Origin of the sequence: Parasaccharibacter sp. TMW2.1882 (assembly GCF_023337635.1) — a bacterium.
Lineage (GTDB): Bacteria > Pseudomonadota > Alphaproteobacteria > Acetobacterales > Acetobacteraceae > Bombella > Bombella apis.
On record NZ_NWUT01000002.1, the window covers coordinates 342,859 to 400,529 of the forward strand.

A 57,671-nucleotide genomic window follows, 5' to 3' on the forward strand; every position below is an offset into this window, starting at 1 on the left:
AATGGCTGCAAAGCCGAGAAACACGAGAGCCACGACAAGGAAGCACAGCCGGATACCGTGCCGTTTTGCACATTCCCTGAAAATTTTTCCCTGGGCAGCGAGCACTGCCTGACCAAGTTCCAGTAGACCATTCATGATACGACTGCTGCCCCTTCCAGATTCATGAAAAACACCAAGGCCCTTGCCAGAGGGAGGACAGAACACACCCCTCCGCCGACCATTCCCTCACCTATAGCACTGCACGGGAAAAAGCCAAAGCACCTCACGAAGCGGCGCTACCACCCCCCATTAAAGGTTTAATGAAAAGTTACACTCAATTTTATCAAGAAAAAAAGGCATAAAGATGTTCTGATTCTTTTTTCTTCTCCCCTCTGTAACGAAGTTTCAAGAATCATCATGTAATATCCTTTCATCTCAACCACTTCCATGCATTTATCCTGTCCATTGAATCCCACCGCCACCTCAAGTCCGTACGGTGCCGCTACGTCATGAAAACAGTCCGCCCCCGGAGCTGCCAGAAACACCCCTCACTGCCCCACACGGGGCACCGTCTGTTCCGTTCCATCATGCGGGCGGTTTGTCCTGTCAGGCAGTTCCTGGACAAAATTCATCCATCCATCGGGCGTTTGCCTGCACTCTGTCTGGCCCTCACAGCCATGGCTGGCGCAGCCCCTGTCTCCGCCATGGCGGATGCGGCCAGCACACAGACCGACCCTGCCCCACAGGACAGGACCTATTACTGGGCCATTCCAGAGCATGATCTCATCGGCCCGATACTGCGTGATTCCACCTCCATGAATCTTGCTTTCCTGAGCCGTGAAGGACGTGGACTGGACGAAATAGAACAGCAGGCCCTTGCCTATCCACAGACCGTACAGGCCATCATGCTGAACAGCACGGAATCGGCCATCGCCTGTGCACGAGCCTGGTTGCAGCCCCTCCATGCCCTGGGCCGTTGTGGTCGGCCGGCCGGTTTTTTCCGCAATGTCCTCTTCTGGGATACATCCCGCATCACCACCCCACCACATTGGCCAACATTGTGGGATGTTGCCCGCTATCCCGGACAGCGAGCCTTCTTCCGGGGCCCCCGCATGACGCTGGAGATTGCCCTGCTGGCCGATGGCATCCCCCCCAACCAGGTCTACGCCCAGCTTTCCACCCCGGCAGGGATCGACCGGGCCTTCCACAAGCTCAACCAGCTGCGGCCCTATATAATCTGGTGGCGCTCTCCCTCCGAGGCCTACCATATCCTCCAGAAACAGGCCGTGCTGATGGGAATCACCCCCGGCGCCATCATTCTCTCTCCCAAGGCAAGAAACACACTGGTGCGACCTTATCAGGCAGAGATGGGCAACGTTCTGTACAGTCCCGCCATGTGGGCAATTCCGGCGACACTGCCCACTGAGCAGGCCAACGAAATCCGCACCCTCCTGCTGAAGAACCCTCCACACCTGCCCTATCCTCCTTCCCCCATTCCTGCCGAATCACTTGAAATCAGCGACGGTTTCTGGGCAACACATGAACTGCTGCTGAGTGAGCGCTTTAACGCATGGCTCACCCACACTCCTCTTTCCAGGCCCCTGACGACAGAACAGACCACACGATGACAGATCACCTTCCCTTCTGGCGGACCACTTCCCTTCAGGACATGACAGCCAGCCAATGGGAATCTCTCTGTGACGGCTGTGGCCGCTGTTGCCTGAACAAGCTGCGGGACGAAGACACCGATGAGATCATCTGGACGGACGTTTCCTGCCGTCTCCTTGATACCCAGACATGCCGCTGCACCGACTATGAGCGACGCCAGAAAAAAATTCCGGACTGCATCTCCCTGACCCCGGCCCTGCTGGACGACATCGACTGGCTGCCCCCGAGCTGCGCCTATCGCCTCCTGCGGGACGGGTTCGACCTGCCGGAATGGCATCCCCTTCGCAGTGGAACGGACGACACCGTGCTGAAGGCCGGCGCCTCGGCCAGTGGCCGCTGCATCAGCGAACGCCGGGCCGGCCTGCTGGAAAACCACATCGCCGACTGGCCCGGTACCTGGCCGGAGGGCGCCCCACCCTGCGTTGCGCTCCGTCAGAATGGTAACAGCTGACACTCCCGTGCTTCTTCCACCCGTTCTCTGGCGTATGTCCTCCCGGGCCCGGCGGATCATTCTCCGTCTGGACCTCCGCCGACGGGCCATTGTCATCACCCTCCCTGCTGGAGCCACCCGCCAACAGGGGCTGCGCTTCCTCCAGAGCCAGTCACAATGGCTGGCACAGGCCATGGCAGACCTCCCTCCTCCGGCAGTCGATCAGGGCCAGATATGGCTGGAGGGGCAGGCCATTCCCATCCTCCCCACCATAATACTGGATGGCCGTACACGCCTGACAGACAAAGGGCTGCATGTGGGCCACCCGCCCGAAGAACATGCCCGCCATCTGCTCTCCTTTCTGAAGCGCCGTGCCGAAAGCCTGTTCCCGCCCCTCTTCCGGCAACAGAGCCTCCGTATGGAGGCCTCACCAGCAAAATTCAGCCTGCGGGATGTCAAAAGCCGCTGGGGCAGCTGCACAAGGCAAGGGCGCATCATGCTCAGCTGGCGGCTCATCATGGCTCCGCCGGACATCTACACCTACGTGATGGTGCATGAGCTCGCCCATCTGCGCCATTTCAACCATGGGCCGGCCTTCTGGGCGCTTGTGGACCAATACGCCCCGGGCGGACAGCCGGGGCGCAAAAAAGCTGAAAAATGGCTTTCACAGAATGGTGCTCATCTGCTGGCCATGATATAAAACGCCCGCTTCCTCTGCGCGCTTGGCGGAATGGTAGACGCACGAGACTTAAAATCTCGAGTTCGGTCAGAACGTGCGGGTTCAAGTCCCGCAGCGCGCACCAGAGGTGCCTTTTCTGCGCGGTACCATTGCCTTTCCATGCAGCCCGGCTCTATCTTCATCTTCCTGCAAAAGATTATCAGTTTGATCCCAAGGCCTGGCACCCGTCCAGCAAAGTAAGGAACGCCATGGTGTTCGCCCGATTCCGTCGCTTTTTCAGCCGTTCTTCCGCCCATCCGCAAGAGCCCGACCTGCCGGACAATCTTGCAGAAATCTACCAGAAGGCACGGAACGGCCATGTACTGGAGCAGGTTCTCTGGGGGAAAGCCCTGCTGGACAGCGAGTATGTCCCCCGGGATGTGGACAAAGCACGGGAGTGGTTCACCATTGCGGCTTCTGCCAGTTATGGCCCGGCCCACAACATGCTGGGCCGCTGTTCACAGTTCGGCTGGGGGTGCCCGCTGGATCTGACAGAAGCTGTCCGCCATTACAGCCGGGCTGCGCAGCTGGATGACCTGTGGGGCATCTACAATCTCGGCATCTGCCACATGCGGGGCCTGGGAGTGCAGGCAGACCGGCGAACCGCCTTCCTTCTCTTCCGTCGGGCAGCTCTGCGAGGCCATGCGAAGTCCATGAACCTGCTGGCCCGTTTCATTGAGGAGGGATGGGAGACCCCCGCCAATCCCCTTGCCGCTCTGGAATGGTATCAGCGCTCTGCTGACGGAGGCGATTACCGGGGGCAGCATAATTATGCTACCGCCTTGATGGGTATGGGGCAGCCGGAAGATGCTCTGCGCTACTGGCGCATGGCCGTAAAGGACGCCACGCCAGATATTCTTCAGGCCATGCAGCGGGAGCTGGAAAGGCCCGGAGCCCCACAGGACCCGGACCTCATGGAAACACTCAGGCAGCGGCTGAAAACAGCCCTGCCGGGCGATGACTGACAACACCCGGCCTGCGCTCTTCCCTCACAGGGAAACGGTATGAACCCAGCCGAACGGGTCCGCTTCCTCGCCACGCTGGAGGGCGCACAGGGCGTTGCGCAGCTTCATGGTGACCGGCCCAGCCGTTTTTCCATCACCAAACGCCACGGAGCCAGCATCCCGGCGGAATTCGCCAATCGGTGAAATGACTGCCGCCGTGCCGCAGGCAAAGGCCTCCGTAATCTCACCAGCAGCGGCAGCCCTGAAGACATCATCTATGGCCAGAGGCTCCTCAACCATGGTCAGGCCCATCCTGCGGCCCAGCTTGAGGATGCTGTCCCTCGTGATGCCTCGCAGAATCGTCCCACCAAGCGGTGGTGTGACCACACTGCCATCCTTGCGGACGAACATGACGTTCATGCCGCCCATTTCATCAATGAAGCGGCGTTCCTTCGCATCAAGGAACAGCACCTGGCTACAGCCATGGTCCGCCGCCTCCTGCTGGGGCAGCAGACTGGCTGCGTAATTGCCCCCACATTTGGCCTCACCCGTGCCACCGGGAGCCGCCCGTGTATACTGCTCCGACACCCAGACCGGGATGCTGCCATTACCACTGAAATACCCCCCTACAGGGCTGGCCAGCACGACGAACAGATATTCATTGGCCCGTTTCACGCCAAGAAACACTTCATTGGAGATCATGAACGGCCGCAGATAGAGGCTCTGCTCCGGATTGGTGGGCACCCAGTCATGATCCACCTTCAGCAGGGCCTTGATGGACCCGAGGAAGAGCTCCTCCGGCAGCTCGGCCATGGAAAGGCGGCGGGCTGACGCCGCAAACCGGGCAGCATTGGCCTCCGGCCGGAACAGCGTAACAGCCCCCCCCTTGCCACGATAGGCTTTCAGCCCCTCGAAAATCTCCTGCCCATAATGCAGGACGGTCGATGCCGGGTCGATCTGCAAAGGCTGACGAGGAATAATTCTGGCGTCATGCCAGCCCTTTTCATCCGTATAACGGATGACGGCCATATGGTCCGTAAAGACACGCCCGAACTTTGGGTCCACCATCAGGGCCTGCCGCTGCTCGGCTGATGTAGGGGTCTCTGTCCGTTCAATGCTGAACTCTGCCATGATGCTTCCTGCCTTCCCGGTCGGTTCAAAGATGTCACATTTCGGAATTTATGTGCTGTTCCGTCAAGAGACTAATATATGGAATACTATGTCTTTCAAGACCATATTTTTGAAACTTTATTTCATGAATGCCAGACATGCACCATAAAAAAAACCCCCACCCGGCAGGGTGAGGGTTTTTCCGGCGCAGGCCAGTTTTCCGTATGGCTGAAAGATCAGCGCTTGGAGAACTGGAAGGAACGGCGGGCCTTGGCCTTACCGTACTTCTTACGCTCGACGACACGGCTGTCACGCGTCAGGAAGCCAGCCATCTTCAGCACACCACGCAGCTCCGGCTCGTAGTGGGTCAGGGCACGGGAGATACCGTGACGGACCGCACCAGCCTGACCGGAAAGACCACCGCCAGTGACCGTGCAATACACGTCAAACTGGTTGTAGCGATCTGTCAGCAGGAAGGGCTGGGTGATCAGCATGCGCAGCACGGGGCGTGCGAAATAGTTCGTGACCGGGCGGCCGTTGACGGTGATCTCACCCTTGCCAGGCTTGATCCACACACGGGCGACGGCGTCCTTACGGCGGCCCGTTGCGTAGGAACGGCCCTGCGCATCACGCTTGGCTTCATAGACGGGAGCTGCATTGGCAACAGCAGGAGCCGCATTGGCCAGGTCCTGCAAAGTGCCGGTAAGCTCGGCGGCGGGGCGCTCTTGAGTTTCTGACATGATGACAGGCCTTACTGACGTTTCAGGGTATTCTTGCGGTTCAGGGAAGCAACGTCCAGCTTGACGGGCTTCTGACCCTCATGCGGGTGCTCCGTGCCGGCATAGACGTACAGGTGCTTCATCTGGGCGCGCTGGAGCGGACCACGGGTGATCATGCGCTCGACAGCCTTCTCCACGACCTGACCGGGGTTCTTGCCCTCGAGACGCTGAGTGATGGTGCGCTCCTTGATGCCACCCGGATGGCCGGTGTGGTAATGGAAGAGCTTCTGGCCGACCTTGTTGCCTGTCAGGGCGATCTTCTCGGCGTTGATGACGACAACCGCATCACCGCAATCAACATGCGGGGTGTACTGCGGCTTGTGCTTGCCGCGCAGACGGTTGGCAATGATGGTGGCGAGACGGCCCAGAACCAGCCCTTCGGCATCGATCAGGATCCAGTTTCTCGTCACCTCCGCGGGTTTCAGCGAAAGTGTGGTCTTCATGACGTATCATTTCCAGTTTGAGATGCCACAGACAATGCGGCATCAGGAAAAGGACTGCCCCGACGATGCCGGCTCCGTAAGAGGCCAGACACCCTGAAAGCCGGAAACAGATTCAGGATGTGGGCGTTATTGCGGGAGACGGGAAAAAGGTCAAGCCCTTTAATTCTGGACCATTGCGCCACAAGCGGCAGAGAACAGCCATTTTTTATGATGTGGTATTAAAATACCGCAAAATAATCCCTTCTTTCTGCCTCCTTCCGGCAGCAGACAGCTCCATCCCCATTTGCTCATGCCTCTGCCAAAGGGTATTGTGCCGGTTCGCATATCAAGAGTGCCCAAGCGAGGTAAGTGCAGCATGCAACGGTTACGGCTTCCCCTCTGTCTGGCCCTCCTCATCCTGATTCTGGGGGGACTGGGCATCTACCGCGAGGCCGGAATCCGTCTTTCCCACGCACTGGACCGGTTCCGGGCTGCCCTGCCTGCCGGGGCGGACTTTCATTACAGCGAGGTCCGGCCCGCATTCCTGCTTGGCGGGGTGACCCTGTATGATGTGTCGTTCCATTATCAGGCGACAGATTTCCACGCCCGGCGTGTCCGTTTCGGCTACCCCAAGCTGCTTTCCAGCGGAACCCTGAGACTGGCCAGCCTCCTGCTGGATTCACCCAGCTATACCGACCAGACACATCACATCACGGCAGACGAAGCGTCGTTCCATCACCTCCATATCCCCTCCTCGGCAGAAACGCTGCATGAAGGTCATGGCGAAGCGGACAGCATGCGCTCCCTGGCAGCCATCATGTCGTTTGAACCGGAAGACGTGACAGCCCTGCGCTTTGAACAGATGCAGCTGACAAAACTGCGTGTCTCACCATCAGAAAACGCCCCGCCCATTGCGGCTGGCTCCGCAGTTGCACGCCCGTTCACCATAAAAACACTGTCGGCTGACAACCTGATCGTTGAAGGCTACGGGCAGGGACTCCGTGTCCATACACTCATGAACGGCCTGTCCCTCTCCGTTTCCCTCCCCGGCGGCAAAAACAGCCTCTTCCCGCCAGTATTGCAGCAGATCCTCCTGCCCGGGAACACGGACGCCACGCCCGGGGCCAAATCTCCCATGGAACTGAATCTGGCCCTCCAGCATCTGGAAGCCAGAGAAGGTTACATCCAGTGGCTGAAGCGCCCCTTCCAGCATGCAGGCAACCCGGCAGAAACATTCTGGCAGGACCCGGCAGCAACCCTGTGGGAAAAGCCTGGCAAACTGGAAATCAACGGCCTGTCCCTTCTCTTCAGCCGGACAGACCTGCGACGGACCCTCATCCTCACCCATCTGGCAGGCGAGCGGCGGGCCGGAGAGAATGATGATCTCCGCACGGAGGGAGACCTGTCCGGCCTGACGACCCGGCTCTCGCCCCCCCCCTCACTGCTGGCCTCTCCCGTGGCTCTGCCGACGGATTACCACATCATTGCCACCTCCCGGAAAAGGATGGGGGAATGGGACGAGACCCTCCAGCTCCGTACCCTTTTTGGCAAGGACAGCCCCGCCCTGATGTCCGTGGTCTTCAGTCTGCCTGACATCAATCCGTTCCATCTGGGCGATGACAGCGTGTCACGCTTCCTCCAGGCTGGGCAATGCCTGGGGACAGAGCTGACCGTGCAGGGGCTGGACATCTTCTCCTATTACGGCATCCTGACCCACCAGGCTGAAGCCTCCTCCGAAACGGACAAACCAGCCGATGGAACGGGCGCCGCCAAACCCACACTGGAGTCTCCAAAAGGCTCCATGATGGCCGAACAGGGGTATGTCGTTACACCCCGCTTCAATGTTCTGGCCCTCCAGAAACCCATTCTGGCCCCTGTACTGGATTTCCTGCTGGCACCCGAACGGCGGACCCTCACCTTCAAGACCGGGCCGCTCTCTCTGGAGGAACTGGCCCATATCCCGAGCGACAGCAGCGACACGGCCAAATTCGACCGGCTGCATGTACTGAGTGTCACAACGCAGGACCAGTAAAGGCTCAGGAGAGCCTGCCTGCGTCACTCGACATCACGTTTTAGGGGAAATGCTGGGGCGAATGACGGGATTCGAACCCGCGACCACCGGTACCACAAACCGGCGCTCTACCAACTGAGCTACATCCGCCACACAGCGACCTGACATTTATTAAATCCTGCTTCTGCCGTCCAGCCCTCAAAAGCATTTTTGTCATATTTTTTTAGGACGTACCCCCTCCGGGCCGAAAAACCCGCCATCATGGGCCGATATCCGGTACGACATGGCCACAATGCTTCACAGCCTCCCGGCAGCCGCCTATAGTTGCCGCACAATTGGCCGCACCGGGCCGCTAGTACGGTGACCATGGCAGAACCTTGTATCTGCCCCACAGCCTCAACAGAGAGAAGGACCAGCCGCATTCATGGCCAGTGATTCCTACATCCAGCAATGGACCCAAAGACCCGTCAGGGAAATATTGGCAGGCATGGTGGGCACGTTCGCCCTCATTCCTGAAGTCATCGCCTTTTCCTACATTGCTGGCGTGTCACCGGCCGTCTCGCTGTTCGCTTCCTTCGTCATCTCCGTCTCCATCGCCATCTTCGGAGGCAGGCCGGGCATGATCTCCGGGGCCGCCGGGTCTGTTGCCCTGGTGCTGGCACCGCTCGTCCATGCCCATGGCCTCCAGTACATGCTGCTGGCCACCCTGATGGCCGGGGGCCTGCAGGTCATCTTCGGGCTGCTGCGCCTCCACTCCCTGATGCGCTTCGTCTCCAGCGAGGTCCGTACCGGCTTCGTCAACGCCCTGGCCATTCTCATCTTTTCCGCACAGGTCCCGCAGATGCTGGGAGTGAGCTGGCAAACCCATCTGCTCATCATCATCGGGCTGGTCATCATCTATCTTCTGCCCCGGCTCTCCAAGGCCATTCCCTCACCGCTCATCTGCATCATCGTACTGACGGCCATCACCATCATCCATCCGATGCCGGTCCGTACCATTGCGGACCTCGGGGCCCTGCCGACAGGCCTGCCGCAGTTCACCCTGCCACAGCTTCCCCTGAATGCTGAAACGCTCACCATCACCTTTCCGTATGCCCTGGCCGTGGCGGCTGTCGGACTGCTGGAATCCCTGATGACTGCCAGTGTGGTGGATGACCTGACGGACACGCATGGCACACCACAGAGAGAATGTACCGGGCTGGGAATCTCCAACATTTTCGTCGGCCTGTTCGGCGGGATTGCCGGATGCGGCATGATCGGCCAGACCGTCGGCAACCTGCGCTATGGCGGGCGTGGGCGGCTCTCCACCTTCACGGCCGGGGCCTTCCTCCTGCTGCTGATGGTCGTGCTGCACCCGTGGGTGGCCCGGGTGCCGGTCGCCGCCCTCGTGGCCATCATGATCATGGTGTCCGTCAGCACCTTCGCCTGGGGCAGCCTGAAAGACCTCTTCCACCACCCCAAGCTGACCAGCCTCGTGATGCTCGTCACCGTCGGCGTGGTCGTGCTGACCCACAATCTGGCGGCTGGCGTGCTCGTGGGCGTCCTGCTCTCCGGCTTGTTCTTTGCATGGCATACGGCCCGGCTGGTGCAGGTCCGCTCCACGGAAGAACATGACATACTGACCTACCACATACAGGGTCAGATCTTCTTTGCTTCAGCAGACCTGATGGCCGAGGCCATGACCTACACCACCCATGCCCACCGGGTGACGCTGGACCTTTCCCACGCGCGCTTCTGGGACATCACGGCCGTGCAGGCCCTTGAGAAGATTGTCGAGAAATTCCGCAAGCACGGCAAGGAGGTGACCGTCTGCGGGCTGGATCATGCCCAGCATGGCATCCTCACCGAGCAGTCCGACGAAAAGGCTTTCACCATCTGAAGGAGGCCCGACCTCGGCCTCCGGATACGGAAAACCCCGGCAGGATGACCTCGCCGGGGTTTTTCATGATCAGCCCTCCTGTTCCAGCATGAGGGGCAAGGCTGGAAACTGCCGGACAAAACGCTGCTGATCCGCCGGGAACAGGCGGACCCGGAGATGCAGTCTCTCCTCATCATCCAGCCGTTCCATCACCTCCCCATGCTCATGCAGCCATGCCAGTGCGGCACCATCCGTGACAGGAACCTGCACCGAAAACTGCTTCATGGACCGTGTCATGAAGGCATCCAGAGCCTCCATGAGGTCCGGCAGCCCTTCCCCCGTCAGGGCGGACACGGCCACGCTGCCCTCACGGCGGGGCACGGCTTCCGTACCGCCCAGAAGATCGGCCTTGTTCAGCACCTCGATCGTCCGTTCCGGCCACGCCTCATCCAACATCCCGTCGGCTGTCATGTCACCCAGAACGGACAGCACGTCCTCCCGCTGGGAGGCACTGTCCGGATGGGCGACATCACGCACATGCAGGATGATGTCTGCCTCCGCCACCTCTTCCAGCGTCGCCCGGAAGGCGGCGATCAGCTCGGTCGGCAGGTCGCTGATGAATCCCACCGTGTCGGACAGGATGACCCGACGGCCTGAAGGCAGGGTCAGGTTCCGCATGGTCGGGTCCAACGTGGCGAAGAGCTGGTCCTGCGCATGGACACCCGCCCCGGTGATCCGGTTGAACAGGGTGGACTTTCCCGCATTAGTGTAACCCACCAGAGCCACGACCGGGAACGGAACCTTGCGACGGGCATGGCGGTGCAGGCCACGGGTCCGACGGACCTGCTCCAACTCCTTCCGCAGCTTGACCAGACGTTCATCCAGCATCCGCCTGTCCGCCTCGATCTGCGTTTCACCCGGGCCACCAAGGAAGCCGAACCCACCACGCTGCCGCTCCAGATGCGTCCAGAGCCGGACAAGGCGGGACCGCTGATATTCCAGATGCGCCAGCTCCACCTGCAACACACCCTCCCGTGTCGCAGCTCTGGCTCCGAAAATATCCAGAATCAGGCCGGTCCGGTCCACCACCTTGCAGCCCATCTCTTTTTCCAGGTTGCGCTGCTGGGCGGGCGAAAGACGGGCATCGACCACCACCACGCCCACGGACTCCGCCTTGACGATCTCTGTCAGCTCCTCCAGCTGCCCCGCACCGAGGAGGGTCGCCGGGCGCTTCGTCCGCAGCGGATAAATGGCCGTATGGACGATCTCCAACCCAATGGAGGCCGCGAGCCCCACCGCCTCCTCCAGCCGGGCTTCTGCGGCTCGGCCTTCAGCGAAGGCCTGCTTCTCCGCAGGGAGAATGACGGCGGCGAGGGTGGGCTTGCGGGCGGTTTCCTTGGGCTGACGTCTCAAATCCGGAACATCCTGTCTTCAAAATCCTGTATCGGCCTTCTTCAGGCCCGCCTCATATGGGAGGGAGCCCTGCCAGACACAAGCACCCCCCGGAAGAGAGGCACCAGTCAGGGCAGGTCCGAAAGAGCCGCCACGGGCATGATGGTGCTGATCGCATGTTTGTAGACGAGCTGCACATGCCCGTCCCGGCGGAGCAGCACACTGCGACCATCAAACCGTGTGATGACCCCCTGAAGCTTGACACCATTGACCAGAAAAACCGTCACCGGTTCTTCCCGCTGCTGCACATGGGCCAGAAACTGCTCCTGCACGTCGCCTGTTCTCTGTTCTGACATGGATTCCTTCATCATTTCCCACCCTGCCCGTCACGTTCGGACGGGGCAGCAGACCGATCTTCCTGTGTTACACCAAGCTGCTTGAGTTTGCGGTGCAGTGCGCTCCGCTCCATGCAGACAAAATTGGCCGTCCGGCTGATATTGCCACCAAAACGCATCAGCTGGACCTGCAGATACTGTGTCTCGAACTGGTCCCGAGCCTCCCGCAAAGGCAGGCTCATCACATCAGCACCAGCTGTCAGGCAGGTCATGGAAGGAGCCCCCTCCCGGACTGCCTCTGGCAGCATGTCTGCCCGTATGACGTGCGGGGTGTCACCATCCCCACCGGGGGCCAGAATGAGCATCCGTTCCATCAGGTTCCGCAGCTCACGCACATTCCCCGGCCATTCGTAAGTCTGGAGACAGGCCAGAGCATCCACGGCAAGTGTCCGGACCGGCAGGCCGGAAGACCGGGCACAACGTTCCAGAAAATGCTGCGCCATGACCGGAATATCTTCTGGTCGCTCCGAAAGAGCCGGAACCTGAAGGGGCACGACGGCCAGCCGATAATACAGGTCCTCCCGGAAACGGCGCCGGACAATTTCAGCCTGAAGGTCCCGGCTGGTGGTCGCCAGCACCCGGACATCCACCTTCACGCTGTGATTGCCACCCAGACGCTCGAACGTATTGACCTGAAGCGCCCGCACGATCTTGCCCTGTGTCTCCAGCGGCATGTCGGCCACTTCATCCAACAGCAGGGTGCCCCGATGGGCACGCTCCAGCAGGCCCGGACGGCCCGGCCTGTCACCGGCTCCCTCAACCCCGAAAAGTTCTTCCTCCAGATGCTCCGGGGCCAAAGCGGCACAGTTCAGCACCACGAAAGGGCCCTCCGCCCTTTTGGATTCAGCGTGGATGAGCCGGGCCACCACCTCCTTGCCCGCACCGGCAGGGCCGGTGATAAGAACACGGGAATTGGTAGGGGCCACACGGTTGATCTGCCCCCGCAGCGCATTGACAAGCGCACTGTTGCCCATGAGCGTGCTCTGCTCTCCGGCTCTCAGGCGCAGCTCGGCATTTTCCTTGCGCAGCCGGGCTGCCTCCAGCGCCCGACGGACAATGACCAGAAGACGGTCCGACTGGAAGGGCTTCTCCAGAAAATCATAAGCCCCCTGATGCAGGCTGGAGACGGCCGTCTCGATCGTTCCGTGCCCGGAAATCATGATGACAGGCACATCCGGCTGCTCCTCCCGGAACAGACGCAGCAGGGCCATGCCGTCCAGACGAGAGTTCTGGAGCCAGATGTCCAGTATCACCAGCGAGGGCCGATTCTCCCGGAAAACCCGGATGGCCTCATCAGCCTCCGCAGCTCCACAGGTCACGTAGCCATCATCCTCCAGAATCCCGGCAAGCAGGAGGCGGATATCCGGCTCGTCATCAACGATCAGAATTTCATGCTCCATGGGATACCTTCATGCTTTGCTCACGCCCTCTGCTGCAAGCCCCCTGCCCACCAGCGGGAGGATGAGTGCCACCAGGGTGCCAGCCGTTCCCACATCTCCGGTACCGGCAAGCACCCGGCGCTCTTCCTCTGTCAGGGACCGCAGGTGCAGCCGCCCCTTATGGGCCTCCATCGCCCGGTGAACAATGGCCAGCCCCAGCCCGGTCCCCTTCTCCTTGTGGGTCACGTAAGGCTCTGTCAGACGCTGATGCTCCCCAGCGGGCAGCCCCACGCCGTTATCAGCCACACCAATGATTGCCGCTTCATCCTCAAGCGTCAAGCGGAGGACAATCCAGCCCAGCACGGGCTGGTCCACCCCCAGGCGCCGCCCTGTCATCAGGATGGCATCTGCTGCATTCTGTAGCAGGTTGATAAGAGATTGACCAATCAGGCGATGGTCACACCGCACCATGACCGGCCCACCAGCCGGGACATCCAGCCGATACGCTATCTCCGGATGGGCATTCTGCTGGAGGAACAGCGCCTCACGACACAGGCGGACAAGGTCATGCTCGGCCATCTCTGGCTGGGGCATACGGGCAAAGGATGAGAACTCATCCACCATGCGCCCGATATCCCCTACCTGCCGCACGATCGTGCTGATGAGCTGATCGTAGATTTCCGGGTCGCTGGTAATCTCCCTGTAAAAACGCCGTCTCAGCCTCTCAGCCGCCAGCTGGATGGGGGTCAGTGGATTCTTGATTTCATGGGCGATGCGACGGGCCACATCGGCCCAGGCGGCCTTGCGCTGGGCTACCTGAAGGAGGGTGATGTCATCAAAGGTGACAACATATCCCCCCCGGCCTTCATGCCCGTTCTGCTCCGCCACGGCAGAGACGAGCAGGGTCCGTCCGGCTCCGGCACCACCCCCGCCTCCCGGCCCACCCGGCGCCCGGGCACTTTCAGTATCGATCTGGATTTCAGCCCCATGCTCCTTCTCGGGATGCTCTTTCACAGCCTGAAGCAGAGTGGCGAATTCGGGCACATGATCGACCAGAGGGCACCCCTTGGCCTGTTCCAGGTCCCGCTGAAGAATGGAGGAGGCAGCCCGATTGGGAAGTTCGACAGTCTGGTCATGGTCCAGCCCGATCACACCGGCGGACACACCAGCAAGAACGGTCTCCGTGAAACGCCGCCGTTCGTCAATCTGGTCATAAGCCTGCATCAGCTCAGAACGCTGGCTGGCCAACTGGCTGGCCATCAGGTTGAAGGCACGGGAGAGGGCCACCAGCTCATCCTCACGCAGGCCACGGCTTTCCACAGGGACCCGTGCCGTCAGATCCCCCCGGGAAATGCGACGGGCTGCCCGGATCAGAAGGCTGAGGGGCCGAGTGATCCTGTTGGCCTGGGACAGGCCGCTGAGCATTCCCACCGCCAGCACCAGCAGACCCATCAGCGCCAGAATCACGATGAGTGTCAGCTGGGTCTTGCCACGATTGTTGAGCATCCGCTGATAATCCTGCACCAGCGTGTCTGTCCGTGTCATATGGTGGAGGATGTCCGGGTCCACTGGCCGGGTAATGACCAGCATGAGACCAGAATTGCCCCCCAGCGAGACAACCCCCCGCACCAGCTGCGCCTCTGGCTGGTCCAGAAGCACGACTTCTCCTGTTCTGGCCATGGCCGCCACAGACCGGGGCGGCAGCTCCTTTTCCGGGTCCCCTGCCCGGATGGCCATGAGCCCCCCCGTAGCGATGATCCTGTAGGTGATCGGATTGAAAATGATCGCATCATTCAGTCCCCGTTCCGTCACCTCATCTTCCAGCAGGGCCTGAAGGCGTGGCTGGTCGTGGAACAGGTCCGTCCCGTGGGCGAACATCTCGTCGTTCTGGACTGTCAGAAGCGTGTTGGCCAGGGCAAAGGCCTCTGTCCTCGTATTCTCATTATGCTCCCGCAGATATCCTGCCGCTACGGAACGGGCCTCGCTCAGGGCCGTGTTGACCCGGTTTGAAAACCAGATCTCCACACCATAATGGAAGAACAGGGCCGAAAGGGCACCGACCATCAGTGTAGGCGCCACGGCCACCACGCCAAACAGCATGACAAGCTGGCTGTGCAGCCGGGCCCCGGCCTGCCCCATGCGCCGTGCGGCCAGCATCCGGCCGATCTGCCGTACCCCGGCAGCACCGATGAGCATGAGCGTGATGAAATCCAGCAGGAAAAGCAGGGCCTGCGCCCGTGGTACCCGGGCCAGTGAAACACCACCCGCAAGGACGATGAATGTCACGAACGTGAGGACCAGCGCCACGACCGTCAGCACCACCACGCCATCAGGGCTGGTCAGACGCCCGAGAGAGGCCCGCATCCTGCTGGCAAGACGTCTGATCATCACAGTATCTTTCCTGCTCAACGGTCCCCCGGCTTCGCTCCGGGCCGGGGGACAACGATATGAAGTTCCCTGATGCGCTTGCGCAGGGTGTTGCGGTTCAACCCCAGCAGAGCAGCGGCACGGAGCTGATTCCCACCCGTATGCTGGAGGGCCATGGTGATGAGGGGACGTTCCACTGCTCCCACCACGCTGCCATGCAGGTTGCAGCTGCCCGCCTCCAGCCCTGCCCGTACATAACTGCGCATGACCGGCTCGAACATCGCTGCCAGCCCCCCGCTCCGGTCACCGGAAAGAGCCCGCACGGCCCGCAGACGTTCCGGCCCGAGGCACTGCTCCATCGGCAGGGAAGCCAGCCAGTGCCGCAGGCCATCCTCCAGCCCTCCGTGACGCAACAGGGTCGCCTGGTCATGCCGGCTGGCCACCACGATACGCACGGCCTCCTCCCGCCGTGCCGGCGGCCTGTGGGCCAGAACAGCCGCAAAACGCTTCTGGAGTGTCGGGCACAGGCAATCCAGCTCATCCAGAAGAAGCGTGCCGCCACGGGCCTGCTCCAGCCAGCCATTGCCTGCCGTACCAAACAGCCGCTCCTCCCGCAGGGCACGGGGAACAGCCGTCAGCCCCGCAACGACAAAAGCTCCGCCTGCACAGGAACTGTGGGCGTGAATCCTCTGGGCCACGTCCAGACGCTCCTGCGAGCTGGCACCATGCAGGAACAACGGGCGCAGCGCACGGACTGCCCGGGCCGTCGGCTCACCCATCACGCCACATGCCGGGCAAGAGCCCCTTCCCGATCACGCACGATGCCAGCCGCGATGGCGTCATCATAGAACCGCTCCAGCAGAGCAATGACAGCAGGAGCGGAATCCAGCCGGTTCACCTCCGCCCGGAATGCCGCCGACCCCGGAAGACCGGCGGAATACCAGGAGACATGCTTGCGGGCAAGGCGCAGGCCCGGTCGCTCCCCAAAATGGTCCATCATCATGTGATAATGTTTCAGGACGATCTCTTTCTCCGTTGCGAGATCGGGGTCCGGCACGTCCACGCCGCTCCGCAGGGACTGGGTCAGCTGGGCGAGGAACCAGGGCCGCCCATAGCAGCCCCGCCCCACCATGATGCCGTCCGCCCCCGAATCCGCCAGGGCCTGACGGGCCGAGGCCATGCTCACGATGTCACCATTGACGATCACCGGAAGCCTCACCGCCTCCTTGACCCTGCGGACAAACTTCCAGTCCGCCCGGCCATTGTAGAACATCTGGCGGGTCCGCCCGTGCACCGTGATCATGCGGATGCCGACATCCTCGGCAATACGGGCCAGGGCAGGAGCATTGAGATGCTCATGGTCCCACCCCATCCGCATCTTCAGCGTCACGGGGACATCCACCGCCTTCACTGTCGCCTCCAGCAGGCGGGCGGCGAGAACTTCATCCCGCATGAGGGACGATCCGGCCATCTGGCCGATGGCCACCTTCTTGACCGGACAGCCGAAATTGATGTCCACGACATCCGCACCACCCGCCACGGCGATCTTTGCTGCCTCTCCCATGGCCTGCGGGTCACACCCCGCCAACTGTACGGCATTGACACCACCAGCCCCGGCGCTGCGGGCCATGCTCAGGGTCCGCTCATTCTCCCGTACCATCGCCCATGAAGCGATCATCTCCGAAATGACAAGCCCCGCTCCCAGCTCTCTGGTCAGCCTGCGAAACGGCAGGTCCGTGACGCCGGACATGGGAGCGAGGATGACAGGGTCATCAATCACGCAGCCCGTCCCCAGAGTGATGGGCGGCAGAGGAATCGGCATTGGCATGGATACGGGATACCTGTCAGGTTTTCGTGGAGCAGACCGGGGCGGGATTTTACAGTTACGGCCTTCAAAGCGCAAATGGCGGCTGCCTCACCCCTGCCTGCGCCGCCGGGCCCGCCTCATGGAAAGAATCTCCCGGTCATGACGCTGTTCCCCAGCCGGTGTGACCTCAAAACGTCCGTCATCCCTCTGCCGGGCCAGCCCCATGCCAGCCAGCCGCAGCAGGCAGGACCGGTCCTTGAGAGGGGCCCGGAAATCGGGCATCCGCCCTTCCGGCGGGGGGCCGACCGGGCGGCCCGTTTCACCGCTCAGCACAAGCCGGTGCAGGGCCGAACGGCAGCAGGTTTCCAGGTACAGGTCATCCCAGCTCATGGCTCCGGCTCCCGTTTCATCGACATGGCGCAACTCCCTCTCTGCAAAGCCACACAACAGTCATCAATACCGCAAATTGTCTTGACAAGAACGACCATGCGTTCTGAAAGGTTCTTAACTGTCAGTAAGGGAAGAGTGAATGCTCGATATCGGAAAAACAGCCACGTGGCTTCTGCGCCGTCTCAACCCTGAAACTGCACATGAGCTTGCCATCCACAGCATTGCCCACGGCCTCGCCGGTCGCGGCAAACCCGATCATTCGGCCCTCCGGACGGAAGCTCTGGGTCTTTCCTTCCCCAACCCGATCGGCCTTGCAGCAGGGTTCGACAAGAATGCCCGGGCCGTGCGGGGGCTGGCCAGACTCGGCTTCGGCTTTGTGGAGACCGGCACGGTCACACCCCGGCCCCAGCCGGGCAATCCCCGGCCCCGCCTGTTCCGTCTGGTCGATGACCACGCCATCATCAACCGCATGGGCTTCAACAGCTGTGGGATTGACCGGTTCTGCCAGAACCTGACACCCCTTTTCCGCCCGGACGGGAATGGCACCGTAAAAGCCGCCGGTGTTCCGCTGGGTATCAATCTGGGCATCAACAAGACAGGGGCAGACCCGCTTGTGGACTACCCCGCCCTGGTAGGCCGGACGAAATCCTACGCCGATTATATCACCATCAACCTCTCCTCCCCCAACACCCCCGGCCTGCGGGACCTTCAGGCTACCGACATGCTGGCCCGCCTGCTGGATGCCATACAGACCGCCCATCCCGACCGCCCCCCTTTGCTGGTGAAGCTTGCCCCTGATCTTGAAGATGACGCCTATGGCCCCATCCTCCAGACGGCACTGGACGGTGGCGCTGATGGTCTCATTCTCACCAACACCACGCTGGCCCGTCCCGCCAGCCTGACGGACCCTCACCGTGAGGAGGCCGGAGGCCTCTCCGGTGCGCCACTGGCCGAACGGGCCCGCCATGTGCTCCAGCTCGTGAGCGACCTGAACAATGGCCGCCTCTGCCTCGTTTCTTCCGGCGGCATCGAAACCGGAAAAGACATTCTCGAGCGTCTGAAAATGGGGGCGGACCTCGTACAGGTCTACACGGCCTTCATCTACGAAGGGCCCGCCGTCCTCACCCGGCTGAAGCAGGAGCTGCTGCACGAGATGAGCCGCTCCGGCATCCGCACCCTCGCCTCTCTCCGGCGCTGAATCACCGTAACGCAGGGGCCACGTAGCACCATGAAGACTGCTCTGGTCGGCATCGTCAAAAACGAAGCACACGACATACTGTACTGGCTGGCCTGGCATGCCCTCCTCGGTGTGGACAGTTTCATCCTGTTTGATGATGATTCAGATGATGGCACGAGGGATCTCATCACGGCCGCCAGCCTGCACTGGGATGTGCGCCTTTTCCATATCCGTGAGCACAGCCTTGACCTGTCCAGCCAGGACCATGCAGAGCGCCAGAGACAGGTCTATCTTGATGCCCTGTCGGCCATTGCCATGGATGAACAGTCTTACGACTGGGTGGGTTTTCTGGATACGGACGAATATGTCAGGCTGTACGCCCACGAAACCCTGCCGGAATTTCTGGAATCATTGCCTGCCGATGCCGGTGCAGTAGCCCTGCACTGGCAGGTTTATGGCCATGACAATCACATCACGACCCCCAGCCTGCCGCCTTTCCACAGTTTCAGCCGCCACAGCACGGCGGGAGAGGCCATCAACCGGCATGTAAAGAGCTTCATCCGCCCTCATTGCTGGAAGAAAGGCAAATGGGTCAATGTCCATTATTTTGCGCTGGCTGAAGGGCGTTATGTCACCTCATCCGGTGCGCCTGTTGCCTGGTCTGCCGTACCCGGCATTACGGTAGGGTATCCTGACTGGGCTGTTGCCAGCCTGATGCATTTCCAGCGGCGCAGTCTGGAACAGTTCGTCAAACGGGTCCTCAACCGCAAAGACCTCCAGCTCACCCTTTCAGACCACCAGCTGGCCCAATGGAACGACATTGAAGACACGGTCCCCCGTGAAAAGACGTCGGACATTCTGCGCTGGGTCAGGCCGGTCATCACGGCAGGGGCCATGACCGTGCTGGAAGAGATGCGGCGTCAGCACCCTCCCATCCCCGGCCTGACTCCCCCCTCAACCCGGCAGAATCCGGCTGGCTTCCGGGTCTTTTCCCTGCATCCGAAGGATGCCCGCCATCCCGGTCTCGTCAATGATCTGCTCCAGGACCTTGGCAGTGCCGAGCAGCAGGGGGGTGAGTTCCAGCTTTTCCTGATCCAGAGCCTGATCCATCCCGAAGCCGCCTTTCTGTTCGGCCTGGATGAAAAGGACAGGATACGGGACTTCTTCATCCTGCATGATGGCCGCCTCACCGGCCTGCCCCGCTACGACATCCTGCCTGTCATCGAACAGACAGCCATTGCCCTGAGGCAGCATGGGGGCCAGAAACGTTTTCTCTGCTCTCCTCCCACGGAACCGATGGCGCCTGACAGGCAGGCCGTCAGCCTTTGGGAATGTTTCATCACCATTCCTCAGGAGACCACACCCTCAGGGGCCTCCTGGTTGAGCCTGTCGCCCTTCAACCTGCTGGAGATGGCTCTGGGCGCTCCAACCTTCACGCTGGACACCATTTCCACCCTGACAGCCATCGACCGGGAAACCACCGTATGGCTTCTCCCTCTTCTGGCCCTCCATTTACAGGCGCCACAATACAGGGAACTGCACAGCCATCTGGGCGCCCTGGCCCCCTTCATCCTGTAAGAACAGGGGAGCAGGCCCATTCCCTTCATTGAAAAAGGCTCACCAGAGGACTGGTGAGCCTTTTTTCTCTTCGTGCCAGACAGGCTGACCGCCATGGCTCAGCGCCCAAGTTTGCGCAGCTTCACGCCACTCATCAGCCGTTCTTCAATCTTGGCCAGAGACATGCCTTTGGTCTCCGGCACGTACAGATATGTCAGACCAATGAAAATGAAGTTCAGAACGGCCAGAAGCCAGAACGTGCCAGAGGCCCCAAAGGCCTCCATCAGCGGCAGAAAGCTGACACTCACGCCCATATTGGCCAGCCAGTTCATCAGGGTAGAAGCAGACATGCCGAAATTGCGCCCCTGAATGGGCTGGATCTCTGCACACAGCACCCACATGAGCGGCCCCGCCGACATGGCATGACCAGCGCAGAAAACCATCAGCACGAACACGGCGATCATCTGGGAAGCCTGCTCCGCCATACCCTCATGCAACAGGGCTGCAAGAGCCCCCATTGTCAGCGCCATGACGGCAAAACCGACATAAAGAATGGGCTTGCGGCCCCAGCGGTCCACCAGACCAACCGCCACGAACGTGGCCAGCATGTTCACCAGCCCGATGATGGCCGTACACCAGACCTGCGCATGTGTATCAAAATGGGCAGCCTGAAGAATCTTCGGAGCATAAAACATGACGATATTGATGCCCGCCAGCTGCTGCATGGCCTGAAGGCCAATACCCAGCAGCACGGAACGACGGAAATTGCTGTTGCGCTTCAGCAGTGCCCACCCTTCCTGCTTCGTTTCCAGCTGCTGGCGGATGGCCTGAATCTCCTTGGCGGCCTCCAGCGGGTCATCCCGCAGGTCCAGCAGGATTCTCCGCGCCTCCTTGTGGCGGCCTTTCATCACCAGCCAGTGCGGACTGTAAGGCAGGAACAGAACCCCGATAAGAAACAGCGTTGCCGGGAAGGCTGCAAAAGCAAACATGCTCCGCCAGCTGCCACGATAGGAAAAATAGGCATCAGCCAGAAAAGCCACGAATATGCCGATCGTCAGCATAAGCTGGTAGGTGGAGATCATCGCACCACGGGTATCTTCACTGGCAATTTCAGAAAGATAGAGCGGCGCCGTAAAGGCGGACAGCCCGATGGCATAGCCCATCACCACCCGGAAGGAGATCATGGAGGCGACAGACCAGCTCAGGAAGCAGCCCAGTGCCCCAATCACGAACACTGCGGCCCCGCAGATCAACGCCCGCTTGCGCCCGACCTTCTGGGCCAGCTTGCTGGCACTCACCGAGCCAAGGGCCGCACCGGCCATCATGGCACTGACAACCCATGAGAGCGCCAGTGTGGAAGGATGAAACTCCCGGGAAAACAGATCCAGCGCACCGGAAACCACGCCGATATCAATACCAGACATCAGCCCCGCAAGGGCCGCAACACCACCAATGACAAGAATCTTGAATTTCGTGGGATCGAAAAATGACGCATCGTCATCATCGCCTGTCCCTGGGGATACAGAACGGGGATCAACTTCATCTACCATGTAAAGGGCGCAACCTCCCTGATGCAGACCAGCCCCACCAGCCAGACACGAAACCGGGCAGAAGAGACGGACTGTCCCTCCTGCCCGGCAGTGCATGAACAGGGCTGATCTTCAATCAACTACCAAGATCACGCAGTTTTACACCACTCATGAGGCGCTTCTCAATAGTTTCCAGCGAAACATCCTTTGTTTCTGGAACGAAGAGATAAAGTAACACGACACAGATGGCGTTGAATCCGGCAAACAGCCAGAAAGTATTGGGGCCGCCAATCAGCTCCAGCACACTGAGGAATGTCGTGCCGATAAGAAGATTGCTCAGCATGTTTGTCCCGGTAGAGATGGAGATGCCAAGGCTGCGCCCTGCGGCAGGCTGGATCTCCGAGCAGATGACCCACATGAGCGGCCCGGCGGACATGGCGAACCCACCCACGAAGATGATGATCATGCCAAGAGCCAGAAGCTGAAGAGCAAGGGTCGTCGTCCCGTACCACAGCAGGAAGGCAAGAATGGCCATGCTGGCTGCCATGCTGGCATACCCGGCATAGAGGATCGGCTTGCGGCCCCAGCGGTCGGAATAACCAACGGCCACAAATGTCATCAGCACGTTCACAAGGCCGATCAGCGCCGTACACCACATTTGGGCCTCAAGGCTGAAATGGGCTGTCTCCAGAATACGCGGGGCGTAGTACATGATGATGTTGATGCCAGCGAACTGCTGCATGACCATCAGCAACATGCCCAGTCCGAGGGAACGGCGGTAGTTGCTGTTGGTCCGCAGCAGCTTCCAGCCCTCTTCCTTGGTCTGCAACTGCTCGCCAATGGCCTTCAGCTCCTGCCGGGCCTGGGACGGCGCATCACGCAGCTTTGTCATCGTCTCCAGAGCCTCTTCCTCACGGCCCTTGAGCATCAGCCAGCGTGGGCTCTGCGGCAGGCAGAGGAAAATCACCAGAAACACGACAGCCGGCACGGCCTCTACCACCATCATGGAGCGCCATGCACCGGAGGGGGCGAACCAGCTGTTGGAGAAGAAGGCCAGGAAAATACCGATCGTCTTGAGCAGCTGGTACAGCGAGACCATGGCACCACGCTGTTCCGTCCGGGCTACCTCGGAAAGATAAAGTGGCGTGCAGAAGTCGGAAAGGCCCATGCCCATGCCCACCAGCACACGGCAGATGATCATCATGGTGATGGACTGGGAAGCCGCACAGCCAGCCGCCCCTATGGAGAAGAAAGCCGCAGCGGTCGTCAGCGTGTATTTGCGGCCCAGACGCTGGGTCAGCTGTCCCCCTGTCAGGGCGCCAATCGTGGCGCCGACAAGCATACCCCCAACAATCCACTCCAGCGCCACGGTGGAGGCATGGAACTCAATACCAAACGGCCTCAGCACACCGGAAATTACCCCGATGTCCATACCGCACATCAGCCCCGCCAAAGAGGCAAGAATGCAGATGAAAAGCACTCTCCGCCTGGCAGCGGGATCCACAGCAGACCGTGGAGATTCAGCTGTCCCGTTCATAACAATCGGACCTTTATTACTGGAGGGAAAACTCCCTGAAGAGAATCTTCCATATCATAAAAAACAATTTAACCTACGCACCATGACTGACCACAGGATCACAGTTCTGAGAGGTCGCATAACTCCCTGATCTACCTGATCTTTCAGAAAGACAAACCATATGTCTGCATGGCAGGAAAACAAGGCAGGCCTTAATTTTCCCTTACCTTCCTTTCTCCGGCGCAACGGGCACAGACTCCCTCAATCTCCACCGTGGCGGCCTCAGCCCGAAACCCCTGCCCCCGGGCAGACTGCAACAGCACCGCCGCCACAACATCCTGCTCCAGCTCCTGCACCTGACCACAGCTCCGACAGATCAGGAACTGGGCCCTATGGGCACCCCACGCACCATGGGACGTGCAATGTTCTTCACAGTCCAGCCGGTGATGACAGCCCACAAAGGCGCTCAGGCGCTCTATCCGGTGGATCAGCCCCTGCTCCAGCAGAAAATCCAGAGCCCGATAGACGGTCGGCGGCACGGCCCTTGGCTGATAGGCCCGCAAAAGGGAAAGAATATCGTAAGCGCCCAGCGGTCTGGTTTCCGAAAGAACAAGTCCCAGAACCAGGCGGCGGACCGGGGTCAGTTTCTGCCCGTGATGTCGGCACCAGCAAGTGGCCTCTTCCAGCCGGGCCATGACATCCCGGCTGAACGCCGGCCCGCCCGGTTCCTCCATCCTGTCCGGCTTCCCATGCGCCGCCTTCATGCCGTACCATCCAATGGTGGCACGGCCCAGCGGCATGAGGCCAGTCCGTTGCGGGCCAGCTCCCGATGCAACACCATCACCGGGGCCCGAAGCTCCCCGATCATCGGGTCGGCTGCCAGGTCCTGTGCCAACGCCTCCACGACCGTGACGGAACGATGCCGCCCCCCGCTACAGCCAACGGCAATGGTGACGTATTTTTTCCCTTCCTGCGCAAAACGGGGCAACACGGTCTGCACCAGCCCCAATACATGGCTGTAAAAAGGCTGGTAGAACGGATCCGCCTTCACATACTCCGCCACGCTGGCCTCCAGCCCCGTATGGGGCCGCAGCTCCTCATCATAATGCGGATTTCTCAGGAAACGGGCATCCAGCACGATATCTGCCTCCCGCGGCAGACCTGCCGGATAGGCAAAAGACATGAGTGCCACGGACAGCATGGTCCCAACCCCGGCACTGAAACGGGCCTCGATCATCTGGCGCAGGTCCGGCAGGGGCAGGTCACTGGTATCTATCACGAAATCAGCCACGGCCCGCAGCGGTTCCAGCAGTCCGGCCTCCTGCTCCAGCGCAGGGCGCAGGCCACCTTCCCCGGCGAGAGGATGGCGCCGCCTTGTGGCGGTGAACCGGCGCAGCAGGACATCATAATCCGCCGTGGCAAAAACCAGCTGAGCCGAACAGTCTGGTTCACGACGGGCCAGTGTCAGAAAATCCACGATCCGATGGGCATCAAACCCCCGGCTGCGCACGTCCACCCCGATGGCCAGACGGGACCCTGTCCGGGTAATCAGCGCCTCAAACAGGTCCAGCGGCGGATTGTCCACCACCTCGTAATCAAGGTCTTCCAGCATATGAAGGATGGAGGCCTTCCCGGCGCCGGAAAGACCCGTCACCAGAACAATACCCCGTGAAGACCGGCCCTGCATCCTCATACCCATGACCTGTTTCCCTGCATCACGCTGGCGGAACTGCCAGCGCAGTGGAGCATATCACAGTCTCCAACCCACAAGAAACAGACCCCCGCCTGCCTACTCCGGAACAGGCGGAAGTGCCGCAGCCGTAAAGCGGGGCAGACGGATGACAAAGCGGGCCCCACAGATGCGGCTCTGCTGGGTTTCCGGATCCAGCTCTTCCCGGTTCTCTGCGTGCAGGGTTCCCTCGAAGGCCAGAATGATCTGCCGGCTGATGGCCAGCCCCAGGCCGGAATGCTTCCCGAAATTCTCCCCGGGGGGACGTTCCGAGTAAAAGCGCTCAAATATGCTGTCCAGCTTTGCAGGCGGTATGCCAGGCCCGTCATCCTCCACGGCAATCTCTATGGTCGGGCCACCGGGGTAGATGGTGCCATCTTCGGCCAGCTTCGGCAGCCCCTTCATGACACGGACAGCAAGCCGGATGATACCATCCGGCGGGGAAAAGGACTTCGCATTGCCGATCAGATTATGCAGGACCTGGACAAGCCCATCCCGCCCGACCATCACATTGAGGGGTTCTTCCCCTTCCGGAATGGACAGCACCAGCCTGGCAGCATGCTCCTTGCGGGTGGCCTGGTTCACCTCGACAAACAGCTCCAGCAGCGCCACGACATCAACCACCACACGCCCGCCCCGCTTGAGCTCTCCCTCAACCCGGCTGGCAAAGGAAATGTCCGCTATCAGCCGCTCCAGCCGCTGGACATCCCGCCCGAGGATACCAAGCAGCCGGTCCCGGGCCTGAACATCCGCAATGCGGGGCAGGGTATCCAGAGCCGAGCGGATGGAAGACAGCGGATTCTTCAGCTCGTGGCTGACTTCCGATGCAAAACGTTCCACATCATCCATTCTGGCCCACAGGGCCAGTGCACTCTCACGCAGGGTCCGGGCGAGTTCACCAATCTCATCCCGGCGGCTGAGCAGAGCATAGGGCAGACCATCCACCCGCCCCTGCCCGGGCTCACGCATCTCCCGCGACCGCACGACAAGGCGACGCAAAGGCCGGGACAGTGTCATCGCAAAATACCACGACAGCAGGACGGCAGCTCCCATGCTCATCAGCATCATGATGACGATGACCCATCGCACCTTGATGATGGCCCGATCGATATCCGCATTGTGACGGGTCAGCTGAAGGACGCCGACCGTCTCCCCATTCACCACGACAGGCGCCACAACGGTCATGACCAGCTCATGCTGGGCAGTCTGCCGAATATAGGGTGGCAGGTCCTCCCGGGCACTGAGATGGACATCCTCACCCGTATCCTGCCCGAAATTCTGTGATGTCGTCGAATTGTCCAGAGGGACATCCCCCTCTCTGGTCCTGAGAGGAATCAGGGACAGGACCCAGCCATAAATACGGTCAACCACATTGACATTCGGCTGCCAGCGGGTGCCGGATGCCGTCAGGACGCCGCCCCTGGCGCTTTCTGTCAGCAAGGACCCGTTGGGCGCATAAAGCCGGACCTGCGCATTGCGGCTGAAACGGATCATGTCATCCAGAAAAAGGTGGGCCACCTTCGTATCCAGCTCGACCTCCCCGCTTTCAGGATCGACCTTCTGCGCCTGCTGGAGAACAGAGGCATAAATGCGGGCCTGCTCCCGCAGGCTATCCACACTGTCATTCAGCAGCGTGTTGCGTACCTCATTGATGGAAAGAAGCAGCCCCCCCATGAACAGCAGCGGCAGAAAATTGACCAGCAGAAGCCGGCTCGTCAGCGGCGAAACCCAGCGCCGCAGCCGCACGGCACGCAGATACTCCCAAGTGCTCCGCAGGGGGCTTATCAGCTCGTCATGCCCGGTAATCATGACGGAACCCTGCCAGTGCCGACAGACATGATCTCTCCAGGGCAGGCCATAGGATCACCTCACTCCCGATAGCGGTACCCGACACCGTAAAGGGTCTCGATATGATTGAAACATTCATCCACCCGACGGAACTTCTTGCGGACCCGTTTGATGTGACTGTCGATCGTACGGTCATCAACATAAATGCTGTCCCCATAAGCCGCATCAATCAGCTGGTCGCGGGATTTCACCAGCCCCGGACGCACGACAAGTGCCTTGACGAGCAGAAACTCGGTAACTGTCAGCGCCACCTCCTGACCATTCCAGAGGCACTGGTGCCGGGCTTCATCCAGCGCCAGCGCACCGCGGACCAAGATGCTGCTGCTTGCCCCAGCCTCCCCCGTGATTTCCGCCTGACTGACCTCATGCCGACGCAGCAGGGCACGGATCCGCTCCACCAGCAGGCGAACAGAAAAAGGCTTGGTAATATAATCATCCGCCCCCAGGCGCAGCCCCATGAGCTGGTCCATCTCTTCATCCTTGGAGGTCAGGAAAATGACAGGCAGGCTGCTCGAACGCATGCGCAGCCGACGCAGAAGCTCCATCCCGTCCATGCGGGGCATCTTGACATCCAGCACCGCCAGGGATGTCGAGCGGGACAGGATACCCTGCAGGGCACTTTCCCCATCCGTATAGACATGAACCGTGAAACCCTCGGCCTCCAGCGTCATCTGAACAGATGTCAGAATGTTCCGGTCATCATCCACCAGGGCAATGACCGGAACCTGCTGGGCCTTGGAACCATGTTTCTCTTCCGTGTGAGACGGAACCACGGGAGGGAAAGTGGTCTTCTTCATGCAAACTCCTGTGCCTTGCAACATAACAAGCAACAAAAAAATCTCAACACAAAGTTAAGACTGTTTACAGCAAATATTAACAGGAAGACGACTGCCAACACATGCCACTATTCTGACAACATTATACATTGAATCCCGGTAATTCCGCTAGCCCATTATGTAAATTGTGTTTTTTTACGCTGCCATCCAAAATTCAGCGCCACCCTTCCCCAGCACTACCTCCCCCCTTGCTTTTGCCGCATGGGACACTATCTCCTAGAGGCACGAAAGGAGCGCATCCTGCCGCTGCAATCACGAAAACCCGAAAGGGCATAGTGAGTCGAGTCCGCAGGAAATGTGCTCATGAAGACGGAAACAGGGTCACGATATGACAGAACAGACTTCTCATACCGACATGCCACAGACCGATACCACACAGCACGAAGCCCAGCCGCACAACACGGCATCCCAGGCCGAGGCGCATGAGGCTCACGCTACGGAAGAACAGGCCGGGACCGGCACTGCCGAGGAGCGCATTGCCGCCCTTGAAGAGAAACTGGCTGATATGGAAGACCGCTGGAAGCGCTCCGAAGCGGACAACCAGAATCTCCGTGCCCGCCACAAGCGCGAGATTGAAGACACCCGCCATTACGCCGTTCAGAAATTCGCCCGTGATGTCGTCGAAGCCGCCGAGAACCTGCACCGTGGCCTGTCCGCCCTGCCCCCGCATGAAGAGGGCGAGGATGCCCTGATCACCCGCCTGCGGGAAGGATTCGAAGGGACAGAGCGCTCCTTCCTCTCCATTCTGGAACGGAATGGCATCACCAGACTGGACCCGACACACGGACCGTTTGATGCCAACCTGCATCAGGCCATGCAGGAGCAGGAAGTCGACCACCTTCCGCCCAACCATGTCGTGCAGGCATGGACGCCAACATGGATGCTGAAAGACCGCCTGCTGAAGCCAGCCATGGTCATCGTCTCCAACGCTTCCTCAACAGGTCAGCCTCCCGAAAAGAAGGACTGATTCCCGGAACGATCACCCGGAGCCTCATGCCGCAGAAGATACTGATCATCCGTCATGGTGCTCTGGGAGATCTCTTTCAGGCGTTTGGAGCCTTTGCCTCCATCCGTCATGCTTTCCCCAACGACCATGTCACTCTCCTGACAGCCAGTCCCTATCATGATCTGGCCTCGTGCTGCCCGTGGTTCGATGCCATCGCCACAGATGACCGGCCTCCCTTCACCAATCTGCGCCACTGGCTGAAAATCCGCCACATCCTGCGACAGATGGACATGGTGTTTGACCTCCAGAATTCCGGCCGGACAGCCCGCTATTTCCATCTTGTCCGCCCCGGCACTGTTTGGTCCGGCCAGAACAGGCGGGCCAGCCTGCCCCATCTCAATCCACAGGCCCGCCAGATGCACACGCTCGTGCGGCAGGCCGATCAGCTCCGGGCGGCTGGACTCCCTTCCCTGCCCCGTACCGTCCCGGAATTTCTCAAGAACCGAGGCCCATACCTGCCCGCCCCCTATGCCGTGCTCGTGCCCGGGGCCGCACCACACCGCCCGGCGAAACGCTGGCCTGCCCTCCATTTTGCCACGCTGGCACAGGCTCTCGACACGTGGGGCTGCCAGCCCGTCATCATCGGCAGTACGGCGGACCGCCCACTGGCAGACATCATCCGCTCCCGGGTTCCGCAGGCACTGGACCTGACAGGCCGGACGGACCTTCCCGCTCTGGCCGGGCTGCTCCACCGTGCCCTGCTCTGCATAGGCAATGACACCGGCCCGCTGCACATGGCCGCCACGATGGACTGCCCAACCCTGACCCTCTTTTCCGCCGACAGTGACCCGAGACGCTGTGCCCCCCTCAGCATCACGCCCGGGCAGAGCCGGGTACTGGACTGCCCCGACCTCTCCACCCTGCACCCGGAACGGGTTCTCAGACTGCTGGAAGACTGGGGCCGACCCCTCATGCAGGCCCGCCTGACGCTTCAGAGGCATGGTTGATCGACAAAACGTGACCAGCCGACCCTGCCCCGAAAACTGGCAGGAACCGGCAAAAAACCGCCCTTCCTCCATCTGGCTGCATATTAGGGCTTGCAGGACAGCGCCATAAAAGGCCATTTTCGCCCCCATCTCTGTCTGCTGCGCCTTTCCTTTCATACAAGGGCAGCATCCTCTTCTGACCAACAACCAAGGAGTTCCTCCATGCCCGCCATTACCCTGCCCGATGGAAGCATTCGCACCTTCGATGGGGCAGTGACCGGGACAACCATCGCCGAAGCCATCGGGCCGGGTCTCGCCCGTGCCGCCATGGCCATGGAAGTTGATGGCAAAGCCGTGGACCTTGGTTTCACGATCAGCAAAGACAGCACCGTCCGCTTCATCACCCGCAAGGATGATGACGTGCTGGAGATGATCCGCCACGATGCCGCCCATGTCATGGCCGAGGCCGTGCAGGAGCTCTGGCCGGGAACGCAGGTCACCATCGGCCCGAGCATCAAGGATGGTTTCTATTACGACTTCTTCCGGGACAAACCCTTCACACCAGCCGACTTTGAAGCCATCGAAGCCAAGATGGCCGAGATCATCACACGGGGCGATGCCTTCACCCGTGAGGTGTGGGACCGGGACGAGGCCATTGCCTTCTTCGAGAAACGTGGTGAAAAGTTCAAGGCCGAGCTGATCCGGGACCTGCCGGAAAGTGAGGAAATCTCCATCTACCGTCAGGGCGAATGGCTGGACCTCTGCCGTGGGCCACACCTCCGCAGCACGGCGGATGTCGGCAACGCCTTCAAGCTGATGCGGGTGGCCGGGGCCTACTGGCGTGGTGACCACCGCAACCCCATGCTGACCCGCATCTACGGCACGGCATGGCGGGACAAGAAGGAACTGAAGGCCTATCTCCTGCGGCTTGAGGAAGCCGAAAAGCGGGACCATCGCCGCATCGGCCGGGACATGGACCTCTTCCACATTCAGGAGGAGGCGGTCGGCCAGATTTTCTGGCACCAGAAGGGCTGGCGCCTCTACACGGCGGTACAGGATTACATGCGCCGTGCCCAGAACCGGAATGACTATCAGGAAGTCCGCACCCCGCAGCTGGTGGACCGGACCCTCTGGGAAGCCTCCGGCCACTGGGACAAGTACCGTGAGCACATGTTCATCGCCACGGTGGAGGATGAGGACAAGACCCTCGCCCTCAAGCCGATGAACTGCCCCTGCCATGTGCAGATTTTCCGTCACGGCCTGCGCTCCTACCGTGAACTGCCACTGCGCATGGCGGAATTCGGCGCCTGCCACCGGTACGAACCGTCCGGCTCCCTGCATGGCATCATGCGGGTGCGGGGCTTCACGCAGGATGACGCCCACATTTTCTGCACGGATGACCAGATCGCCGAAGAAACGGCCCGTTTCGTCACCATGCTGGGCGAGGTCTACAGGGATTTCGGCTTCGAGAGTTTCCGTGTGAAATTCTCCGACCGTCCCGAAACCCGTGCCGGGTCTGACGAGGTGTGGAACCGGGCCGAGGGGGCCCTCAAGCGGGCCTGCGAAATGGTCGGCGTGGAGTATGAGCTGAATCCCGGTGAAGGGGCCTTCTATGGTCCGAAACTGGAATTTGTCCTGACCGATGCCATCGGGCGTGACTGGCAGTGTGGCACGCTCCAGGTGGACTACGTCCTGCCGGAACGGCTGGATGCCTCCTACATTGGTGAGGACAGTGCCCGCCACCGCCCTGTCATGCTGCACCGTGCCATCCTTGGCAGCTTCGAACGCTTCCTGGGTATCCTGATCGAACAGTATGCAGGCAAGTTCCCGCTCTGGCTGGCCCCGACGCAGGTTGTGGTAGCCAGCATCGTCACCGATGCCGCCGATTATGCGCTGGAAGTCACCGAACGTCTGCGCAAGGCCGGTCTTCATGCCGAGGCGGATGTCCGCAATGAGAAGATCAACGCCAAGGTGCGTGAGCACAGTCTGGCCCGGGTGCCGGTCATGCTCGTGGTCGGCCGCCGGGAAGCGGAAGAAGGCACTGTCAGCGTCCGCCGTCTTGGTGAGCAGGCACAGAATGTGATGGCTGCCGATGAGATCATCGCCGCACTGGTGGAGGAAGCCACACCGCCGGATATCCTGCGGGCTGCCTCCCGGAAAACGGCCTGATCTCTCCTGCGTCTGCCCCCTTGCACCATACCGGTGCGGGGGGTATGAATCTGAACAGGTAGTTTGAGTCCCGTTGCTCTTTCATCAGTGATGGGGCCGCAGCATCAACAGGAGATGACCATAGCTAGACCGCCGTTTCACGCCGCCCCGAACCGCGATGGGCCACGTGTCAATGAAGAGATCCGGGTGCCGCAGGTACGTGTTATCGACGCCGAAGGCGAAATGATCGGCATCATGCCGACGCGTGAGGCTCTTTCCCGTGCTTTTTCTGAAGGACTGGACCTGCTGGAAATCAGCCCGACGGCGGAGCCCCCGGTTGCGAAGATCCTCGATTACGGCAAGTTCAAGTACGAACAGCAGAAGAAACGTAACGAAGCCCGCAAGAAGCAGAAGGTCATCGAGATCAAGGAAGTGAAGGTCCGCCCGGGTACGGGTGAGCACGACTTCCAGACCAAGGCCAAGGCCGTCCGCTCCTTCCTGGAGGAAGGTGACAAGGTCAAGGTTTCCCTGCGCTTCAAAGGGCGTGAAGTGGCCCATCAGGACCTCGGTGCCAAGATGATGCATCGCATCCGTGAGTCCGTGGAAGATATTGCCAAGGCCGAACAGATGCCTCGCCTTGAGAATCGCCAGATGATCATGATTCTGGCCCCGAGCAAGCAGCGGGACACCAAATGATGTTTCCAGCCACCCTGTCCTGAAGGTGGCTTGAGACATGCTCCATGAAAACCCCCGGTCCTGCATGGCAGAGCCGGGGGTTTTTACCTTCATGACCCCACGTTGCAGCGCCCCTCCGGTGAAGAAGGAGCGCATGAGTACGGGAACACCCTCAGGCCACGTTCTCCACCAGAGCATGGCAGCGCTGGCGGCCCAGCAACGTGCAGAGAGTTGACGTGGGTGCGCTCTGATTGAGCGTGTAGAAATGGAAATGCTCCACCCCTTCATCTCTCAGACGCTGGCAGATGCGGTCTGTCACCACGGCACTCAGGCGGGAGCGGATCGGAGCCAGATCATCCACCCCCTCAAACAGGGCTTTGAGTTCCTCCGGCACGGAGGCACCGCACATCCGGGCAAAGCGCCATGCCTGCGACGCCCGACCTATGGGCAGGATGCCCGGCACGATAGGCCTGGTGATTCCTGCCTTCACGGCACGATCCCGGAAACGCAGAAAACTCTCGGGGTTGAAAAAAAACTGCGTGATGGCCCTGTCTGCCCCGGCATCAAACTTCTCCTTGAGATGATCGATGTCTGACTGGGACGACTCCGCTTCCGGATGAGTCTCCGGATAAGCTGCGACAGAAATCTCGAAAGGAGCAACCTTCTTCAACCCCGCCACGAGGTCTGCTGCATAGCGGTAGCCCTGCGGGTGTGGCACGTAGGGCGTTGCCGCCGCCCCTTTTGCCACCGGCGGATCCCCCCGCAAAGCTACGATATGCTTCACTCCATTGTCCCAATAGGCTCTGGCCACATCGTCCACCTCTCCCCGGGACGCATTGACGCAGGTCAGATGCCCCGCAAGAGGAGTCGATACCCTGGCCAACATCTGCCGCAAGGTCTCCAGAGTCCGTTCCCGTGAGGAACCGCCTGCCCCATAGGTGACAGACATGAAGCGGGGCTCATAAGCCGTGAGCCGCTGGGCGACACGCAGCAGAGCTGCGGATTTTTCATCCGTTTTCGCCGGGAAGAATTCAAATGAGACCTCAGGCATGATGCCAGTTCCTTTTACATACGGTTCTACGTAACCCTTGATTGCTGATCCAACGGCAAGCGGCCCATCCAGAGCTTCACCGTCAATTCTCCATCGAGAGAGACAGGGGGGTCTGCTTCCAGCCCTGCCGCCTCGAACCATTGTTTCATGCGGTCATCACTGAAGCCGAGATACATGTGGGCATCCCGTGTGCGGAGTTCCTCACGGTCATGCAGGGCAAAATCCACCACCAGCAGACGCCCGCCGGGGCTGAGAATCCGGGCCGACTCGGCAATGACGGCGGCCGGGTGCTGCGCATAACGCAGCGCCTGATGCAGAATGGTCAGATCAGCCGAGCCTGCAGCCAGTGGCAGGGCATAGAAATTGCCCTGCCGCAGCTTGATCTCTTCTCCATCCGCCGTCCGGTTCTCTTCCAGCTTGACCCGGGCCAACCTCAACATGGAGGGGCTGCGGTCAAACCCGATGGCGCTTTCACACTGCGGGGCCAGAAGCTCGAGCATGCGCCCTGTCCCCGTCCCGATATCCACAACACGCCCGAGCGGTCCATCACCCACCAGTTTCACGATGGCCGACTCGACCGATTCTTCCGAAACATGCAGGGAGCGAATCGCATCCCACTCCGCTGCATGAACCTCAAACCAGTCCTCGGCCTCACCCATGCGGACATTCCGCACGGCCTGGAGGCGTTGCCGGTCCGCCCGGCCCATCTCGTCATCATCCTCCTCGTGATAACGCCGCCAATGGTCCAACGCTGCAAAGATGGGCTCCAGGTCATTCTCGTCCCCGAGGGCAAGAAAAACCCAGCTTCCTTCCTTGCGGCGCTCTACCAGTTCGGCCTCCGCCAGCACCTTCACATGCCGGGAAACCCGCGGCTGGCTCTGGCCCAGAACCTGGGCCAGTTCGCCAACTGACAACTCCATTTCGCGCAGCAGGCGCAAAATTCTCAGACGCGTCGGCTCTGCAAGAGCCTGAAAGATTATAAGAGCACGATCCATGCAGACTATATATAATGACTTCATTATATATGCAATATCTGTTGACACATTTAAAAAGCCCTGTCACTTCTGGTTCCCGAAGCACAGCCCGGCCTGTCTCCCCACCCCGTGCAGGAGATGGACCGGACGCTTTTCCCGGCTGCCTCCCGGAGGCAGTCCCGATCTCATCGGTGGGGCAGATACCGCCCGCCCGTTTGCCTTTCTCCCCCGGCGGCACATCCCGCAGGGTGGTGGAAGGCAAATGGAACGGTGCCCACCCAACGCCAGGAGGCATGTCATGACCGTACGCGTCGCAACACTGGGCTTTCCCCGTATCGGTGGTCGCCGTGAACTGAAAAAGGCTCTGGAAAGTTTCTGGGCCGGCAACAGCAGCGAGGCCGAGCTGCTCCAGACCGCCGCCAGCCTCCGCAAGGAGAACTGGACCCGCCAGAAGGAGCAGGGAGCGGACATCATCCCCTCCAACGATTTCTCCCTCTATGACCATGTGCTGGATACCAGCGCCCTGGTCGGAGCCGTGCCGGATATCTATGGCCACAAGGGTGGCAAGGTGGACCTCACCACCTATTTTGCCATCGCCCGTGGCCGTCAGGTCGCCGGTGGGGAAGAGGCCGGGGACCATGCCCACGACTGTTCCTGTCATCACCATGCCGCCACCGATGTTCCCGCTGCGGAAATGACGAAGTGGTTCGACACGAACTATCACTACCTCGTGCCGGAATTCAAAGAAGGGCAGAGCTTCAGCCTCTCCTCCACCAAGATCATTGACGAATACAGGGAAGCCAAGGCCCAGGGCATCGAGACACGCCCTGTCCTGCTGGGGCCGGTAAGCTTCCTGCTGCTGGGCAAGGCCCACGGTGCAGCCTTCAACAAGCTGGACCTGCTGCCGGGGCTGCTCTCCGTCTATACCGAGGTGCTGCGTGAGCTGCGTCAGGCTGGGGCCGAATGGGTCCAGATTGATGAGCCGACCCTGGTGCTGGACCTTGATGATGCCACCCGCAAGGCTTTTGCCCTGGCCTATCAGAGCCTCACCAGTGCCGTTCCTGACATCAGGCTGCTGCTGACGACCTATTTCGGCGGGCTCGGTGACAATCTGGAGACAGCCCTGTCCCTGCCGGTTCATGGCCTGCATGTCGATCTGGTCCGTGCCCCGCACCAGCTGGAGGACGTCGTTGCCAAGGCACGCCCGGACCTGCTGCTCTCCCTCGGCGTGATTGATGGCCGGAACATCTGGAAGGCCGACCTTTCCAGAATTCTGAAGCACATCGCTCCGGTTGCCGCCAAGCGTGACATCATCGTGGCCCCGTCCTGCTCCCTGCTGCACACGCCGATTGATCTGGAGCGTGAGACGCAGCTGGATGCCGAGGTGAAGAACTGGCTGGCCTTTGCCGTGCAGAAGATTGCCGAACTCGCCACCATCGCCAAGGCCCTCAACGAAGGCCATGAGAGCGTGAAGGCCGTTCTGGACGCCTCCGATGCTGCTGCCGAGAGCCGCCGCACCTCCACACGCATCCATAATCAGGATGTGAAGAAGCGTGCCGCCCAGAAGGATGCCAAGCTGACACAGCGTCAGTCCGCCTTCCCTGTCCGCCAGAAGGCGCAGGAAGAGGCCCTGAAGCTGCCGCTCTTCCCCACCACCACCATCGGCTCCTTCCCGCAGACGAAGGAAGTGCGTCAGGCCCGTGCCCGCCACGCCAAGAAGGAACTCTCCACGCAGGATTACGTGGCCTTCCTCCAGAAGGAGACGGCATCCGCCATCAAGTGGCAGGAAGAAGTCGGGCTGGACGTCCTCGTGCATGGCGAGTTCGAGCGCAACGACATGGTGCAGTATTTTGGTGAGAAGCTTTCAGGCTTCGTCTTCACCAAACATGCCTGGGTGCAGTCCTACGGTTCCCGCTATGTCCGCCCGCCCATCATCTTTGGTGATGTCTCCCGCCCGGCAGCCATGACGCTCGACTGGTGGCAGTATGCACAGTCCTGCTCCAGGAAGCCGGTAAAGGGGATGCTGACAGGCCCGGTCACGATCCTGAACTGGTCCTTCGTCCGTGACGATCAGCCACGCTCGGAGACATGCCGCCAGATCGCCTTCGCCATCCGTGACGAAGTGCAGGACCTGGAGAAGGCTGGCTGCCCCGTCATCCAGATTGACGAAGCCGCCCTGCGTGAGGGTCTCCCCCTGCGCCGCAAGGACTGGCAGCATTATCTGGACTGGGCCGTGGAAAGCTTCCGTGTCACGGCCAGCGGCGTGCAGGACAGGACGCAGATCCACACCCACATGTGCTACTCCGAGTTCAACGACATCATCCAGGCCATCGCCGACATGGATGCTGACGTGATCTCCATCGAGACGGCACGCTCCAAGATGGAACTGCTGGAAGCCTTCACCGATCACAAATACCCTGCCGAGATCGGCCCGGGCGTGTATGACATCCACTCCCCCCGTGTTCCGTCCGTCGAGGAAATGGTCGAGCTGCTGCGTGCGGCAGAGAAGAAGGTTGCCCGCCGCCAGCTCTGGGTGAACCCGGATTGCGGCCTGAAGACCCGCAACTGGAAGGAAGTCCGCCCGGCCATCACCAACATGGTCAAGGCTGCCGAGATCCTGCGTGGCTGAAGGCTGAAAGAGATGGAATCCGGCTTCGTTACCTAGCACGATCCATCCAATGAAGCCGGGTTCCGGGGGGCGATTTAAAACAGTCTCCCCCACATGGAAAGGGCTCCCTCTCTGGGGAGCCCTTTTCTGTATTTCCGCTTCCATTGCTGCAGGGCATCTGCCCCATGCTCAATGATCAGCCGTTTTCCCACCGGAAGGGACGACATGGCAGGAAAAGAACACATCATCCTTCCCCTCACGGGCAAACGTGACCTCATCACCCTTCGACCACCAGCTATAGCTGCCTGCCACATATTTGGCACCATCAGCCGCCACGACATTGGAAAACACCAGCACACGACCATCCACGGGCAGAATGGCCAATGCCATGATATCTGCTGTCAGATAGGTCACCGTGAAACGGCCAGCAGGCAGGGAAGTCCGCAGGGACCGGACATCGTCACCCGCCTTCTTCTCATCCAGGCTGCATGTATAATCGACATCCTGCCGCCCCACGACCTCATCGGCCGGCAGGGGAATCAGGAGATGATTCTCGGCCTTCCGGGCTGGGACGGCCTTTTTGCGGGGTGATGGACTAGGCTTTCTGTCCTGTACCGGTGCGACAGACTGAGCCTGGAGAGACGCAGCCGTTTCATCACCTGCCACGGCCTCATGCCCCCCAGTCCAGACCACGCCCAGCAGCAGCCCACACAGGGAGGCTACCTTCATCCGGTCATATGCCATCAGTCACGACTCCTCTCAGTTCGACACGACGTCTTGCGGCCCTGCGTTCTTCCTCCGGCGGACGGGGCTGGCAGGCCATGAAATACAGACCCGTCACAAACGCCAGCTGCGACAGCAGGCCCAGACGGTTCCACAACCATGTGGCCGGAGAAGACGGAGCCATGAAAACGGATATGGTCTCATAAACCAGAAAGGCCAGACAGATCAGCCGCAGGCTGCGCATCAGCGGGCGCAGGGGATTGAGCGTGTTCGGCCTCACCAATGGGCGGAACCGCTGGAAGCCGACAAACAGCACGATACTGCACAGAAGTACCAGAACGGACTGGACACTCTCGCTGATGGAGGCCCCGTACATCAGCAACGGTGCCAGAAGGCAGGCAAACTGGAGAACGACGGACCCAAGCTCAAAATTGATGCCGATGCTCCAGGCAGACATGGCACCCGGCAGACGGTCCGCAACGGGCTGGAACAGCCTGTCCAGAATGAAATCATCCAGTGCCTGAAGAACCCCCTCCTTCATCCTGTCTCCTTTTCTCTGATACCATGCCATCTTGGCGTGGCCTGACTCCTGGCCGGGAGTATAACAGAACACACCCCTTGACGATATGTAACCAACACACCGAAAACAGACACAGACCCTTCCCCTGCTGAAAGGATGCGCAGCCCTCATGGCTCTACCCGCTTCACTGTTCCGTCCGGCCCTGCTTGCGGTCACACTGCTGACCACCAGCCTCACGGCCCTGCCCGCCCTGGCCGAAACGCCTCCCCAACCGACCCGGACCCCAGCGGCACCAGCTGCCCTGACCACAACCGATGAGGAAGGCGTTACCCGGGCGACCCTGAAGAACGGCCTGCGTGTCATCATCGTCCAGAACCATCTGGCCCCGGTCGTGCAGACAATGATGAATTACGAAGTCGGGTCCGTGGATACCCCCAAAGGGTTCCCCGGTACGGCCCATGCGCTTGAACACATGATGTTCAATGGCTCGAAGTCCCTCAGCCGGGACCAGCTGGCCACACTCAGCGCACGGCTCGGCAACAACGACAATGCCGATACGACAGCAGACGTCACCCAGTATTACTTCACCGCCCCTGCCAGTGATCTGGACATTCTCCTGCGTATCGAAGCAGGCAGGATGGAGGGCCTGACTCTGAGCGGAGATGAATGGGCACATGAGCGCGGTGCCATCGAGCAGGAAGTCTCCCGTGATCTCTCCAGCCCGATCTATCGTTACCTCTCACAGGTACGAGGCCTGCTCTACAAGGGGACACCATACGAAGCCGATGCCTTGGGCAGCCGCCCGTCCTTCGATGCCACGACGGTCGATCAGCTGCGGCAGTTCTATGAAAGCTGGTACGCCCCCAACAATGCCGTGCTGGTCATCACCGGTGATGTGGACCCGACCGAAACGCTGAAGAAGGTTGACGCCGCTTTTGGTTCCCTGCCAGCCCGCACCCTGCCAGAACACCCACGGGTTGTGCCGAAACCTGTCGCCAGCCAGACCCTGTCCCTGCCAACGGACCTGCCAGCTGGACTGGTCACGCTGGCATGGCAGATGCCCGGGCAGCGTGACCCCCGCTTTGCCGCCGCCACGCTTCTGGCCGACGTGCTGGCCAGCCAGCGGGCTGATCTCTTTGCCCTCGTCCCGCAGGGAACAGCACTTGAGACCGGCTTCATGTATGCACCAGAAGCCCAGGGCGGCATTGCCACGGCCTATGCGGTCTTCCCGCAGGGTGGCAATCCAGACCCGGTCCGGGTGAAGATGGCCTCCATTCTGGAGCATTACCGCTCCTCAGGCCTGCCGGCAGACCTCATCGAAGCGGCACGGCGGCGGGAAATCGCTGCGCTGGAATTCAACGCCAACAGCATCAGCGGACAGGCGGAAAGCTGGTCCCAGGCTGTGGCCATCCAGCACCTGCACAATCCCCGTGACATGATCCGGGCCTTCCAGACCGTCACCAAAGCCGATATTGATGCCCTGGCACAGGAATGGCTGGACCCCAACCACGCCATCAGTGCGACGCTGACACCCAGCAACTCTGGCAAGCCGCTGGCAGATAAAGGCTTTGGTGGTGCCGAATCCTTCACCAATCCGCCCAAGGAGCATGTCACCCTGCCGGACTGGGCAGAGCAGGCTCTTGCCCGGCTGACCCTGCCCCCAGCCTCCCCCCAGCCTTATGCCACCACACTGCCCAACGGCCTGCGGCTGATTGTCCAGCCCGAGCATGTAAGCCATACAATCGAGCTGTATGGCAGCATCCGCCAGAACCCCGCCCTGGAGCAGCCACAGGGCAAGGAGGGTATAGCCTCCCTGACGGACCGGCTTTTCCTCTATGGCAGCACGCAGCATGACCGGCTCTCGCTGGCCCGTGCCCTTGATGACATCTCTGCCGAAGAAGAAGCCGGAAGCAGCTTCAGCCTCAGCACCCTGACAGATTCCTTCACCACGGGCCTGTCCCTTCTGGCAGAGCACGAGCTGCACCCAGCCTTCCCGGCCCAGGCCTTCGTCATCACACGGGAGCAGGAAGCCCGCAGCCAGCAGGGCACGTTGCAATCCCCCGCCTATCGCTTCGGCCGGGCTGTCAAGAAAGCACTGGTCCCAGCAAAGGACCCGACCCTGCGTGAAGCCACGCCAGAGAGTATCCGGGCCCTCAGCCTCAATGATGTGAACACCTATTACCGGCTGGCCTACCGGCCAGACCTGACAACCATCGTCATCATCGGGGACATTACGCCAGAGGATGCCGTACAGAAAATCACGGCTGCCTTTGGCAGCTGGCAGGCCAGGGGACCGGCCCCGCAGATTGACCTGCCGCCAATTCCCCCCAGCCGTGCCAGCAGAACGGTGGTTGCCGACCCCGGGCGCTCCCAGGACAAGGTGACACTGACAGAAACACTGGGCCTGACCGTCACCAACCCGGACCGTCATGCTCTGGCCGTCGGCAACACCATTCTGGGTGATGGCTTCTCATCCCTCCTGATGCAGGACCTCCGTGTCCGTACAGGGTATGTCTATGGTGTTGGCAGTGCACTGAATTACAGCCGCACACGCAGCAGTTTCTCCATCACCTTCGGAGCGGACCCGGCTAAAGTACCCGCCGCACAGGCCCTGGCCATCAAGGACCTGAACCGGCTGAGGACAAAACCTGTCTCTGACGAGACGCTGGACCTCGCCAAGGCCAGCCTTCTGCGCAGTTTCCCGATGAGCCGGGCCAGCTTCGATTCCCTTGCCGGTCTCTGGCTCTCTCTGATTGATCTCGACCTGCCGCTGGACAACCCGGACAAGGCCGCCAAAGCCGTTTATGAAATGACAGCAACGGATGTGCAGAAAGCTTTCGCCCGGTGGATCCGCCCGACAGACCTGGCCCGCATCATCATGGGGCCCGCACCGGCACGATGAAGGGCAGTCATTCAGCCCCCTGAACGAAAAAAGGGCACCCCCACGGGTGCCCTTTTCCATACCTGCCACACGTCAGCGTGACCCATGGCGCACTGAAGGTCAGAGCAGGCCTTCATCCATCAGATAATTCACGGCCTGGAGGATGCGGTTGCCATACAGATGCTCCTTCATGGTCCGCTCCTGTGCCTTCCTGGCCATCTCGAACCGCAGGTCATCATCCCGCAGATACCGGTTCACGATCTGCTCGAAATCATCACGGTTCGAGAAAACCGGAATCTCGTCTGCTTCATAATACCGGCGCAGCTCATAGGTTTCCTCATGAAAAACCTGGAAAGCCCCGGCCGCCGCAGCCTCGAACGTGCGTGGGCCCGGCGTGGACGGGGAAATCATGAAGCGCTTGTTCTCAAAATGCAGGGAGCGGCCCAGATTCAGCACCAGACGTGAGCGGCTATACAACTCGATGAGCTGCTGTTTCTCAATCCGGGCATCTGAGAAGCCCACACCCATCTCACCCCAGCCCGGCCCGATGATACGGATATTGAGCTGCTGGAGCACCGGCATGAGGTTGCGCACGACCTCCTTGCGGGAACTGAAAGCCACACCGCAGAAGAGAACATCAATGGTCTTGTCCGCCTGCCGGTCGAGCGGCACATAGTGCTGTTTGGGGCAGGCCCCCAGCGGCAGATGGAACACCCGGTCACGCTGGTAGAAATTGTGCCCCCAGCGGTCGCAGGAAAAGATCACATCAAAATCATTGGCGATCTGGTAATGGGCATCCTGCTCATAGGGGTCTTCCGTGGCCCAGAAGGTCGTCACGGCACCAACCTTTTTCGCAGCCCGTGAGACCTCCCCGAAATAGGTGCTCTCCGGCAGGTAAGACCCCATGGCAAACACCAGGGCTGGCTGAAGGGTATGGATGGCCGAGGCAGCGGCCGTCACATGCACGGACACCACGTTCCCTTTGCCAAAGCAGTCTTCCAGTCCCTCCATGATGGTGGCACGCACCTGGGCATTGGCGTGGCTCTCATAACGGCCACCGCTGCAGAGCAGCACTTTGTGCTCTTTTCTTTTGGGCCTGTTCTTTTTCCGGCTGTCCTTGTCCTTCACGGCGGTCTGCCCTTCACCTGCGCTCATCTGTCACTCCCCCACAACGCCTTGCCCCATGTCAGTTCAGGGAGGCATCCACAATCTGTTTCAATCTATGTCTGAACTGCCCCAGATCGGTATCCCGTTTCACAGCCTCCAGGGCAGACTGGCGGATACGCTGCCAGAGTGTTTCATCACCATACAGCTGCTCCACCGCTGCGGCAAAACCTGCCGGGTCCGTTCCCGGTGCGCTCAACAGGCTTTCCCCAGCCTGCCAGCCCACCTCCTCCCGAAGCAGATCCGTCACGACCATGGGCAGACCCCGGGCAGCAGCTTCATGCACCTTGAAGGGCAGACCACCGGCAAAGCGTGTCGGCGCCACAAACACCCGGTACCTGTCAAACAGTGCACCAAGATCATCCACCGCTCCCAGAATCTCGACGCGGTCATGCTGTCCCAGCGGGGTCATGTCCACGGCAGGATGAACATACCCGGCAATGTGCAGGCATACATCTTCCGGCAGCGCCTCCAGCAGAGGCAGGACCTCTTCGACAAACCACGTCATGCTGTCGTAATTGGGCGAGGCCTCGCTATGGAAGGCCCCAAGGAAGAGGATGTCCCGCCGCTCCCCATAAGGCCGGGATGTCGGCTCGACTGCCATGCCATGCCCCAGAACCATCACATTGGGATAGCCCGCCCGGCGGATCAGCCCGGCATCATGCTCTGTCACAGCCACGATCTGCTGGCAGTAATGGGCACAGCGCAGCTCCTCCGCCAGCAGCCGGTCCTGCTCTTCCTCCCAGGCTTCCGGCGCAAGCTCCGGAGCCGGGCTGCCATCAGCCATCAGGCCCGTCACCTGCTGCTGAAGGAGAGTTCTCGGGGCCGCCACCACTTCCGTATCCAGGACGGAGCCACAATGCGGCAGGAAGCGGCTTGCCTCATTCAGCAGAGGCAGAAGGCGGGCCATGTTGTGGGTCCGCCCGACCCAGAGCAGGTCATAATACCCGGCCCGTTCTTCCAGAAACTCCAGCAGAGTGGACATGTCCTGATTGAAGACCAGCTCCACCTCTTCCGGGAAGTCCCGGTAAAGCAGGAAGGGCGGTATCTGCTCCCTCATGACGGGAAAGACCGTCACATGATAATCCAGCGCCACAAGCGCACGGACAATATCATTGGAACGCACATAGCCTGAACCCAGACCCCGCAAGGGGATCCGATCCTCGATCAGCAGGACACGCTGCCGCTCCGGCCTGCGCCGCTCGCGCCCCAGCAAGGCATTGCGGATATGCTGGGGCTGCTGCTGACGCAGGAACTCCTGATGCTGCTGGGCAAAAACCTTCCAGTGCCGCTGGATGAGCTGATGGGAGCCACTCTGCCCGGAACTGCCGAACTCCAGATGCTCGACCATCGCCAGCGGTTCATAGACAATCCGGGCCCCGATCTTCTGGAGCCGGACACACAGATCCGTATCCTCGAAATAGGCAGGCCAGTACCGGGTATCGTACCCACCAAGACGCCGGAGCAGCCCTGTCCTGACCAGCAGAAAAGCTGCCGAGCCATAATCGACCTCCCGGCTGAAGCTGGCCTCGGGAATGTTGGGGTCATCCTGCCGCCGGTATCCATAGGTCGCTCCGTCCCTCCAGATGATGGACCCGGCTTCCTGAAGGAAGAGATTGGTCCGCACCAGACGGGCTGCCACGGCCCCGGTTGTTTCCTGACGATACAGGCGCTTCAGCGCATGGTGCAGCGCATCGGGATAAAGCCGTATGTCATTGTTGAGATACAGCACAGCCGGTGCCGTGACATGCTCCAGCGCCTCATTGCAGCCCAGCAGATAGCCGATATTGGTCCTGTGCCGAAGGATGATCGCCCCCTCGACAAGCTGTTCCAGACCGGATGTCTCATCACAGGAGCCGGAATCCACGATGATGAGCTCGATGGCTCCATCATATCCAGCCCGCAGGGACGCCAGAGCCTGAAGGGTGAGGTCGATCTGGTCATGCACGACCATGATGACACTGACTTCCGCCATGCCCCGCACCCGGAAATCCAGCTTCTGACGGGCGAGGGCAGGCAGATGCAGGGCCGCATCATCCCGGAACAGCTGGCGGGTCTGGTCCTCATCAGGAAGAGGGTCCTCACATCCCACTGGTACGGCATGGCCAGCCTTTTCCGCTACCAGACGGGCAAAGGGACTGTCATAGACACCGCCCTCACAATCCGACCAGACGAGAGGATGGCGTTTATAAAGCGCCAGATCAATTCCCTCTGCTGGTGAACGTCCCTCATGCGCCCCGAACAGAACGAAATGTTCATACCCATTCCGCAATCCCCCGGCACCGACGGAAGGAAGAATATCCGGCGATGTCCTGCGGTAATAGGCCTCATCGAACCAGGGCGACGGATTGAAGGCCTCCGGCGTTGGATTTGTCAGATAATGATGCAGCGCATTACCATAATCCCCGGCCTCGATGGCTTCACGCACCTGCGGGTAGGTTTCCAGATACCAGGGGGCATCAAAATACCAGGAAAGTGACGCAGCATCTGCGATATAGGCCGGCAGAACCAGCCATGAGGCCAGCAGCCCCTCCGGGCCGAACCACTCCTCATGACGGCCTGCCATTTCCTGAAGCAGCGTCACATCCACAAAGGGCCCCGCCCTGAACCCATGCGCCTCACCATGGGAGAGGTAATGGTCATACCCGTTGCAGAAACCACGCTCCGCCAGATGACGGTCTGTCAGCTCCAGATATCGACGGCGATAGGCCACCTCATCAAACAGCCAGTGTGGCGAGAAGCGATGATACCCCTCTGACCGGTAATGCTCGAAGCCGGACTTCCAGCGTTTTTCCAACAGGCCACGTCGCACTTCAGGATAGGCCTGCCGATACCATATCTCATCAAAATACCGGTTGGGCGAATGCCCCCTGTGGCAGCCAATCTCCTCGTAGAAACGCTGCGCATCTTCATAGCCATGCTGGAGCATCAGCTCCTGCGCATCAGGGTACCGCAGCAGATACCACTGCGGCTGGAACTCAAGCCACTGGGGTGACAGTCCCCCCAATGGCCCACCGGCCCTGTCCGCCACGCCAGAACTCATTGCCGGGACTGTCGGTCAGAAAGGTCCAGCACCAGCTGCCGGATACGCTCCTGCTGCTCGTCGGTCGGCATTTCACGGTAAAGCACCTGGCAACGGCCCCCTTCCATCTGCATGCAGATATCCGTCACGACCGTCCCGAAAATCTCTCCGATGATATTCACCAGAGCCAGATGCCAGACGCCGCCCATTGGGCTGACACGTCCCTTCCATGGTCTCAGGAGCCCTTCAAAGCCAGAGCAGAGTGGCGCATCGTGATGGGCTGTCCGGACATCATCCCGGGCAAAACGGGACATGGCGAAAAGGACGATCTCATCCGTCTCCTCACTGACCATGGCAGCGTACACCGTACCAGACCGGCCCTGCCCCGCCATGAAGCTCCAGCCCCGCAGGACGACCCCCCCCCACTCCTCAGGCGGCACGACCAGCGTCGTATCCTCATTGGCTGCCAGAAGCTCCAGACGGTCCATGAAATAGAACTGCGTCCCCTGCTCCTGCGCAAAGAGGCGCCCTCGCGGGAAACGGGTCAGCGGAACACCCCGCAGGACATTGTCATCATTCACGACCCTGTAAAAATCGTTCAGAATCACATCATTGTCCGGACGGAAGGCCCTGATGCTCTTGACCTTGCTGCCCTCGACCTCCAGGCCATAGGCCAGCAGCTGGAACGCCCCACGGCCATTGATGGAGTTGACAAGGCCGATCCTGTACCAGCCCTCGCACCATTTGCCCCGGAGCGCCGCCTTGACGGAAAAACCGGACCGGCGCGGCACATCGGCACCGAACAGTTCCGAAATGTCCCCCCGGCTTTCCCGCTCGCTCTTCAGGAAGATCAGCGGGCTCCGCTCATCTTCACTGATCAGCACGACATGCAGCTGTCCCGCCGTCGTGACACCAGGAATGAACAGCCAGCCACGGAGATGGAATTCATCAGCCGATTTGAAGGTCTTCTCTGCCCCTTCAACAAGCACATGGTGGCAGATGTCATCCAGATAACAGTTGGCCCCCTGGATGGCGAACCAGTCATTGATGTGCGATGGCAGATTGATGGCCAGATCCCGCACCAGCGGGGGATCAAAAATATGACGGGGCGGCGCCTGGTTCTTCCAGGAAGAGATGGGCAGAAGGCCAAGCTGCCCGGCATCCAGCATCAGGTCTGACACACCGAGAAGACGCTTTGGTGCAAGCTCCCTGTAAAGGCTGAGCAACCCGGCCGTATAATCTCCTTCATGCGTCCAGAGATCAGGCGTGATGGCCTCCATCATCTTCCGGCGGATATCCTCCGAAGACCGCAGAAGCTCCAGACGTTCCAGCACAACGTCTGCCCGGCTGACCGGTACCTTGAAGCCATTGACACCATCCGTCACACGGTCATCCAGCGCCCCGATTTCCGTCACGATAGGCACCAGCCCGTACTGCCATGCCTCGGAGAGGGAGATGCAGTAGGTCTCGGGCCATATGGAGAGAAACAGCGCCACATCGGCCTGTTTCATGACATCCGTATTGCCGACCTCGTACCGCCCATGCACCGTTACGTTCGGGCGTTTCATCCCCTCCAGCACCGGCTGATAATCCGGATGGACATAGCCCAGAATGTGGAAATGGAAATGATCAGGATGGGCCGCCTCTATCAGGGAAAGGATGGTATCCGCTCCCTTGGTCCGGGCGAAATTGCCAACAACAGCCACGCCCAGCGGGCGTTCTTCCAGCGGCCTGTAAGCGTTGGGCACAACCGGCACCGTCACGTCGGGGCTCGGGATCCCGTTGACCAGACTGATCTTCCTGTCCAGCACAGGGTAGATCCTGTGCATGAAGTCCCGAGAATGGGCCGTACCGAACATGATGGCATCAACGTGGTGCAGCATCCGGTCGATGAAGGCACGGCGGGTCTGTTCCCCGCCATACTCGATCCCTTCCGCCTGCTTCAGCATGATATCCATGGCCAGAACGGAACCAAACTGGTCCTCCACATGCCGCATCTCCTGATTCAGCAGGTTGTAGCGGGATGACACCAGCCAGAAATCATGCGCCGAGAACAGGACGCCTGCCCCGCTTGCCTTGGCAATGAGCGGCAGGGAAAGAGCGTGATGCCCCAGATGCTGGAAGTGAACCACATCGATATTGTACTGGCTCAGCACACTGGAGAAGAGCATCTCTTCCTGCGCATCGCAGACGACATCATCCCAGCTGCATTCCGCAATATCGAAACGCTCCAGCTCATGCCCATTGGCAGACAGGAGGCGGCAGTTCGTCCCCCGCCGCAGCCAGAAGAAAAACTCCACATCCCGGCCCAGAAAGGAGCAAAGCTCCCGCTGGTAAACCTCAACCCCACCCCAGACCTGCTCATGAATGGTGGAGTGGGTGCACATCAGCACCCGCAGGCGGTTGCGGCGTGGTGTCGGCACCACACTGGCCGGAGCATGGCATGTGAACTCCGCCTGCGTGACTTCACGGATGAACTGGAGACGATGCGCATAGAGATGCTGCCCGATGACCGACTTCTGCGCCGCCAGGGCGGAGTCCTGCCGCAGCTCATGATCCCGCAGCAGTCGGGCGATGCTCTCCACCACCTCATCATCATCATGGGCCAGATGAACGCCATCCACACTCCTGAAGTGCTCGACATCCATGCCACGGGCCACTTCAACCACCTGCGCTGTCCCTGCGAGGCCAAGCTCAAAATAGCGTGGACCAGGCGCCGTCGCCTGGCTGACATCACCATGGCTGGCATAGTCCCGGAACATGGTCAGCGTCACAGCACTGGCATTGGCGAAATCAATAAAGGCCTCATGGCTGACAGGCCGCTGGAGGGCCAGTGCAGCAATATCGTCCGGCAGCGGGGGAAGATATTCATTGCCCGGGCAGACAAGCTTCAGCCTTACATCAGGAAAGCTGGCCAGAACACGCCGGAGAGTCCGCACCCGGTTGGGCCACATCGTCCCGGCAAAAAACAGATCATACTCACAATCAGCCGCAGCCCGCACGGGCCGCTCATGTAGGCTGGGACTCGCAGCCAGCGGCAGATAATGCCCCTTGCCCTGATAGACTGACACGGAGGCCGGATCATTGGTGAAAACATGGTCAAACAGCGGAGCCAGCTGACCGTTTATCTCCTGCATGAAGGGGTCTTCAAATGTCCAGAGAATCACGGTCTTGAAGGCGGGGCGCACACGGCGGATCAGGGCCTGATTGATGCGCTGGCCATCAATACAGAGCAGGGTGTCATGCTGGCCGGAGGCCGCCGCACTGGCCAGACTCATATTGTCGGCAACGACAATGTTTTCTTTCCCGAACAGCTCTTCTGCCGCACGCTGTATTGCCAGTGTCAGATAGGCATTCGGGTTATGGGTATGATTCGTGTTGTAGATAATCGCCATTGCCAACCCTGAGTTCCAAGAAAAACCTATCTTCAAGTCTGGCCGCACCAGACAGACCGTAAGAACGGCTTAATTACAGAGGACGAGCCAGTCTGAAGCGCAGCTCCAGTAAAGATTTACCACCAACATAATTACAAAACAATAAAAGGGCGGCCAAATGGCCGCCCTTTTACCGCTTTGAATCCATGAAGAAATGTTACCATTCCGCCATGGTCCGAAAATGAGCTTCTCAGTCCTCGGAGCTACGACGACGGATGGCCGCACCAAGGATATCACCGAGAGATGCACCGGAGTCAGAAGAGCCATACTCACTGATGGCCTGCTTGTCTTCCTCAACCTCACGACCACGGATGGTCAGAGACAGCTTGCGGGAAGAACGGTCCAGACCGACCACCTTGGCATCGACCTTCTCGCCAACAGCGAAGCGTTCCGGACGCTGCTCGCTCTTGTCACGGGCCAGCTCGCCACGACGGATGAAGCCTGTCAGGACATCATCGACCTTGACCTCGATCCCGTTGCTCTGAACAGCCGTCACAACGCAGGTGACAACATCACCCTTGTTGATGCGGTCCAGCACATCGGCAGCCGGGTCCTCCTGAAGCTGCTTGATACCCAGGGAGATACGCTCCTTCTCGGCATCCACGTCGAGAACCTTGGCCTGAACGACCTGGCCCTTCTCGTAGCGCTTCATGACCTCTTCGCCGGACTCGTCCCAAGACAGGTCGGACATGTGGACCATGCCGTCGATGTCGGCGGACAGGCCGATGAACAGACCGAACTCGGTGATGTTGCGGATCTCGCCTTCGATGACAGAGCCAACCTTGTGCTCTTCAGCGAACTGCTCCCACGGATTCCGCTGAACCTGCTTCAGGCCCAGGGAGATGCGGCGCTTGGCGCTGTCCACATCCAGAACCATGACCTCGACCTCCTGGGAGGTGGCCACGATCTTGCCCGGATGGACGTTCTTCTTCGTCCAGGACATTTCGGAGACGTGCACCAGACCTTCAACACCCGGCTCCAGCTCAACGAAGGCACCGTAGTCCGTGATGTTGGTCACGCGGCCCGTGAAGCGGGCATTGACCGGATACTTGACGGCCACATTCTCCCACGGATCAGCCTCAAGCTGCTTCATGCCCAGGGAGATGCGCTGCGTGTCGGAGTTGAAGCGGATCACCTGCACGCGGACAGGCTGGCCGATCTGAAGAGCTTCAGACGGATGGTTGATGCGCTTCCAGGCGATGTCGGTGACATGCAGCAGGCCATCAACGCCGCCGAGGTCAACGAACGCACCGTAATCGGTGATGTTCTTGACGACGCCATCGAGAATCATGCCTTCCTTCAGGCCCTGGATCAGCTCGGAACGCTGCTCGGCACGGGTCTCTTCCAGAACGGCGCGACGTGACACGACGATGTTGCCACGGGCCCGGTCCATCTTGAGTATCTGGAACGGCTGCGGCTGGCCCATGAGCGGCCCGACGTCACGCACGGGGCGGATGTCCACCTGGCTGCCCGGCAGGAAGGCCATGGCGCCGCCCAGATCAACCGTGAAACCACCCTTCACGCGACCATAGATCGTGCCGTTGACACGCTGGTTGTGGGCAAAAGCGCTCTCCAGAGCGGTCCATGCCTCTTCGCGGCGGGCTTTCTCACGGGACAGAACGATGGAACCGTCACGGTCCTCGTAGCGCTCGATGAACAGCTCGAACACATCACCCGGCTTCACATCCGGGGTTGTGCCAACAGGGCCGAACTCGCGCAGGGCAACACGCCCCTCGCTCTTCAGGCCGACATCGACGATGGCGTGATCGTCTGTCAGACGGATGACACGGCCGCGGACAACGGTCCCGTCAAACGCACTGTCACTGCCCAGTGTTTCATCCAGCAGGGCAGCAAAATCTTCTTTACCGTGTTCCGGTGTATTCTGAGTGGCAGAAGCCATGTATTTCCAGCATTCCAGAGTGCCGCAGCCAGTGCCCGGCACCCAGCCATGCGCCGTCTCCCTCTGCCCAAAAACACAGTGATGGGCCCAAAAAACGACGTCTCCCCCCGACCCCACAGCCCGGAGCGGAAGTCATCACAAATCGCAGATCCCCCACCCCGCGGCAGGGGATTCATGACACCACGGGCTGTGCGGCGTCATACCCCCTCACCAACACGCATAAGGGGGGGACTGTCAACAGCGAAGATATGAATCAGCGCCGGATGATGCCCTTTTCCTGCAGAATCTGGCAGACACGGTCCAGCACGTCGGCTGCATCCAGATCATCCGTTACAATCTGCACGGCATCCTCGGCCGGGCGCAACGGTGCCGTCTCGCGGGAGGCGTCCTGCTGATCCCGTGCATTGATGGCCGCCACTTCCTCAGCCAGCTGGGCCGGAGACGTGCATGGCTGACCATGCCGCTGCACATAACGCCGCTGGGCCCGGACCTCTGCCGAGGCCGTAATGAAGAATTTGGCGGTGGCATCAGGAAACACGACCGTCCCGATATCACGACCATCCACCACGGCACCCCGGGCCCGCCCGAAATGACGCTGCCGCTCCAGCAGAGCTTCCCGGACCTCCGGGTGCCGGGCCACGGCGGAGGCCGCCCGGTCCACCTCCGGCTCCCGCAGGTCGGTCCGGCGCATGTCCTCCGGCACGAGCTGACGGGCCTGCTCCGGCCCGTCATGAGCCGGATCGCCCCCCTGGTCCAGCACCCGGCGGGCCACGGCCCGATACAGCAGCCCCGTATCCAGATAAGGCAGCTCCAGCGTGTCCGCCAGCTGGCGGGCGAGCGTGCCCTTGCCTGCGGCGGCAGGGCCATCAATGGCGATGACCGGATATTTCATGCCCCGCCGGCTCATGCCTCCAGCCCCGCACCAAGACCATTCATCAGGGATACGAAACCGGGGAAGCTGGTCTCGATGAAGGCCGTATCATCAATATGGACCGGCTTCTCAGCCGCCAGCCCCAGCACGGTGGCGCTCATGGCCAGACGGTGATCCATGTGGGTCTGGACCTTCCCACCACCAGGCAGGGTTTTCTGCCCCTCGATGATCAGATCATCTCCTTCGACATGCACCTTCGCCCCATTGGCCTCCAGCAGCGCCACGGTGGCGGCTAGGCGGTCACTCTCCTTCACCCGCAGCTCGGCAAGGCCCCGCAGGCGGGATGTACCCTCCGCAAACGCACAGGCCACGGCCAGAACCGGATATTCATCAATCATGGAGGGTACCCGCACAGCTGGAACATCCACCGCCTTCAGCCGCCCCGCACGAACATGCAGGTCTCCGATGACCTCCCCTCCTTCAATCCGCTCATCACGGACCTCCAGGGACGCCCCCATTTCCTTCAGGGTTTTGAACAGGCCGGTCCGCAGTGGATTCTGGCCCACCGCCTCCACGACAATCTCCGAACCCGGCACCAGCAGGGCCGCCACGACGGGGAAAGCCGCTGATGACGGGTCCCCCGGCACCAGCACGTCCTGCGCCACGAGGCGGGCCGGGCCTTTCAGCGTGATGCGCCGTCCGGCTCCGGGCAGCTCCTCGACCTTCACCTCCGTGCCGAAATGACGCAGCATGTTCTCGGTATGATCCCGGGTCGGGGCCGGCTCTTCCACCACCGTTTCCCCCTCGCAGTTCAGCCCTGCCAGAAGGATGGCGGATTTCACCTGTGCCGAGGCCACCGGCAGGCGGTAATGCAGCGGTTTCCCCTTGCCCGTTCCTTCCACGGCCATGGGCAGCTTCTGGCCCGCACGGGTCACGAATCGTGCCCCCATCTCACCCAGCGGAACGCTGACACGCCCCATCGGGCGGCTGCGGAGGGAGGCATCACCCGTCATGATGCTCATGAAGGGATGCGTCGCCAGAACACCACTGAGCAACCGGGCTGCCGTACCGGAATTGCCCATGTCCAGCACATCGGCAGGCTCTTTCAGCCCATCCACACCACAGCCATCGACAATCCAGCGGCCCTCTTCCCGGACGACCTTTGCCCCGAGGGCACGCATGGCCTCTGCCGTACGCAGCACGTCCTCACCTTCCAGCAGGCCGGAAATATGGGTCCGCCCTTCGGCAAGGGCGGCGAACATGAGCGCACGATGGCTGATGGACTTGTCTCCGGGAACACGGACCCGCCCGGCCAGCCCAGCCGGGGCAGAGGAGACTTTCAAGGGACGCTGTGCTGTCATAATCCTGCTTCACATCATCAAGGGTGGGATCATCCAATAGGACCAGACTACTCCATCCATCTGGAAAAGTCTGTCCCCCCATGCGGCAATTCTGCCAGCAGGAACGGACCCCAAGGCAGAGCTCCGCCTCTTCTGCCACCACATGGAGAAATATTTGACAGCGGGACATTTCGGTGGCATGGCCCAGTCACTTCTCTTTTGTGGCAACATGGGCTCCAGCATTATGGCAAAACCAGAACTCGGTCTGAAACGGACATGCGTTGACTGCAATGCACGCTTCTATGATCTCAACCGCGTACCGGCTGTCTGCCCGAAATGTGGGACAACCCAGCCCGGAAACCTCTCCCGCCTGAAGAAAGAGGACGAGCTGGCCGACGAGAAGGACAAGAATCTCGCCCAGGAAGAGCACGAGGATGATATGGACATCGACACTGGCGATGATGACGATGTCATCTCCGGTGATGATGATCTGGATGACGATGATGACATCAGCCAGGATATCGAGGTCTCGACCGACAAGGATGACCGGGACGATTCATAAAGGGCTCTCCCTGTTCTTCCCATGCAGGAGCCGCACCCCCACCCGGGTGCGGCTTTTCTGTCTCGGGGTTGGCACCTGCATGGCCGGCATCGTGCAGGCCCATGCCGCAGCTCCCCGCCCAGCGACAGCAGAGGCCCTCGCACACGAGCTGGGCCAACGGGCCAGTGCCACAGCCACCCTGCAACAGCACTGCCCCCGCCCCATTACAGCCCATCTTCTGGACAGAGCGGCGCCCCCTGCCCTCCAGCGGGACGCCAGACAGGCCCTGCAGGCCTCCCCAACAACACGACTGGTCATCCGGCACGTCCAGCTTCTCTGCGGACAGGCAGTATGGTCAGAGGCATGGAATCTATACCTGCCCGACCGTCTGACGCCAGACGCCCGCCGGAAACTAGCCGGAAGCCATGTGCCTTTCGGCCAGGCCGTTGGTGAGACCACCTTTTCCCGGCAGCGTCTTGGAAGCCGCTTCACAGGGCTGCCCGCAGGCGTCGTGCTGGAAAACCGGGCCATCCTCCACCGCAGGGTGGATCAGCATGGTTTTTCCTATCTTGTTGAACGCTACAAAAAGGCGGCCCTTGAGATCAGGACGCCGCAGGCGACCAGTTCAGATGTTGCCCGCCATCAGGTGCCAGCATCTGTCCCGTGACAGATGGCAGCATCAGGAACATGCGGGCAATGGCAGCAATTTCATCCGGACCCGCACCCCGCTGAAGGGGTGTGCTGCGGCACATGCTCTCGAAATGGTCCAGAGACTGGCCTGCGGCAGGCAGGACAGGCCCCGGCCCGATGGCATTCACCCGAATGCGGGGTGCCAGCCCCAGAGCCATGCTGCGGGTCAGGCTCCATAAGGCAGAGCGGGATACGGTATAGCTGACAAAATGAGGCGTCAGATTCCAGACACGCTGGTCCAGCATGTTGAGGATCAGCCCCTCCGCTCCGTCCGGCAAGGAATCGGCCATAGCCTGGGACAGAACAAACGGAGCACGCAGGTTCGGCTCCATATGTGCATCCCAGCTTGCACGGGTCACGCCGCCCAGTTCATCCCGTTCAAAAACGGACGCATTGTTGATGAGAACGCCAACCGGCCCCAGCCTGGCCTCAACCTCCGCCAACAGGGGCAGCAGAGTAGCCTCCTCCGCCAGATCAGCCTGCACGACACAGCCACGACCATCAATCTGCCGCAGCAGGGCCTCGGCCTCATCACGGCTGTGGCGGCAATGGATGGCCACGGCAAAGCCTTCCCGGGCCAGCATCTCCACCATCGCCCGGCCGAGGCGACGGGCTCCCCCCGTTACAAGCGCAACACGGGGCATATGGGGCGACAGACCAAACATGCTCACAGAACCTTCCGGGATGACATGGCGGCCGCCAACGTGCCTTCATCCAGCACATCCAGCGCCCCGCCCATCGGCATGCCGTGACCCAGACGGCTCACCGCCACCTTGTGAGGGGCCAGTTTTTCCTGCAACCAATGGGCCGTGGTCGCACCATCCACCGTGGCCCCAAGGGCAAGAATGACCTCTTCCACCTCGCCTGACTGCACACGCTCCATGAGGCCCGTCAGATTGAGGTCTTCCGGCCCACAGCCTGAAAGGGCCGACAGCACACCACCCAGTACCTGATACCGCCCCCGATGCATTCCGGACCGCTCCAGCGCCCAGAGGTCACCAACACTCTCCACCACACAGATGACTGATGGATCACGCTGGGGGTCTGCACAGAGCGAACAGGGTGTACAGCTGTCCAGGTTGCCGCATTGCGGGCAGGTATGGATCGACTGTGCCGCCGCCTGCATGGCAGCAATCAGGGGCTGGAGACGTACCTCTGGTGCCTGGAGAAGCGCCAGAGCCGCCCGACGGGCCGAACGGGGGCCAAGGCCGGGCAGACGGGCCAGACGGGACATCAGGGTTTCGATTTCGGGGCTTATGCGCACGTCAGACCCTCATCCTCGCTCCGGCTTTCAGAAAGGCAGGTCCATGCCCGGCGGCAGCTGGAGACCACCGGTGACCTTCTTCATCTCCTCCCGGCTCATGGCTTCCGTTTTGCTGCGGGCATCGGCAAAGGCAGCGACGATCAGGTCCTGCATGGTCTCCATGTCTTCCGGATCAGCCAGTTTGGGGTCGATCGTGATGGACTTGAGCGCCCCCTTGCCCGTCAGGGTCAGCCGTACCAGCCCGTTGCCGGCCTCACCGTCAACCTCCGCACTCTCCAGCCTGGCCTGAACCTCTTTCATGCGGGCCTGCATCTGTGTGGCCTGCTTCATCATGCCAGCAAGATTTTTCATCACGTCACTCCTTGGTTACAGAACTGGGCCGGGGCCATGGTGACCTCTGACGGCTCAGTAAAACTCATCCTCATCAGGGTAATCGGCATCCGGCGGGGCAAATTCAAAATCAGGCGGCACGTCTTCCCCCAAAGGCACCACCGTCTCCGGCGGCAGGCCGTAATCATCCAGAGTATGATCCCGCACCTCACCAATCTGGGCATGCGGAAACCGCTGCATGATGGCCCGGACCAGCGGATGCTGCCTGGCCTTGTCCTGATGCAGGGCGATGATTTCTGCCCCCTGCTCGTCCAGCGTCGGCTCACCCTGTTCTTCGGAGGCAACCACCTGCCAGCGGCCGGGATAGAGCCTGTCCAGCAGGGCTGTCAGGGCACGGAAGGCCTGCCGCTTCTGATCCCGGTCATTTTCAGCCAGACGGAGCACGAGACGGGGCGGCTCGAACTCCACGACATGCCCCAGATGCCGCAGCGTTCCGTGGAGACGGGCTTCCTTCTGCTGCCCCACAAGCGCAACCAGCTCCCGCCAGCTTCGGGGCATGGGCGGAATGACCTCGCCCGCACCGCCATCATCCGGCCCCGGCCCTTCATCACGGGCCGACACGGCTGTGCCATTCTCCGTGGCCAGACGCAGAGGCTGCCTCGCAGGGACCGGTTCCGGAGCAGGCCCGTCCAGCTGCGGCTTCAGGACGGTACTGCCCTGACGGACCACATCACTCCCCCCGGCCATCGTCCCAGCCCCCTGCACGAAAGCTGAAGGCCTACTTCCCTCCTGCCCCCGGGGAACGGAAGACCGGGACACGGATGAGGACACGCCCCCTGCTGGAGCCGTCCCCCCGCCATGAGCGGCAGATGAAGCGGCATTTCCCTGCGGACCGGACCGTCCCTCGGTCTGGATGGCACCGGAAGACGATGCCTCCTGCATCTGCCGGATCAGCCTGTCCGGCGTGGGCAGGAGACTGGCATGACAGAGACGGATCAGCACCATCTCGGCTGCCTGCTGCCGGTCCGGAGCGGCTTCCACCTCGGCCAGCCCCTTCAGGAGCAGCTGCCAGGCCCGCCCCAGAACCGTGACCCCCACATGATCCACGATCGCCCCGCCACGGACCTTCTCCATTTCCGGCAGTTCTGGGCCGTCACGCAGTTCCGGCAGGGCCTTGATGCGGGAGAGAAGGTGCAGCACGTCCATCAGGTCCGTCAGCAGGACGCCCAGATCAGCCCCACGGGCATAAGCCCGCCCGGCAATCTCCAGCACGGGCGCCACCTGCCCGTGCAGGGCAGCCTCCAGCAGGTCGAACACCATGCCACGGTCCGCCAGCCCCAGCATGTCCGCCACGCTGGCCGTATCGGACGCTCCCTGTGCGATGGCCTGATCCAGCAGGGACAGGCCGTCACGCACGGAACCGTCAGCGGCTCTGGCAATGAGGGCCAAAGCCCCCTCTTCCAGCTCCGCCCCCTCCTTGCGGGCGATGCGGGCAAAATGCTCGGCCAGCATGGCCTGCGGCACACGCTGGAGGTCGAAACGCTGGCAGCGGGACAGCACCGTGACAGGCACCTTCCGCAGTTCGGTCGTGGCAAAGATGAAGGTGACCTGTGCCGGAGGTTCCTCCAGCGTCTTCAGCAGCGCATTGAAGGCATTGCGGGACAGCATGTGCACTTCGTCAATCACGAAGACCTTCATGCGGGCCTGCATGGGGCGGAACCGGGCGGCCTCGATAATCTCCCGCACATCATCCACGCCCGTG

General features: G+C 60.8%; 47 protein-coding genes and 2 tRNA genes (2 of these 49 only partly in view). 17 read left to right on the forward strand and 32 right to left on the reverse strand.

The genetic code is table 11. The features are described from left to right. On the reverse strand, nucleotides 1-135 hold the 5' end (the start) of the coding sequence (locus tag CO583_RS07215) for a hypothetical protein (protein ID WP_154981131.1). Its footprint begins 309 nt before the window's first position; only the first 135 of its 444 coding nucleotides appear in the window; its start codon is at nucleotides 133-135; the stop codon falls past the left edge of the window. A gap of 353 nt (nucleotides 136-488) precedes the next feature. On the opposite strand from CO583_RS07215, the gene CO583_RS07220 reads away from it, so the two are divergent. The 5 genes from CO583_RS07220 (at nucleotide 489) to CO583_RS07240 (ending at nucleotide 3,760) form a co-directional block, all read left to right on the forward strand. Continuing rightward, on the forward strand, nucleotides 489-1,607 hold the full coding sequence (locus CO583_RS07220; protein WP_248630672.1) for an extracellular solute-binding protein: 1,119 nt from the start codon (nucleotides 489-491) through the stop codon (nucleotides 1,605-1,607). Further along, nucleotides 1,604-2,098 (forward strand): YcgN family cysteine cluster protein, encoded by a 495-nt coding sequence (locus CO583_RS07225; RefSeq protein WP_043558037.1) that lies wholly within the window; start codon nucleotides 1,604-1,606, stop codon nucleotides 2,096-2,098. The genes CO583_RS07220 and CO583_RS07225 overlap by 4 nt, the downstream gene beginning before the upstream one ends. A gap of 7 nt (nucleotides 2,099-2,105) precedes the next feature. After that, the gene (locus CO583_RS07230) at nucleotides 2,106-2,777 is read left to right on the forward strand and encodes a M48 family metallopeptidase (RefSeq protein ID WP_166651578.1); all 672 of its coding nucleotides are present in this window, start codon (nucleotides 2,106-2,108) and stop codon (nucleotides 2,775-2,777) included. A gap of 16 nt (nucleotides 2,778-2,793) precedes the next feature. Further along, a tRNA-Leu gene (locus CO583_RS07235) sits at nucleotides 2,794-2,880 on the forward strand. Between the two features lie 124 nt (nucleotides 2,881-3,004). Next, a complete protein-coding gene (locus CO583_RS07240) occupies nucleotides 3,005-3,760 on the forward strand; it encodes a tetratricopeptide repeat protein (protein WP_154981130.1) in 756 nt (251 codons plus the stop codon). Between the two features lie 24 nt (nucleotides 3,761-3,784). Here CO583_RS07240 and CO583_RS07245 read toward each other — a convergent pair whose 3' ends face one another. The 3 genes from CO583_RS07245 to rplM form a co-directional block, all read right to left on the reverse strand. Beyond that, nucleotides 3,785-4,870, reverse strand: a complete 1,086-nt coding sequence (locus CO583_RS07245) for a branched-chain amino acid aminotransferase (protein ID WP_043558032.1) — start codon at nucleotides 4,868-4,870, stop codon at nucleotides 3,785-3,787. Nucleotides 4,871-5,085: 215 nt separating this feature from the next. After that, nucleotides 5,086-5,589, reverse strand: coding sequence for a 30S ribosomal protein S9 (rpsI, locus tag CO583_RS07250; protein ID WP_043558030.1), 504 nt, complete (start codon nucleotides 5,587-5,589; stop codon nucleotides 5,086-5,088). Nucleotides 5,590-5,600: 11 nt separating this feature from the next. Further along, the gene (rplM, locus tag CO583_RS07255) at nucleotides 5,601-6,071 is read right to left on the reverse strand and encodes a 50S ribosomal protein L13 (RefSeq protein WP_043558027.1); all 471 of its coding nucleotides are present in this window, start codon (nucleotides 6,069-6,071) and stop codon (nucleotides 5,601-5,603) included. A 355-nt stretch (nucleotides 6,072-6,426) separates the two neighbouring features. Between rplM and CO583_RS07260 the strand changes: the two genes are divergently transcribed. Further along, entirely contained in the window at nucleotides 6,427-8,082 is a 1,656-nt protein-coding gene (locus CO583_RS07260; RefSeq protein WP_043558025.1) for a hypothetical protein, read from the forward strand. Between the two features lie 53 nt (nucleotides 8,083-8,135). Here CO583_RS07260 and CO583_RS07265 read toward each other — a convergent pair. Then, nucleotides 8,136-8,211, reverse strand: a tRNA-His gene (locus tag CO583_RS07265). A 274-nt stretch (nucleotides 8,212-8,485) separates the two neighbouring features. Between CO583_RS07265 and CO583_RS07270 the strand changes: the two genes are divergently transcribed. Beyond that, nucleotides 8,486-9,940 (forward strand): SulP family inorganic anion transporter, encoded by a 1,455-nt coding sequence (locus CO583_RS07270; RefSeq protein ID WP_043558022.1) that lies wholly within the window; start codon nucleotides 8,486-8,488, stop codon nucleotides 9,938-9,940. Nucleotides 9,941-10,009: 69 nt separating this feature from the next. Here CO583_RS07270 and hflX read toward each other — a convergent pair whose 3' ends face one another. The 7 genes from hflX to CO583_RS07305 all read right to left on the reverse strand — a co-directional run bounded on the left by hflX (nucleotide 10,010) and on the right by CO583_RS07305 (nucleotide 17,649). Further along, complete coding sequence (hflX, locus tag CO583_RS07275) at nucleotides 10,010-11,332, reverse strand: GTPase HflX (RefSeq protein WP_081562826.1); 1,323 nt, start codon at nucleotides 11,330-11,332, stop codon at nucleotides 10,010-10,012. A 107-nt stretch (nucleotides 11,333-11,439) separates the two neighbouring features. Beyond that, nucleotides 11,440-11,667, reverse strand: a complete 228-nt coding sequence (hfq, locus tag CO583_RS07280) for an RNA chaperone Hfq (protein ID WP_081563414.1) — start codon at nucleotides 11,665-11,667, stop codon at nucleotides 11,440-11,442. 11 nt (nucleotides 11,668-11,678) lie between these two features. Continuing rightward, entirely contained in the window at nucleotides 11,679-13,106 is a 1,428-nt protein-coding gene (locus CO583_RS07285; protein WP_248630674.1) for a sigma-54 dependent transcriptional regulator, read from the reverse strand. Nucleotides 13,107-13,115: 9 nt separating this feature from the next. Further along, complete coding sequence (locus tag CO583_RS07290) at nucleotides 13,116-15,473, reverse strand: ATP-binding protein (RefSeq protein ID WP_081562827.1); 2,358 nt, start codon at nucleotides 15,471-15,473, stop codon at nucleotides 13,116-13,118. Between the two features lie 17 nt (nucleotides 15,474-15,490). After that, nucleotides 15,491-16,231, reverse strand: a complete 741-nt coding sequence (locus tag CO583_RS07295; RefSeq protein ID WP_043558012.1) for a helix-turn-helix domain-containing protein — start codon at nucleotides 16,229-16,231, stop codon at nucleotides 15,491-15,493. Beyond that, entirely contained in the window at nucleotides 16,231-17,280 is a 1,050-nt protein-coding gene (gene dusB / locus CO583_RS07300) for a tRNA dihydrouridine synthase DusB (protein ID WP_081562828.1), read from the reverse strand. The genes CO583_RS07295 and dusB overlap by 1 nt, the downstream gene beginning before the upstream one ends. 87 nt (nucleotides 17,281-17,367) lie before the next feature. Beyond that, nucleotides 17,368-17,649 (reverse strand): hypothetical protein, encoded by a 282-nt coding sequence (locus CO583_RS07305; protein WP_043558447.1) that lies wholly within the window; start codon nucleotides 17,647-17,649, stop codon nucleotides 17,368-17,370. Between the two features lie 139 nt (nucleotides 17,650-17,788). Here CO583_RS07305 and CO583_RS07310 point away from each other — a divergent pair, with 139 nt between their 5' ends. Further along, the gene (locus tag CO583_RS07310; RefSeq protein WP_043558005.1) at nucleotides 17,789-18,847 is read left to right on the forward strand and encodes a quinone-dependent dihydroorotate dehydrogenase; all 1,059 of its coding nucleotides are present in this window, start codon (nucleotides 17,789-17,791) and stop codon (nucleotides 18,845-18,847) included. A gap of 30 nt (nucleotides 18,848-18,877) precedes the next feature. After that, nucleotides 18,878-20,404: a glycosyltransferase family 2 protein gene (locus tag CO583_RS07315; RefSeq protein ID WP_248630675.1), complete on the forward strand. Its 1,527-nt coding sequence runs from the start codon at nucleotides 18,878-18,880 to the stop codon at nucleotides 20,402-20,404. Between the two features lie 98 nt (nucleotides 20,405-20,502). Here the strand turns inward: CO583_RS07315 and CO583_RS07320 are convergent, their stop codons facing one another. The 6 genes from CO583_RS07320 to CO583_RS07345 form a co-directional block, all read right to left on the reverse strand. Then, nucleotides 20,503-21,933, reverse strand: a complete 1,431-nt coding sequence (locus CO583_RS07320; protein ID WP_043557999.1) for a sugar porter family MFS transporter — start codon at nucleotides 21,931-21,933, stop codon at nucleotides 20,503-20,505. Between the two features lie 115 nt (nucleotides 21,934-22,048). Further along, a complete protein-coding gene (locus CO583_RS07325; protein ID WP_052348889.1) occupies nucleotides 22,049-23,449 on the reverse strand; it encodes a sugar porter family MFS transporter in 1,401 nt (466 codons plus the stop codon). Between the two features lie 191 nt (nucleotides 23,450-23,640). Continuing rightward, complete coding sequence (locus CO583_RS07330) at nucleotides 23,641-24,162, reverse strand: Fur family transcriptional regulator (protein ID WP_043558441.1); 522 nt, start codon at nucleotides 24,160-24,162, stop codon at nucleotides 23,641-23,643. Nucleotides 24,163-24,188: 26 nt separating this feature from the next. Then, a complete protein-coding gene (gene rapZ / locus CO583_RS07335) occupies nucleotides 24,189-25,121 on the reverse strand; it encodes an RNase adapter RapZ (RefSeq protein WP_373364573.1) in 933 nt (310 codons plus the stop codon). Between the two features lie 96 nt (nucleotides 25,122-25,217). Further along, the gene (locus tag CO583_RS07340; protein ID WP_081562831.1) at nucleotides 25,218-26,966 is read right to left on the reverse strand and encodes a sensor histidine kinase; all 1,749 of its coding nucleotides are present in this window, start codon (nucleotides 26,964-26,966) and stop codon (nucleotides 25,218-25,220) included. 59 nt (nucleotides 26,967-27,025) lie between these two features. Beyond that, nucleotides 27,026-27,802, reverse strand: a complete 777-nt coding sequence (locus tag CO583_RS07345; RefSeq protein ID WP_081562832.1) for a response regulator transcription factor — start codon at nucleotides 27,800-27,802, stop codon at nucleotides 27,026-27,028. Nucleotides 27,803-28,169: 367 nt separating this feature from the next. Between CO583_RS07345 and CO583_RS07350 the strand changes: the two genes are divergently transcribed. From CO583_RS07350 to infC, 4 genes are all read left to right on the forward strand, one after another. Then, nucleotides 28,170-28,808, forward strand: a complete 639-nt coding sequence (locus tag CO583_RS07350) for a nucleotide exchange factor GrpE (RefSeq protein WP_248630677.1) — start codon at nucleotides 28,170-28,172, stop codon at nucleotides 28,806-28,808. 26 nt (nucleotides 28,809-28,834) lie between these two features. Continuing rightward, the gene (locus CO583_RS07355) at nucleotides 28,835-29,794 is read left to right on the forward strand and encodes a glycosyltransferase family 9 protein (RefSeq protein WP_248630679.1); all 960 of its coding nucleotides are present in this window, start codon (nucleotides 28,835-28,837) and stop codon (nucleotides 29,792-29,794) included. A gap of 201 nt (nucleotides 29,795-29,995) precedes the next feature. Next, nucleotides 29,996-31,942: a threonine--tRNA ligase gene (gene thrS, locus CO583_RS07360; protein WP_043557991.1), complete on the forward strand. Its 1,947-nt coding sequence runs from the start codon at nucleotides 29,996-29,998 to the stop codon at nucleotides 31,940-31,942. Nucleotides 31,943-32,056: 114 nt separating this feature from the next. Further along, nucleotides 32,057-32,617 (forward strand): translation initiation factor IF-3, encoded by a 561-nt coding sequence (infC, locus tag CO583_RS07365; protein WP_043557988.1) that lies wholly within the window; start codon nucleotides 32,057-32,059, stop codon nucleotides 32,615-32,617. Between the two features lie 151 nt (nucleotides 32,618-32,768). Here infC and metF read toward each other — a convergent pair whose 3' ends face one another. Together metF and CO583_RS07375 are read right to left on the reverse strand one after the other, a co-directional pair. After that, the gene (gene metF / locus CO583_RS07370) at nucleotides 32,769-33,647 is read right to left on the reverse strand and encodes a methylenetetrahydrofolate reductase [NAD(P)H] (RefSeq protein ID WP_043557985.1); all 879 of its coding nucleotides are present in this window, start codon (nucleotides 33,645-33,647) and stop codon (nucleotides 32,769-32,771) included. A gap of 26 nt (nucleotides 33,648-33,673) precedes the next feature. Then, nucleotides 33,674-34,666: a metalloregulator ArsR/SmtB family transcription factor gene (locus CO583_RS07375; RefSeq protein ID WP_227449691.1), complete on the reverse strand. Its 993-nt coding sequence runs from the start codon at nucleotides 34,664-34,666 to the stop codon at nucleotides 33,674-33,676. Between the two features lie 253 nt (nucleotides 34,667-34,919). On the opposite strand from CO583_RS07375, the gene metE reads away from it, so the two are divergent. Continuing rightward, a complete protein-coding gene (gene metE, locus CO583_RS07380; protein WP_043557978.1) occupies nucleotides 34,920-37,250 on the forward strand; it encodes a 5-methyltetrahydropteroyltriglutamate--homocysteine S-methyltransferase in 2,331 nt (776 codons plus the stop codon). A 168-nt stretch (nucleotides 37,251-37,418) separates the two neighbouring features. Here the strand turns inward: metE and CO583_RS07385 are convergent, their stop codons facing one another. Beyond that, nucleotides 37,419-37,973 (reverse strand): MliC family protein, encoded by a 555-nt coding sequence (locus CO583_RS07385; protein WP_081562836.1) that lies wholly within the window; start codon nucleotides 37,971-37,973, stop codon nucleotides 37,419-37,421. After that, nucleotides 37,963-38,493 carry a hypothetical protein gene (locus CO583_RS07390; RefSeq protein WP_043558433.1) on the reverse strand — a complete coding sequence of 177 codons (531 nt, stop codon included), beginning with the start codon at nucleotides 38,491-38,493 and terminating at the stop codon, nucleotides 37,963-37,965. Before CO583_RS07390 ends, CO583_RS07385 begins: the two co-directional genes overlap by 11 nt. Before the next feature lie 148 nt (nucleotides 38,494-38,641). Between CO583_RS07390 and CO583_RS07395 the strand changes: the two genes are divergently transcribed. Then, nucleotides 38,642-41,374 carry a pitrilysin family protein gene (locus CO583_RS07395; RefSeq protein ID WP_103765301.1) on the forward strand — a complete coding sequence of 911 codons (2,733 nt, stop codon included), beginning with the start codon at nucleotides 38,642-38,644 and terminating at the stop codon, nucleotides 41,372-41,374. 99 nt (nucleotides 41,375-41,473) lie between these two features. Here the strand turns inward: CO583_RS07395 and CO583_RS07400 are convergent, their stop codons facing one another. The 6 genes from CO583_RS07400 to aroA form a co-directional block, all read right to left on the reverse strand. Then, nucleotides 41,474-42,508, reverse strand: a complete 1,035-nt coding sequence (locus tag CO583_RS07400; RefSeq protein WP_081562839.1) for a glycosyltransferase — start codon at nucleotides 42,506-42,508, stop codon at nucleotides 41,474-41,476. Nucleotides 42,509-42,539: 31 nt separating this feature from the next. Continuing rightward, nucleotides 42,540-45,548, reverse strand: a complete 3,009-nt coding sequence (locus CO583_RS07405; protein ID WP_248630682.1) for a glycosyltransferase — start codon at nucleotides 45,546-45,548, stop codon at nucleotides 42,540-42,542. Between the two features lie 8 nt (nucleotides 45,549-45,556). Then, nucleotides 45,557-48,934: a glycosyltransferase gene (locus tag CO583_RS07410; protein WP_248630683.1), complete on the reverse strand. Its 3,378-nt coding sequence runs from the start codon at nucleotides 48,932-48,934 to the stop codon at nucleotides 45,557-45,559. A 229-nt stretch (nucleotides 48,935-49,163) separates the two neighbouring features. Further along, nucleotides 49,164-50,873: a 30S ribosomal protein S1 gene (gene rpsA / locus CO583_RS07415; RefSeq protein ID WP_043558429.1), complete on the reverse strand. Its 1,710-nt coding sequence runs from the start codon at nucleotides 50,871-50,873 to the stop codon at nucleotides 49,164-49,166. 253 nt (nucleotides 50,874-51,126) lie between these two features. Further along, nucleotides 51,127-51,780, reverse strand: coding sequence for a d(CMP) kinase (locus CO583_RS07420; RefSeq protein ID WP_181005183.1), 654 nt, complete (start codon nucleotides 51,778-51,780; stop codon nucleotides 51,127-51,129). Beyond that, on the reverse strand, nucleotides 51,777-53,105 hold the full coding sequence (gene aroA / locus CO583_RS07425) for a 3-phosphoshikimate 1-carboxyvinyltransferase (RefSeq protein ID WP_043557972.1): 1,329 nt from the start codon (nucleotides 53,103-53,105) through the stop codon (nucleotides 51,777-51,779). Before aroA ends, CO583_RS07420 begins: the two co-directional genes overlap by 4 nt. A gap of 223 nt (nucleotides 53,106-53,328) precedes the next feature. Here aroA and CO583_RS07430 point away from each other — a divergent pair, with 223 nt between their 5' ends. After that, the gene (locus CO583_RS07430; protein ID WP_043558425.1) at nucleotides 53,329-53,646 is read left to right on the forward strand and encodes a TIGR02300 family protein; all 318 of its coding nucleotides are present in this window, start codon (nucleotides 53,329-53,331) and stop codon (nucleotides 53,644-53,646) included. A gap of 79 nt (nucleotides 53,647-53,725) precedes the next feature. Then, nucleotides 53,726-54,292, forward strand: coding sequence for a hypothetical protein (locus CO583_RS07435; RefSeq protein WP_249103297.1), 567 nt, complete (start codon nucleotides 53,726-53,728; stop codon nucleotides 54,290-54,292). Here the strand turns inward: CO583_RS07435 and CO583_RS07440 are convergent. The 4 genes in view from CO583_RS07440 to CO583_RS07455 are tightly spaced (at most 57 nt apart) and all read right to left on the reverse strand, a layout consistent with a single transcriptional unit that may run on beyond the window. Further along, nucleotides 54,228-54,980: an SDR family oxidoreductase gene (locus tag CO583_RS07440; RefSeq protein ID WP_081562845.1), complete on the reverse strand. Its 753-nt coding sequence runs from the start codon at nucleotides 54,978-54,980 to the stop codon at nucleotides 54,228-54,230. The two genes, CO583_RS07435 and CO583_RS07440, sit on opposite strands and share 65 nt — an antisense overlap. Nucleotides 54,981-54,982: 2 nt before the next feature. Continuing rightward, the gene (gene recR / locus CO583_RS07445) at nucleotides 54,983-55,549 is read right to left on the reverse strand and encodes a recombination mediator RecR (protein WP_249103302.1); all 567 of its coding nucleotides are present in this window, start codon (nucleotides 55,547-55,549) and stop codon (nucleotides 54,983-54,985) included. Nucleotides 55,550-55,606: 57 nt separating this feature from the next. Then, complete coding sequence (locus tag CO583_RS07450; RefSeq protein ID WP_043557969.1) at nucleotides 55,607-55,930, reverse strand: YbaB/EbfC family nucleoid-associated protein; 324 nt, start codon at nucleotides 55,928-55,930, stop codon at nucleotides 55,607-55,609. A 54-nt stretch (nucleotides 55,931-55,984) separates the two neighbouring features. Continuing rightward, nucleotides 55,985-57,671, reverse strand: partial view of a DNA polymerase III subunit gamma/tau gene (locus CO583_RS07455; RefSeq protein WP_249103299.1) — the 3' portion only. Its footprint extends 401 nt past the window's final position; 1,687 of the gene's 2,088 nt are visible here — the last part of the coding sequence; the start codon falls outside the window, past its right edge; its stop codon occupies nucleotides 55,985-55,987.

Excerpts from the sequence above, each read along its gene's own strand:
- CO583_RS07270 (WP_043558022.1), top strand. The coding sequence starts at position 8,486 with ATGGCCAGTGATTCCTACATCCAGCAATGGACCCAAAGACCCGTCAGG.
- CO583_RS07340 (WP_081562831.1), bottom strand. The coding sequence starts at position 26,966 with ATGATTACCGGGCATGACGAGCTGATAAGCCCCCTGCGGAGCACTTGG.
- CO583_RS07305 (WP_043558447.1), bottom strand. The coding sequence starts at position 17,649 with ATGAGCTGGGATGACCTGTACCTGGAAACCTGCTGCCGTTCGGCCCTG.
- CO583_RS07350 (WP_248630677.1), top strand. The coding sequence starts at position 28,170 with ATGACAGAACAGACTTCTCATACCGACATGCCACAGACCGATACCACA.
- CO583_RS07435 (WP_249103297.1), top strand. The coding sequence starts at position 53,726 with ATGGCCGGCATCGTGCAGGCCCATGCCGCAGCTCCCCGCCCAGCGACA.
- CO583_RS07320 (WP_043557999.1), bottom strand. The coding sequence starts at position 21,933 with ATGGTAGATGAAGTTGATCCCCGTTCTGTATCCCCAGGGACAGGCGAT.
- CO583_RS07310 (WP_043558005.1), top strand. The coding sequence starts at position 17,789 with ATGCTCGATATCGGAAAAACAGCCACGTGGCTTCTGCGCCGTCTCAAC.
- CO583_RS07290 (WP_081562827.1), bottom strand. The coding sequence starts at position 15,473 with ATGATCAGACGTCTTGCCAGCAGGATGCGGGCCTCTCTCGGGCGTCTG.
- aroA (WP_043557972.1), bottom strand. The coding sequence starts at position 53,105 with ATGACAGCACAGCGTCCCTTGAAAGTCTCCTCTGCCCCGGCTGGGCTG.
- CO583_RS07375 (WP_227449691.1), bottom strand. The coding sequence starts at position 34,666 with ATGAAGTCATTATATATAGTCTGCATGGATCGTGCTCTTATAATCTTT.
- metE (WP_043557978.1), top strand. The coding sequence starts at position 34,920 with ATGACCGTACGCGTCGCAACACTGGGCTTTCCCCGTATCGGTGGTCGC.
- rplM (WP_043558027.1), bottom strand. The coding sequence starts at position 6,071 with ATGAAGACCACACTTTCGCTGAAACCCGCGGAGGTGACGAGAAACTGG.
- thrS (WP_043557991.1), top strand. The coding sequence starts at position 29,996 with ATGCCCGCCATTACCCTGCCCGATGGAAGCATTCGCACCTTCGATGGG.
- hfq (WP_081563414.1), bottom strand. The coding sequence starts at position 11,667 with ATGTCAGAACAGAGAACAGGCGACGTGCAGGAGCAGTTTCTGGCCCAT.
- recR (WP_249103302.1), bottom strand. The coding sequence starts at position 55,549 with ATGTCCCGTCTGGCCCGTCTGCCCGGCCTTGGCCCCCGTTCGGCCCGT.
- CO583_RS07345 (WP_081562832.1), bottom strand. The coding sequence starts at position 27,802 with ATGAAGAAGACCACTTTCCCTCCCGTGGTTCCGTCTCACACGGAAGAG.
- CO583_RS07330 (WP_043558441.1), bottom strand. The coding sequence starts at position 24,162 with ATGGAGGAACCGGGCGGGCCGGCGTTCAGCCGGGATGTCATGGCCCGG.
- CO583_RS07400 (WP_081562839.1), bottom strand. The coding sequence starts at position 42,508 with ATGAGCGCAGGTGAAGGGCAGACCGCCGTGAAGGACAAGGACAGCCGG.
- CO583_RS07420 (WP_181005183.1), bottom strand. The coding sequence starts at position 51,780 with ATGAGCCGGCGGGGCATGAAATATCCGGTCATCGCCATTGATGGCCCT.
- CO583_RS07430 (WP_043558425.1), top strand. The coding sequence starts at position 53,329 with ATGGCAAAACCAGAACTCGGTCTGAAACGGACATGCGTTGACTGCAAT.
- rapZ (WP_373364573.1), bottom strand. The coding sequence starts at position 25,121 with ATGAGGATGCAGGGCCGGTCTTCACGGGGTATTGTTCTGGTGACGGGT.
- metF (WP_043557985.1), bottom strand. The coding sequence starts at position 33,647 with ATGCCTGAGGTCTCATTTGAATTCTTCCCGGCGAAAACGGATGAAAAA.
- CO583_RS07395 (WP_103765301.1), top strand. The coding sequence starts at position 38,642 with ATGGCTCTACCCGCTTCACTGTTCCGTCCGGCCCTGCTTGCGGTCACA.
- CO583_RS07450 (WP_043557969.1), bottom strand. The coding sequence starts at position 55,930 with ATGAAAAATCTTGCTGGCATGATGAAGCAGGCCACACAGATGCAGGCC.
- CO583_RS07260 (WP_043558025.1), top strand. The coding sequence starts at position 6,427 with ATGCAACGGTTACGGCTTCCCCTCTGTCTGGCCCTCCTCATCCTGATT.
- CO583_RS07295 (WP_043558012.1), bottom strand. The coding sequence starts at position 16,231 with ATGGGTGAGCCGACGGCCCGGGCAGTCCGTGCGCTGCGCCCGTTGTTC.
- CO583_RS07410 (WP_248630683.1), bottom strand. The coding sequence starts at position 48,934 with ATGGCGATTATCTACAACACGAATCATACCCATAACCCGAATGCCTAT.
- CO583_RS07285 (WP_248630674.1), bottom strand. The coding sequence starts at position 13,106 with ATGGAGCATGAAATTCTGATCGTTGATGACGAGCCGGATATCCGCCTC.
- CO583_RS07315 (WP_248630675.1), top strand. The coding sequence starts at position 18,878 with ATGAAGACTGCTCTGGTCGGCATCGTCAAAAACGAAGCACACGACATA.
- rpsA (WP_043558429.1), bottom strand. The coding sequence starts at position 50,873 with ATGGCTTCTGCCACTCAGAATACACCGGAACACGGTAAAGAAGATTTT.
- CO583_RS07385 (WP_081562836.1), bottom strand. The coding sequence starts at position 37,973 with ATGGCATATGACCGGATGAAGGTAGCCTCCCTGTGTGGGCTGCTGCTG.
- CO583_RS07245 (WP_043558032.1), bottom strand. The coding sequence starts at position 4,870 with ATGGCAGAGTTCAGCATTGAACGGACAGAGACCCCTACATCAGCCGAG.
- dusB (WP_081562828.1), bottom strand. The coding sequence starts at position 17,280 with ATGCCAATGCCGATTCCTCTGCCGCCCATCACTCTGGGGACGGGCTGC.
- CO583_RS07325 (WP_052348889.1), bottom strand. The coding sequence starts at position 23,449 with ATGAACGGGACAGCTGAATCTCCACGGTCTGCTGTGGATCCCGCTGCC.
- CO583_RS07240 (WP_154981130.1), top strand. The coding sequence starts at position 3,005 with ATGGTGTTCGCCCGATTCCGTCGCTTTTTCAGCCGTTCTTCCGCCCAT.
- rpsI (WP_043558030.1), bottom strand. The coding sequence starts at position 5,589 with ATGTCAGAAACTCAAGAGCGCCCCGCCGCCGAGCTTACCGGCACTTTG.
- CO583_RS07225 (WP_043558037.1), top strand. The coding sequence starts at position 1,604 with ATGACAGATCACCTTCCCTTCTGGCGGACCACTTCCCTTCAGGACATG.
- CO583_RS07220 (WP_248630672.1), top strand. The coding sequence starts at position 489 with ATGAAAACAGTCCGCCCCCGGAGCTGCCAGAAACACCCCTCACTGCCC.
- CO583_RS07390 (WP_043558433.1), bottom strand. The coding sequence starts at position 38,493 with ATGAAGGAGGGGGTTCTTCAGGCACTGGATGATTTCATTCTGGACAGG.
- CO583_RS07355 (WP_248630679.1), top strand. The coding sequence starts at position 28,835 with ATGCCGCAGAAGATACTGATCATCCGTCATGGTGCTCTGGGAGATCTC.
- CO583_RS07440 (WP_081562845.1), bottom strand. The coding sequence starts at position 54,980 with ATGTTTGGTCTGTCGCCCCATATGCCCCGTGTTGCGCTTGTAACGGGG.
- infC (WP_043557988.1), top strand. The coding sequence starts at position 32,057 with ATGACCATAGCTAGACCGCCGTTTCACGCCGCCCCGAACCGCGATGGG.